Source organism: Phocaeicola sartorii JCM 17136 = DSM 21941 (assembly GCF_054653615.1).
In genome coordinates, this window is sequence record NZ_BAAIFW010000006.1 from 57,672 (window position 1) to 115,342 (window position 57,671).

General features: G+C 43.1%; 31 protein-coding genes (2 of these 31 cut by a window edge). 11 read left to right on the plus strand and 20 right to left on the minus strand.

Features of this window, described 5'->3' with window-relative positions; all coding sequences use genetic code 11:
* Positions 1 to 83, minus strand: partial view of a dienelactone hydrolase family protein gene (locus tag ACYQ0C_RS17350; RefSeq protein ID WP_016277714.1) — the start only. 1,078 nt of this gene lie to the left of the window's left edge; the window shows 83 of its 1,161 coding nt (coding positions 1–83); the start codon lies at positions 81 to 83; the stop codon falls past the left edge of the window.
* A 20-nt stretch (positions 84 to 103) separates the two neighbouring features.
* Positions 104 to 1,717, minus strand: a complete 1,614-nt coding sequence (locus tag ACYQ0C_RS17355; RefSeq protein ID WP_016277715.1) for a pectate lyase — start codon at positions 1,715 to 1,717, stop codon at positions 104 to 106.
* 188 nt (positions 1,718 to 1,905) lie between these two features.
* Between ACYQ0C_RS17355 and ACYQ0C_RS17360 the strand changes: the two genes are divergently transcribed.
* Positions 1,906 to 2,397, plus strand: a complete 492-nt coding sequence (locus ACYQ0C_RS17360) for a cupin domain-containing protein (RefSeq protein WP_016270970.1) — start codon at positions 1,906 to 1,908, stop codon at positions 2,395 to 2,397.
* Between the two features lie 90 nt (positions 2,398 to 2,487).
* On the opposite strand, the gene ACYQ0C_RS17365 is transcribed toward ACYQ0C_RS17360, so the two are convergent.
* From ACYQ0C_RS17365 to ACYQ0C_RS17430, 14 genes are all read right to left on the minus strand, one after another.
* Complete coding sequence (locus ACYQ0C_RS17365; protein ID WP_016277716.1) at positions 2,488 to 4,488, minus strand: alpha/beta hydrolase family protein; 2,001 nt, start codon at positions 4,486 to 4,488, stop codon at positions 2,488 to 2,490.
* Positions 4,489 to 4,504: 16 nt separating this feature from the next.
* Positions 4,505 to 6,889 carry a glycoside hydrolase family 31 protein gene (locus ACYQ0C_RS17370; RefSeq protein WP_016277717.1) on the minus strand — a complete coding sequence of 795 codons (2,385 nt, stop codon included), beginning with the start codon at positions 6,887 to 6,889 and terminating at the stop codon, positions 4,505 to 4,507.
* Positions 6,890 to 6,902: 13 nt separating this feature from the next.
* Positions 6,903 to 10,271, minus strand: coding sequence for a glycoside hydrolase family 2 (locus ACYQ0C_RS17375; protein WP_016277718.1), 3,369 nt, complete (start codon positions 10,269 to 10,271; stop codon positions 6,903 to 6,905).
* Between the two features lie 135 nt (positions 10,272 to 10,406).
* Complete coding sequence (locus ACYQ0C_RS17380) at positions 10,407 to 11,954, minus strand: pectinesterase family protein (protein WP_016277719.1); 1,548 nt, start codon at positions 11,952 to 11,954, stop codon at positions 10,407 to 10,409.
* Between the two features lie 35 nt (positions 11,955 to 11,989).
* Positions 11,990 to 14,536 carry a hypothetical protein gene (locus ACYQ0C_RS17385; protein WP_016277720.1) on the minus strand — a complete coding sequence of 849 codons (2,547 nt, stop codon included), beginning with the start codon at positions 14,534 to 14,536 and terminating at the stop codon, positions 11,990 to 11,992.
* A gap of 193 nt (positions 14,537 to 14,729) precedes the next feature.
* Positions 14,730 to 16,337 (minus strand): DUF5060 domain-containing protein, encoded by a 1,608-nt coding sequence (locus ACYQ0C_RS17390; protein WP_016277721.1) that lies wholly within the window; start codon positions 16,335 to 16,337, stop codon positions 14,730 to 14,732.
* A 38-nt stretch (positions 16,338 to 16,375) separates the two neighbouring features.
* Positions 16,376 to 17,875 (minus strand): family 43 glycosylhydrolase, encoded by a 1,500-nt coding sequence (locus ACYQ0C_RS17395; protein WP_016277722.1) that lies wholly within the window; start codon positions 17,873 to 17,875, stop codon positions 16,376 to 16,378.
* A gap of 9 nt (positions 17,876 to 17,884) precedes the next feature.
* Entirely contained in the window at positions 17,885 to 19,921 is a 2,037-nt protein-coding gene (locus ACYQ0C_RS17400; protein WP_016277723.1) for a RagB/SusD family nutrient uptake outer membrane protein, read from the minus strand.
* Positions 19,922 to 19,951: 30 nt separating this feature from the next.
* A complete protein-coding gene (locus ACYQ0C_RS17405) occupies positions 19,952 to 23,362 on the minus strand; it encodes a SusC/RagA family TonB-linked outer membrane protein (protein ID WP_025076656.1) in 3,411 nt (1,136 codons plus the stop codon).
* A 246-nt stretch (positions 23,363 to 23,608) separates the two neighbouring features.
* Complete coding sequence (locus tag ACYQ0C_RS17410) at positions 23,609 to 25,630, minus strand: SUMF1/EgtB/PvdO family nonheme iron enzyme (protein ID WP_016277725.1); 2,022 nt, start codon at positions 25,628 to 25,630, stop codon at positions 23,609 to 23,611.
* Between the two features lie 1,076 nt (positions 25,631 to 26,706).
* Positions 26,707 to 28,860 (minus strand): RagB/SusD family nutrient uptake outer membrane protein, encoded by a 2,154-nt coding sequence (locus ACYQ0C_RS17415; RefSeq protein WP_016270980.1) that lies wholly within the window; start codon positions 28,858 to 28,860, stop codon positions 26,707 to 26,709.
* A gap of 3 nt (positions 28,861 to 28,863) precedes the next feature.
* Complete coding sequence (locus ACYQ0C_RS17420; protein WP_175271099.1) at positions 28,864 to 32,094, minus strand: SusC/RagA family TonB-linked outer membrane protein; 3,231 nt, start codon at positions 32,092 to 32,094, stop codon at positions 28,864 to 28,866.
* Positions 32,095 to 32,312: 218 nt separating this feature from the next.
* A complete protein-coding gene (locus ACYQ0C_RS17425) occupies positions 32,313 to 33,263 on the minus strand; it encodes a pectinesterase family protein (RefSeq protein WP_025076658.1) in 951 nt (316 codons plus the stop codon).
* Positions 33,264 to 33,277: 14 nt separating this feature from the next.
* Positions 33,278 to 34,507 (minus strand): glycoside hydrolase family 88/105 protein, encoded by a 1,230-nt coding sequence (locus ACYQ0C_RS17430; RefSeq protein WP_016277728.1) that lies wholly within the window; start codon positions 34,505 to 34,507, stop codon positions 33,278 to 33,280.
* A gap of 289 nt (positions 34,508 to 34,796) precedes the next feature.
* Here ACYQ0C_RS17430 and ACYQ0C_RS17435 point away from each other — a divergent pair, with 289 nt between their 5' ends.
* From ACYQ0C_RS17435 to ACYQ0C_RS17445, 3 genes are all read left to right on the plus strand, one after another.
* Entirely contained in the window at positions 34,797 to 36,188 is a 1,392-nt protein-coding gene (locus tag ACYQ0C_RS17435) for a PTS galactitol transporter subunit IIC (protein WP_016277729.1), read from the plus strand.
* A gap of 18 nt (positions 36,189 to 36,206) precedes the next feature.
* Entirely contained in the window at positions 36,207 to 37,163 is a 957-nt protein-coding gene (gene kduI / locus ACYQ0C_RS17440; protein ID WP_025076659.1) for a 5-dehydro-4-deoxy-D-glucuronate isomerase, read from the plus strand.
* Positions 37,164 to 37,382: 219 nt separating this feature from the next.
* Positions 37,383 to 38,858, plus strand: a complete 1,476-nt coding sequence (locus ACYQ0C_RS17445; protein ID WP_016277731.1) for an MFS transporter — start codon at positions 37,383 to 37,385, stop codon at positions 38,856 to 38,858.
* A 118-nt stretch (positions 38,859 to 38,976) separates the two neighbouring features.
* Here the strand turns inward: ACYQ0C_RS17445 and ACYQ0C_RS17450 are convergent, their stop codons facing one another.
* From ACYQ0C_RS17450 to ACYQ0C_RS17465, 4 genes are all read right to left on the minus strand, one after another.
* On the minus strand, positions 38,977 to 40,497 hold the full coding sequence (locus ACYQ0C_RS17450; protein ID WP_016277732.1) for a M48 family metalloprotease: 1,521 nt from the start codon (positions 40,495 to 40,497) through the stop codon (positions 38,977 to 38,979).
* Between the two features lie 85 nt (positions 40,498 to 40,582).
* Complete coding sequence (locus tag ACYQ0C_RS17455; protein WP_032942051.1) at positions 40,583 to 43,909, minus strand: DEAD/DEAH box helicase; 3,327 nt, start codon at positions 43,907 to 43,909, stop codon at positions 40,583 to 40,585.
* Between the two features lie 99 nt (positions 43,910 to 44,008).
* Positions 44,009 to 45,472 (minus strand): glycoside hydrolase family 140 protein, encoded by a 1,464-nt coding sequence (locus ACYQ0C_RS17460; protein WP_016277734.1) that lies wholly within the window; start codon positions 45,470 to 45,472, stop codon positions 44,009 to 44,011.
* Between the two features lie 69 nt (positions 45,473 to 45,541).
* On the minus strand, positions 45,542 to 46,546 hold the full coding sequence (locus ACYQ0C_RS17465; protein ID WP_016277735.1) for a glycoside hydrolase family 43 protein: 1,005 nt from the start codon (positions 46,544 to 46,546) through the stop codon (positions 45,542 to 45,544).
* Positions 46,547 to 46,827: 281 nt separating this feature from the next.
* Between ACYQ0C_RS17465 and ACYQ0C_RS17470 the strand changes: the two genes are divergently transcribed.
* The 7 genes from ACYQ0C_RS17470 to ACYQ0C_RS17500 all read left to right on the plus strand — a co-directional run.
* Positions 46,828 to 48,186, plus strand: a complete 1,359-nt coding sequence (locus tag ACYQ0C_RS17470) for a sulfatase family protein (protein ID WP_016277736.1) — start codon at positions 46,828 to 46,830, stop codon at positions 48,184 to 48,186.
* Between the two features lie 215 nt (positions 48,187 to 48,401).
* Complete coding sequence (locus tag ACYQ0C_RS17475; RefSeq protein WP_016277737.1) at positions 48,402 to 50,999, plus strand: DUF4962 domain-containing protein; 2,598 nt, start codon at positions 48,402 to 48,404, stop codon at positions 50,997 to 50,999.
* Between the two features lie 11 nt (positions 51,000 to 51,010).
* Positions 51,011 to 51,811, plus strand: coding sequence for a DUF3575 domain-containing protein (locus tag ACYQ0C_RS17480; RefSeq protein WP_016277738.1), 801 nt, complete (start codon positions 51,011 to 51,013; stop codon positions 51,809 to 51,811).
* 12 nt (positions 51,812 to 51,823) lie between these two features.
* Entirely contained in the window at positions 51,824 to 52,861 is a 1,038-nt protein-coding gene (locus ACYQ0C_RS17485) for a DUF6562 domain-containing protein (protein ID WP_016277739.1), read from the plus strand.
* A gap of 57 nt (positions 52,862 to 52,918) precedes the next feature.
* Positions 52,919 to 54,481 carry a DUF6562 domain-containing protein gene (locus ACYQ0C_RS17490; protein ID WP_016277740.1) on the plus strand — a complete coding sequence of 521 codons (1,563 nt, stop codon included), beginning with the start codon at positions 52,919 to 52,921 and terminating at the stop codon, positions 54,479 to 54,481.
* Positions 54,482 to 54,585: 104 nt separating this feature from the next.
* A complete protein-coding gene (locus ACYQ0C_RS17495; RefSeq protein WP_016277741.1) occupies positions 54,586 to 57,120 on the plus strand; it encodes a DUF4962 domain-containing protein in 2,535 nt (844 codons plus the stop codon).
* 195 nt (positions 57,121 to 57,315) lie between these two features.
* Positions 57,316 to 57,671 carry the start of a SusC/RagA family TonB-linked outer membrane protein gene (locus ACYQ0C_RS17500; protein WP_016277742.1) on the plus strand. It continues 2,854 nt past the right edge of the window, so 356 of the gene's 3,210 nt are visible here — the first part of the coding sequence; its start codon is at positions 57,316 to 57,318; its stop codon lies off the right edge, out of view.

Genomic DNA, 57,671 nt, shown 5'->3' on the forward strand with positions numbered 1-57,671 from the left:
ATAGAAACGGTTTCCGCCTTTTCTTGAGCAGAAACCGTCAGACCTATCCCGAATAACAATAAACAAATTACTGTTTTCTTCATAAACCTATACCTGACAAACTTTATTTTTCAAGGTAACTGATTAATTTCATCATATTGTCAATATATTCTCCTACAGAGATACATAATTCTCCGGTGGTACACGGATAAGGCGATGTATCGTGCTCGTCTCCTACAAAAGTAGTTGTATATTTCGTCTCCTCACTAGGACCTGAAACTGTATATGGCTTATACGGATTCGAGGTTGACTTTAAAGGAGAGAGCCAACAACCGTCCTTCGTCAGTGACTTCACCAATCCCCGGGCAACTTCTTCCGTTGCTTTTCCACGTAAACGAGTATAATATTTAGGTAGGGGAACCAATTGATCCTGCAAGAAAGGTGAATTCTTTGCCAACTCGGATACCGGGATTTTCTTCACCTCCTCATAACGACGACGCAGTTCACTCGGATTCACAAAAGTAGCCGAATTATAATGGCCTATCGTATTTTCTATATTCTGATCAATATAATAAGCACCGTTTTTCACATTACTTCCCTTACGATGAACATACAGTGGCTTACCTGTATCAGGATCAACAAAACGAGGTACCAGAATAGCTTCCGGATTATTTGACTGACGCTTCCATTTCTTCACATCCGATTCCGGCAATTTCATTGATTCCAGAAAATGAATGGCAGCAGGAATACCCGACAGGAAACGAGTGTCAGCTGTAAGTTTATAATATTCCATCATTAAATTGATCAGACGGACAGTGGTACCGGTGTTCACACTGCGCGGTTCATAAGAACGGGCATGAGCCGGCTTCAAATCATCCACCGTGTATTGATCCGCCCAACCGGCATAAGGCTCCCCTTGTTGAAGAGAAATCATCAAGTACATGGCACGCATAATGGGTTCTTTCACCCCTTGCAGCCCCATCGCCTGATAACATTGAATCAAAAATTCGGTTGCATCAGGAATCACATCATCATTCAAAGTGATGAACGACGAATAATCTTTCTTACCCTGGAAAGGATGATCATGCATCAATGGATAACGCTGGGGCCATCCACCTACCGGATATTGACTTTTCAAGACAAAATCAATGGTTTTTTCCAAAGCCGGGCGGAAAGCAGCATCATTTTTCTCCACATACATACGAAGCAGGAACTTGGCAGCCTCCATAGTACCCGCATCATCGTAAGTCGCATTTCCATAATAATGTTGAAATTCCTCCAGACGCCAGCCATTTTTACCAACGGTATCATACCAGGACTTTAACGAGTTCTCTCCTGCGAAATCGAACACATAATTCCATCCGCCACATTCAAGCTGCCCCCAAATCAAGGTGTTAGCCACTTTTCTTGCAGCTTCATAATAATACTCATCCCCTGTAGCATGATAAGCATCAAGCAACAGATGACCCACAGAAGGAGTTCCCGGCGGCTGAATCCAAACCATTGTCCTCTTGGCTTCCATTTCTCCCCATGAACGGGACATATCCGGCAAATAATTCCATACGAAGCCACCATTATAACTCACCTTGTCCATCATGAACTGAGTGGCGGTTTTCATCGTATTTATAACTTGGTCATCTAATTTTTTATTAGTTTGAGCCATACCTACACAAGCAAGATTTGCCATACACAAGCAAAGGGCAATTCTTCCCCATCTCTTCTTTAATGTGCTTTTCATTGTTGTCTTAGTGTTTTGATTCAAATTTAAATATCATTATGAAGCAAAATAAGCCATTTTTCGGGGCTTGGATTTGTAATATTTGGTCTTTTCCTCGTATATTTTAATCACGGTGAACCACTCTCCCCATATTATTTATATATTTGAAGAAAAGTTTTAGTTATTCATTTTATATTAAATGCAAGATCATGAATCGTAAAGTAAGAACCGCATTGTATGCTTGTGCCCTGATGGCACCATTGATACTGCAAAGCTGCAATGCACAAAGTGAAAAAAAAGAGAGCAACAAAGAGTGTACTGAAGAAACAAACAAAAACACTGAAAAAAAGGTTATGACAACAGGTAGTGAGAACTTCATCTTTGCAGAAGGCAAAGAATGGGAACCTGCAGGCGAAGGTGTAGTGCGCCAGATCATGGGTTACAATGATGACATCATGGTCGTCAAAGTGAAATTTGAAAAGGGAGCTGTAGGAGCTGTTCATCATCACGTCCATTCACAAGTGACTTATGTGGAAAGCGGAAAGTTTGAGTTCACCATCAATGGCGTAAAGAAAATTGTATCAGCCGGCGACTGTCTGTATAAGGAACCGGATGCTGTGCATGGTTGTGTATGTCTGGAACCGGGTATGCTGATAGATTGTTTCAGCCCGATGCGTGCTGATTTCCTGGAGAAGAAATAGGCATTCCATTATTCCATCCACTGCAGGGGCAGATTGCCGTGCTTTCAGGACCTTTAATGTGCTCCTACAGTGGAAATGGATGCTGTCTTTTTAATCTGCAAAACGGATGGGACGATTGCTTAACCTTATCAAATCCGGTAAATCATAATATTTCAAAGCACCGTACAACACATTAGAATACATATCCCGCTGCATAGGCTTCTCAATGTATTCCTTCCAAGTCTTCACACTATGTGTTATCTCCACACTGTTGATTCTTTCATCCAAATAAGCGGCATGAATGGTAGCTGGACCATAAATACCATTAGCAAATACTTTGACGGAGTGTCCTTTCAGAAGTTCATGTTCCGAACAAAAATCAAGCAAAGTCAGGATATCGACTACCCGTTGTCCCATAATAGGACGTCCTATATGCATACTGATCATTGCATTACGATATTCACGGTTCCAATATTTAGCATCCGTATAAAATGCAGGGTCCGTCGTTTCCCCCAATCCGCGCAAATCCGCCAACAACAAAATTTTTCCTTCCGTCAAGGCAGCAGCAAAATTTGCATATTCACTCAAATAAGTTCCTTTCCCCTCTTCCTGTAACCTTAACTCAACAGGAGAATCAGCATTCGCTTTGGACGGCACGATAAGAATACACGGAACAGGCATCTCCCCTTCCCTTATAAGCTGAAATTTATATTGCTCATATTCACGCATAGAATCATGTCCGGTTGCCTCAATTCTTATTTTATGCTCAGGAAGACCTTTAAGACCTAACAAATCCAACATCTTTGCCTGAACAGTTTTCTTTCCTTTCGAAAGAAACGCCTCACGCTTGGAAGCCCACTCATCCAGCTGATTCACATTTTCCTGCATAATACTGAGTGCTCCAGGCATAGAAACATTCACCTGTCCTTTAGTCGTACAAAGCATATCTGACAACTGGAAACGGTCTTGTGCCGCTTTCTTCACCGGAGATTGATCATCTTTCAACCAACGTTTGAACCAACTGACCAGCTTTTGCCTTTTTTCAACTCCAAGTCCATGACCGGTTTCTACTGTCAGCATATCCACCTTTTCGGGAACTCCCAATACTTTATAGCACTGTTGTAATTCAGCATATCCTTGCTGCGCCCCCCACAAATCGACAAAATCATATTTACCACTTAAAATCAATAAAGGCCGTGGAGCCATCATTAAAGCAAAATCAGGTACTTCCAGTTGTTCACTCCCTTCGTAGGGTATATGTTGGCAACCGTCGGAAGGACCTTGCAACTCCATAGTACGTTCTCGGGTAGAAAAGAAACTACAAATGGCCGCTACCTTTACACGGGGATCCAAACCTATATAATAAGCGGTCTGAGTGCCACCGCCGGAAGATCCATAGACTCCGATATGCTCCGGATCAATATCCTTACGGGTCAGTAAATAGTCCAAAGCCCGATGATTGTCCCAATATTCCTGTGCCGCCAAACTAGTACCAAGCAAGTTAAAGCCCGCATTCAGTAAGGTATGTTCCGTGGTAGCCCCCCGTGTCAACGGCTTTCCTTCCCTGTCAATAAGTTGCAACCGTTCTCCCTGCCCTATGGGATCTACCACCAGTACAGCAATGCCATTGGATGCCATCAACATAGCGGCATGAGACGAAGGCCCTTTACCATTCAATCCATGTCCGCAAAGTTCCAATGTTGCCGGAACAGGAACAGTCGTGTTCTCCGGCATATAAAGATGTGCTGTGACATAGCGGCCGGGCTTGCTTTCAAAAATTATTTTCTCTATATGATAACCCGTACCTTGTACCTTCCCCACCACCTGAGCATTTAAATTCCCTTTCTCCGGAAAAGTACCTACAATTTGTTTATATCGTTCACGGCAACCCTCCAGATACTCCTGCATCCCGGCAGAAGAAGCAAACGCTTGTTGAATAGCCGACTGCCGATCAGCAAACTGCCGATGTACATCACGCATCAGATAAGAATTATAAGCGGTACTTTGACTCCAAGGTAATGCCTTGAACTCACCCTGAGCAGATACCCCAACAGTCCCCACCCATATTCCCAAACCTACACATAAAGTGCGAAAACCGATGATTTTTCTCATAGAATCAATCCTTAAGTTATTGTACCACAATTTCAATTTTCTGACGGTTATCTCCGGCAGTCTTCACATACAGACGTTTATGCTCCGTATCATAAAACCAGCCTGTATTCCGGTCTGCATCTGCAACCGATGAAAGAACGGGCAACGATTTACCATTTTCTATCACAGATTGCGGAGCGTTCTGCAAATAAGCCTTCACCAGATAAGTGTGTTTGGCAGGTTTGTACTTCCCTACCGGTTTATCTGCAGTAAACGTCCAGCTACCATCAGCGAGCCTGCTGGTAAAGCGGGTCAATGAACCAATCCCTTTTTGATAATCCATTGATATACCATCATCTTCATACATCTCGTAAGAAGAAATACCTGACGGATAGACATCCAATGTTATCACATCTACAGGATGCTGATCTACCCACTGCATAGCAGGTTGCATGGGAATAATAGCTCCGGCTTTTATATAGACAGGCAACACATCCAACGGAGTAAGAAAAGACTTATATTGGCGGCCCTCGTAACGCTCACCGGTTTCATAATCAAACCATTCTCCACCGGGGAAATAGACATGCTGGCTCAGTGCACCTTTGGTAGTGACAGGACAAACCATCATCCACGGCCCGAACATATATTGACGTGTCAGCTGATAGGTATTCTCATCCTGAGGATAATCCATCACTAAAGGAGTCATCATGGGACGTGCCGTTTTATAAAGCTGATAGGCATTACTATAAATATAAGGAATCAATGTATAACGCAAACTATCGTATTTGATAAAATTGGCCAAGGCTTCCGGACCATAAGTCCAAGGTTCATGATAACGGGGATGATCCATACCGAACACCATGGCGATAGGTGAAAACATACCGAACTGTACCCAACGGGTATATAATTCCGTATCGTAAGGAGAATATTGTTCAAATCCTCCCATGCAATGAGTCCAGTTACCTACACCACTCATACCGATATTAAGTCCTGCACGTATCACCGGTTCAAACCACTGCCATTCACTCCCCCAGTCTCCGGCCCATATATAAGGATAACGCTGAATTCCCGCATAACCTTCACGGGTATGTGTCAGCCCCCTCATATTATTATATTCCTGAAATTTACGATAGGGTGCTTCCGCATAAGCTAAAGGAAATATATTATGAAGTCCTTTCAGGTCCATCGTCCCTCCGACATCTGTTTTCACAAACTTAGCCCCGATAGAAGCTACTTTCATTACTCCATTCTCCCACCACCAATCCACGGCTTTCGGATCAAAGAAATTCACCAGCCCTTCTATCTTGGCTCCGGGATACAGCACGTTTCCCTGTTCACGCGCCTTATCCAACAGATGATATTCAGGACCATTATCTAGTATGGAACGAATATGGAGCCCCACCATTTTTACATTCTGCGCATAGCAACTGTCAAACATGGCTTTCGGGTCTTTGAAGGTATTACGCCATTCAAAGCAACAACCGCCATTTCCGTAAGTGGTATTAAACAGTCTCCAAGTAGAATCCAGCCAAAGCAAATCAAAAGGCACTCCTTCCTCACGCAAACGTTTACATAAAGCAGGCGGGTATTTATCGGAAGTCATCTCTTCATTCTTCCAGGTTCCACCGGAATAAGTACCGACATGCAACCCCATTGCAAAACGAGGAAGCATGGGGGATTTTCCAGTCAATTCCGTATATCGGTCAATCATGGTATAAAAATCGGGACCATACATAAAATAATAGTCCAAATCACCGCCAAAAGCTTTGAACGAATAATAATCACTACTATCCCACCCCATATTCCATTCGGTAGCAAACGGAGTATGAAAGAACAAACCATATCCTTTGGTACTCATCATAAAAGGTACGGGACAATAATTGGCACGTAAAATATCTTTTCCTCCTACAGCCGGTTTTATCCCTCTTCCCAACTCTACATTCAGATAGACCTTACGCCCTCGCTGATCCATGAAATCCATACGTTCCCCAAAACCAAAGAAATGCTCATCCGGTTGTAGAACAGCTTTCGTCTTGACAGAATCCTTATAAAAACGTTGTTCCCCAAGTTCCGTATAAAGCAGTTTGCCGTTTTTATCGGAAACAGACAGACAGAACGGATTCTTGGTAGCCTCTATAATCAGTTTTCCGGTCGTAATCAACCATGCAGCACCTTTATCTTCCACTGTATAGTGTACAGGAGTAAAATCATATTTCCGAACCATCCACTGCTCATTTTCAGCGAACACGGTACCTTGAGAATGACGTACACGGAACATATCATCTGTACAAAATTCCAATTTCACATTTCCCTGAGGCAGAAGAAACAACAAATCATTTCCTGTCTTCTTAAAAGAAGCATTGGCCGCCCATAGCCCTATACAATACAGGCATAAACAAAAGCATAGGATTCGTTTTTTCATGGTATCTGTTATTTTATTTAAAATCAATCATATTGAATATCAGTTTTTTGGCTACAAGTCCGGCAGCCGAATCATTAATGATGTTCCCATAGATATCCAATGTAGAGAACAAAACACTACCCTTACCCATCGGTACAATCCCCATAGCAGTTCCGATAGCCATAGGATAAGTATGATAGGCTCCGACCAGCAATTCCTCACCTTCCATCACTAATCCCATACGCTCCACCCCTGTATGTATCAATGCCTGATAAGGCCAGTTGAGAGCATTTCCGACAGGAAGTTCCTTGAAAATATCATGCGGCTTATTAAACATCACCCCGCCCAGCCAGTTGGTTCCAACAAAGAATTTGTCCTTAAACACCGCTTTACTATTAGCCGCTATAAATTCCGACCACTCATCAGCACTCTGAATAATAAAGATTTTGGTTCCATCATTTACAGCACGTTCCATTAAACGCTGTGCATCCGGCATCTTATCATTAGGAACAGCCCAATCCAGACGACAACGCGCGTTACTGCGAGGATGCCTGAAACGAATCTCTATATCGGCAGACTTGCCTCCTTCCAAATAGACTTTTCCATCGCCCAAATGCTCTTTCTTCCTGGTAATTTCATATATTTTCTTACCATTGACAAAGACTTCAATCATACTACGGTCATTACTCTGAGGAATAATCGTATATTCACCACTGACAGAGGGAAGTATTTTACCACTCCATTTAATACCATAACCATCAAGCATATACACAAAAGGACTTGGTGTAGCTCCTTCAATAGCACTCAGATTAACCACCTTGGCCACTTCATGATAAACTTCCTTCTGAAATTCCATATCCTCATAATAGACCACATCCAATCCCGGTTTGCCATCGGCAGAGCGTAACGCTTCCATCGGCACCATTGTCAATTGATCTTTCTTAGGAGGACGGGCCACCATAATCCAATCCAACTTTCCTAAATTATCCTCGTAAGCCGCAACCGCTTCTTTCGTTTTACCCTTCAAGAAATTCTGTAAAGCGTTTCCATCTTCCCAAACGGCCCCTTTGCCATCCAACATATTGGATGCCAGATTTACAGACAATATATCATCATACCCAGTTGTAACAACGGAATTTTCCTTACATAGTTTTGCTTGAATTCTACAAAGTCCTCCAGCTGCAGGAACAGGTATTTTTACATCTTTCACCAACAACTGACCATAAACCTCACCTCCGGCGGCTTCTGTTTCATAAGTCCCTACCTCCGTTATATTTCCTTGAGAGTCCGTCACCGAGATTTTCAATTGATGTTTTCCCCGGACATTCTTCTCATTAATCAGATAAAAGTCAACGGTCACCTCTCCCCCTGCGGCAGCAACCTGTTGCCTGGTCTTTACCGCTACATACAAAGGCTGATTATAACGAGCTATAATAGCCGGATCCGATTTGGGATAACGAAAACAATCGACAATTCCCGAATAATTCTCCGTCAATTCCGATTCCCATCCATTAACAACGTATGCATCCGTCAAATTATTCATTCTGGCCGATTCTATTTTACGTCCCTGATGTTCATAAGACACCGTTCCCATAGCCACACATAAATCATCTACGGTAGGATAAACTGTCCTTAGCTGTTTAGCATCCAGAAATTCATTAAATTCATCATACCAACGTAAAAACTCTCTACCATCCCATCCTTTATAGCTATATTTTTCCAAATCTTCTTTATTCTTTTCCAAACGAGGAGGTGATGATAAAGCCCCTTCCTCACCAAAGAATACAATTTCACGCTTATTCTTTGTATCATTATAATAATCTTCAGGGCCTTTGTACAAACCTTCATTCCAAACAGCAGGTCCTCCGGCACGATGATAATCATACCAGCCACTCCAATACACTTTTTCATCGTAAGGACGAATATGAATTTTAGCCTGATCTTCTATATCATCCCCCTTTGCCCAAGCCGAGGTACGAAGAATCAGCCGGGAAGGATCCAGTACACGCATATCCTTCATCGCTTGAATTTCCAATGCCAACTTTTCAGGAGCAGCATTTCCAGATTCATTCATCATATTGTAGATAACCAGACAGGGATGACTGCGATCCCTCTTTACCATACGGACGACCTTTTCATGCAAAACAGCATTCATAAACGGCTGTCTCACATCCAGACGGAAGCCGCCAGGCTCTTCAAAATAGAGCAGTCCCAACTCATCAGCATAATTCATTACGTCAGTATTACCGATAAAACGATGAAAATTCAACATATTCAACCCTAACTCCTTAGCGATGCGAATTTGCCTTTCAGCCAATTCTTCCGATGGGAAAATACCATTGACCGGCCAAAAACTCCAACTGATGGCCGAGCGAAGCATGATACGTTTTCCGTTTAAACGAAAAACAGCATCCTCACCTATACCGGAAGCCTCGAACCAACGGAATCCAAAACGGCGGGAATCTTTATCTACCCAGTTCTTTCCTTCGGATAACTCCACCTCACATACATACAGATTAGGATCATCCACGCTCCATAATTTCGCCTCCGGAGCTGATATAGGAATCTTCAGTTCATTCATACCTTTATTTAAAGAAACACCCTTTATCTCTTTAGAATAAACTATTTTTTCTTTATTTTGCCACTCGTACACCGTTATACGAAGATCCTGCTTCGTAGTCTTTCCTTTTTCATTCTGTAATGTCAGAATAGCGTTGGCGGTGGTTATCTGAGGAGTGTTCTGCATATAAATATCCGCCACATAAACAGCATTACATACCTTCATACCAACTTTTCCTGTTATTCCTCCAAAGCCATGACCGGGAGGCAACATCTTATCTCCCCACGGAATCGTTCTGGAGTCACGCCAATCATGGTTACCACCCGCATCCGTTATACGTACAGCCAATTGTACTTGTTCTCCCGATTTTATATAAGGAGTAATATCCGTTTCGAAAGGAACATTGTCCACAATCTGATAATCCACTAATCTCTGATTAATAAAAATCTCCGCCCGTGAACGTATAGAGCCAAAATTCAAAAAGACTTTTTGTCCTTTCTTCAACACCGGAATATCCATTGTACGACTCCACCATGTAACTCCTGTAATATCTCCTTCGGGTCCGGACTGAGTTTGAAGATATTCTTCAGCTGTTCCGGGAACCTGTACCGGAAGAGTCTGGGCAGAAGTCAATATATCCCATCCCGCTGTAGGAACAATTACAGGAGTTTTCCGTGCCTCTTCCAATGTCAAATAAATATCCTCTGTCTGCCAAGCTGCATTTTTATCCTGCCATAAATGCCATCCTTTTCCTGACAAATCAAAAAACGGTCTCTCCTGTGCTCTCACCCCATAAAATGGACATAACAACAAAAATGCTATGGCAATAATACTCTTCTTCATAATTATCTATTACTTTCTTTTATTAAATTCAATAATAACTGTTGGCCCACTACATTAGCCCTGTTCTCGCTTTTAATACATGACTCCATGCTCTCATAGATGGTAAAACCAATATTCTGTTATAGCTAATCTCATTTATTTTATTTCATTCATATAACTATCCGGCAACCACCCTTTCAATACAAAAGCAGGATTCCGATAATTGTTTATCAACTCTGTATCTTTATCTTTTATCAGCTGTCGGGAATATGGATGACGTTTGGATACATCAACCGGATTTCCTGTCACCATATCACAAGTATTATACTCGTACATTTTAGCAGTCTTCGCTCCAATAGAACTCCAGCCTTCAGGAATTATATTTTTCACTTTACAATCTATCAAGACAAACTCTGCATCAGGGTAGGCTGAACCATGATTACTTTTAGTACGTCCGTAATCCGCCTGTTTACCATCCTCCGTAGAAAAAGTGCATTCAACAAACACATTACCATGATTGCCTGCCGTATTTCTTACCCATGAGAAAGGGCCGCCACCATTACGGAAATTACTTTTATAAGCAAACAAGCTGCCACGTCCTAAAATAGTATCACCACCACCATCCAACTCACAAGATTCCATATAGATTGTTCCATTCGCCTGCAATGCATCTCCTGAACCTATAATATGTACACGGTATAAAGCAATCCTTTCTCCATTAATCAACAACCCTTCTGCCTGACCTTTTAAATCTGTAGCAATGGTCATATCCTCAATGACTATATCCTTGCAATTATCAAGCATGAAAGCCGCCCGACGGGAAGGAAATGTACCGGGCCACTCATTGGTTTTCACAGTCAGCGGATGAGGATTAAAGACTTCATTATTTGCATAATGTACTTTAGTATCGGCCATTCCTGCTCCTTTAATTTTAACATTCCATTTATTCCTTGTATAGACCAATTCTTCATAATCACCGGGATTAACTAAAATCACAGTCTGCCGTTCATTAAAATCAGGAATAAAATCCAAGGCCCCCTGAACTGTATTAAAGTCCCCTTTTCCTGTAGCATCCACAATCAATGTATCTGAAAGTTCCGGCATGTCAGATTTAGTAGTGAAAGTCCACTCATCTTCTTTAGTGACTCCTTGAAAACTGCCGTCAGCTAAATTTAACACACCATTATCTATAGTCACATAGTAAGTATGCCCATATTCCAGCATATTATTGTGTAGATAAATAGTAGCTATAGAATCACGCACGATGACAGGATAAAAATGAAAGGCATCCGTAAATCCCCCTATGATAGTAAGCTGGTACACAGGAGGAGTAGGTTCCGCCGTTCCCGAAGGAGTACCCGGACGAGTATCTTTATTGGTAGACATAACGGTACGAGTATAGTCATAAGGCACTTTTGTATAATCACATTCCGGACCATACGTACGGCTCTCCGTAGGACCAGACGGAATACTCAAATCCAAACTGTCCACCACTTGGTCAGTAACTGCGTCATAAACCCGTATCATACCGGAATCTCCTAGGACAGGAGTCTCGGAAAAAGTAAGAACCAAATGAGTGTCCGGATTGACATTTTCCGAACCGGAAGCAGGAAAAAGTGTTGCATTGACCTGCCCTGTCTGATTACACGCCATTATAAAAGGAACTGCGGCAATCATACCTAAAAACGATTTTAATGTAACCATAGATTCATCAGTATTAAATTCAAGTCTTAATCATTCTATTCCCATTCCACCTTCATATAATGCAGCATCGTTGTACTTTCACCACAACTGCCCGTATGCTGGATACCGGTGCCCCCAAAAGTGTTCGAGGCTATATCCGCCTCCAAATCTACCGAAAGTTTCAAGTTCGGATCAGTTACAGGCGCCGGAAGCGGAGTTGTCGTTGAAGCATGTGCTGTCAATTTTCCTCCTTTAGCAGTCAATGTCAGAGTACAATTTGTACGATAGCAGGTAGAAGACACCGGTTGACTGATGGCTTCAGCCACCCCGTTCTCATATTTCATCAAAATAAAATCAACCGCATTACTATACTTGGTCGTACGAATGATACGCAATGCATATCCCGTTAAAGTACGGGTATCAAACTTGATATACAAATCCAAATACTGTCCTGTAGCACTACCAAAACCTTGTCCTGCTGTTTTACTGGCATCCACATTCAATGTGATTGCCATATCTCCATAGCTGCCATCCAGTGGAGTATACAGCAAACGGGCTCCTTTCTGATCTTGTAACAAACCGGTTCCGTGAGAACCATTCATTCCAGGTCCATAAATCCAATAATCCTTATCCGGAACTACCTGCCAATCGTATGCTGCCGTATCCAAAGGCTTATATCCACCAATCGTCCAAAATCCCGGTAAAAGTTGTGGTTGATTCTTACATGGAAAGTTCTGAAAATCCGTTTCAAATATATGAGTGATATTCACTTGCCCTTTCTTTATCGGAGAATTGGAAACAACAATCCGTTCTTCCCCCGGCAAACAACGCAGATGCTTGGGAGCGATAGCTGCCATCAGATAATAACCAACATCTTCTTTTACCAACGTATAGGAATATTCCGGTTCATTCAAGCGGGATACAGAAACCGGAAGTCTATCAGCCCCGTTCCTGTCCGTACATCTATACCAGGTTATCAATGATTCATCCTTGCGCCCATTCAAATTTAAAGCATAACTGACAGTAGCTACTCCTTTAGCAATATTCAATTCCGGCTCTTCCGTAAACGAGGGAGCCGGTACATAATCGGGAGCAACCGTAAGTTCTGTCGCACATTCCAAACCATCCTCTGTATAGGCTATCACAGTGAAATGTTTTGTTTCATCCTCCGTATTAGTTGCCTCGACAACACATTCATATCCCTCGGAAGTAGATAATTTCACATCCTTTTCATAACCTTGTTGTACTTTCCACTTCACGGGAACATTATTCAGCACATAGTTGCAATGCCTTTTTACTGTTGCAGTCAATCTGACCGTCCGGCCACCAGTCTGGATGGAAGCTGTTAAAGGCTCTACAGAAAGGCAGGAGGGCATCCGGGTATAATTCCTTCCATCCTGCTTACCTATAGCAATGACACGGTCTTTCACCTGAAGAGGATCCCAATCATCCTCTCCTCTCAATAAATTGTAAGTATTATAAACTACCTCTTCATTCTCTTCCAGCCGGAAAGCTTTCAGTTGATTCAGCTGATCCATGCAAGCCGTATTATAAGGCTTGTCAGCCCCTATTACATAAGGTTGCCCGTTCAGCTTCACATTGTATTGGTAACAACGCAACCAATCCGTAGGATCATGTGTCCAGCCCGCATAAACCGGCTTCTTCGAATGATAACGGCAATCGACAATACTTAATGGTCCGACCGACTTACAAAAATATTGCCGGTCTTCCTCATGACATACATAAAAGTCACAGTTCAAAAATACAGCTCCGCCCATATCACTTCTCCAAAAAGGTTTCTGACCATAAAAATGAAGTGTACAATCCAGATAAACCCCTGTTCCGGTCAACGCATCATCCGTACTTTCCATGTGGCATTTATTAAAAAGTATCCGCTTGGCACCATTCAACGGATTCATGTTCAAGCGGCTGATGAAATGTACATTATCCGCCACAATCTTGTCGCCATGACAATAAGCGACGTGCGCCTGAGTGATGGCAGACATTCTTTTCTTCCTGCTTAATTCCTTCTTCAGAGGGTATTCCAAATCGACATTACAGAAATTCCCCATGGTCAAGTCCTTAACCAACAGACCGTCTCCCCAAAAATCAAACATGGTGAAATTACCGACAGCCCCCTGTGTCTGTCCACGGCTGGATGCCAGAACTGTATTTTCAGGATGGCTATTCAATCCGATAATATGAAGATAAGGGCATTTAACAACCAAGCCGAACGGTTCACGACCGTCTTTTCCAACACGAATAGCAGGATCGTCAGGATCATCAATCCAATAAACGTATGGAGCCAGATAGACTTTCATCGGTTCCGCTTCCGTACCAACCGAAAAATTAGCGGCAGCTTTATTGAAACTATTAAAAACATAAGGATTACCCGCCACTTCCCTATCGGACAACTGCCCATCAACAAAAAATGTTTTCGGACCTAAAATAATTTCTTTATCTGCATAACGAAGGCAGTTTCCTTTAAATTCTATAGGTTGCGAAGGATCTAACGAACTATAATGATCAATACTTTGTGCTTTTAACAGATGTCCCCATACAAGCCAGCACAAGGCAAAAGCGAGGAAATGTAAATGTTTCATTTTGTATAGATTAAGATTTGTTCTACTACAAAAGTAAACGAGAGACAGGGGACAGAAAGGTAAAAATTGGTCTATTATGTGCAAATTTTGAATAATGTGCTAATTTGCCAATTTGCTAATAGGCCAATTGACATGCGAACATAGCGGAACCAAACGGCAAATCAGCCTATTAGCAAATTAACACATTCATTAATTATTTTACTTCAGTTATCCTTAGCAGCAGATAAGGACTTGCAGGCAGTCTTACTCTTCCTTGATTTTTATCATACACCCTATCTTTTACAGGAGCAGTCGTTTCAAAAACGACAGGCCATTCGGCTATCGTCATGTTCCAAGTATCAATGACCTCCACTTTAAAACGTACTCCTTCTTTCAAACGTGGATAAAAAGCGTTTTTTACCGGTAAATCAAATATCCATTCCGGTCTTATTTCTTTGCCCAGATAAATCATATAATAGTTTTCTCCGGCAGTAGAAGTATATGGGTCCCAACTACTATCGCATAAATGCAAGGGATTGGGGAGTGCATCCAAAATCTGTCTTGTAAAGCCGATGCGCTTCCAGGACTCCCCTTGAAAAGTTCCTCCTACAGCCAGAAAATCACGGGAATAATCTTTTGGATTATCCATATAACATTCTCCGTGAGTTACGTAAGTCCCCACAATCAGCCCTTGCCACAAGCGATAAAGATATTCCTGACCGCTCAAGCTTCCCCATCGGTTATCCATATTGCCCTCATAACATACCTCATCAAAAATAATCGGTTTCTTATAAATATTCTTCACCGTAGCCGCTCTTCCAAAACCCTCTACAGGTGCCTGGTCCTGTATGCTGGCATGGGTATATTCCGGTTCCCAATATTTATAATACTTAGCTGTATAAGTATGAATGGAACATAAATGAGAATAAGGATCATTCTCTACTACCGTATGTGTAAAGGTATCCCAATATTCCGGTTTTAATTCTCTCAAAAAATCATATTCATTGGCCAGCGACCACCAAATATTGCGAAATGAACTCATACGGGCTGTCAGATACTTCAAATATCGGACACCGGCTTCCAAAGGCATCCTGTCAAATCCCCAACGGCCACCATCATAAGGGTGGAAAAGAATCAAATCAGCCTCCACCCCTATTCCGGCCAAATTATCCACACATGCTTCCACATGAGCAAAATAAGCCGGATTGAAGCGGGTGAAATCCCATTCATACACAGGCTTTCCCTTTTCATCCTTTGTTATCTTCTTTATCTCAAAAGGAAACATGGAGGGTTCAGGATAATCCGGATCAAAGTTTTGCACAAAAAACAGCATCCTGATCTTATTGAACTTGGACAGTTCCAATGATTTTACAGTCTGATCGGGTTGGTTACCGGCCACATGCATCCAATCATAAGAAGTCGTTCCAACCGGATAGTAACGTGTCCCATCAGCATATTTAAAGTTATAAGTTCCATCCACTTTGACTGGGCCATGATTTCCTTTACCCGGAGCAATACATTCTATCTGACCTTTTACTCCATCCAATGCAGGGATTTTACTCTGTGTTATATAATACCATCCTCCTTGCTTCACAGGCATGAAACGAATTTTAAAAGTATCATTTCCATCATAAAACCCACGTACTGTCAATGTGGTATCCGGCCCGTTGAACGTCGCTGTAAGTTCAATATCAAAAGGATTACCCTTCACTTTGGCAGGAATGGAGATTTCATAACGTCCCCAACATTCCACCTTATCCTGAGCAAATCCACCGGAAATTCCCAGAAACCATATTATTAAAAGAAAGCAGCAATATTTCATAAGCCATTCAATCATTAAATTCCAGTTAAAACAACGTATCAATCAAGGTTCCTCAAAACAAAGTCCGTCACTTCCACCTGTCCGTCACCACCGGCAAAAATACCCGGACGGACAAACAAGAAACCATATACCGTGTTATGATGTACCCCCGATATTTCAAATCCCCATGGATACTTATGCCATTTTTTACCATCGGCACTATACCAGGCCGATAATACATTCGCATCATTCCGCAAACGCAGCCACATCTTTCCACATTGGTTTGCTTGAGGAGATTTTGATTCTGTACGGCTGACTTGTCCACGCCGGTAACGAAGCAGCTGCTTATGATTAAAACCAAATCCAAAATGATAATTCTCATCATAATAGGCTACCAATCCGGCAGATGTATTTTCACCTTTCAGTTCGAAACAAGCCTCCACTTCATATTTATGAGCACTGGTACGCGCCAACAAAGGAGAGCCTTCTTTAGGAGTATTCCCTTTTGCATCTATACTGATTTTATCAGGAGTAATCCGAAACCGGTCATTTAAACTATGTTCCCGGCACGTCTGCCATACAAAATCCTCTATACCGGATACTTTCAAACGTTCCGGTGCAGGTAAAGAAATGACTCCTTCTTTCAAATGCAACCACCCATCTTCCTTCTGAACCAGTTCACGTAAAAGGGTCTGACGACCCAATGTCTGGAATCCGTTCTCATAAGCATGGAAAATCATGAATAACCGTCCATCTTCCGTATCAACAATAGAGCCATGCCCTTTACTCCACCATTTTTCATTGCGCGATTCCGTACGAAGAAGCGGATTGAAAGGAGCATTCTCCCAAGGACCCATGATATTTTTACTACGTGCCTGTACTACCATGTGACTGGTGGGGGGACCTGCCGTACCCCCTTCGGCCGCGAATAAATAATAGTACTCTCCTACTTTTTTCACGTTCAGGCCTTCCATGGAAACTCCTTCTATATCCCATTCCTCCGGTATTTCCCATTCCTTATAAATCCGAACCGGTTCTCCTGTAATAGAGCATCCATCATCCGACAACGGATATAAAGCACCGGAGCTGAGCAACAGATATCGTTTTCCGTCCTCACCAACCACATGTTCCGGATCAATTCCCCCTATTTTCAAATCAACCGGAGCGCTCCACGGACCTTCCGGAGTATCCGCCCAAGTTACCATATTGGTTTTCTTTCCTTTCTCGTCCCGAGTAGGGAAATAAATATAGAAACGCTTGTTATGGACTACAATATCCGGAGCCCAGATGTCTCCGGTAAAAGTAGACAAGACAGTGGAACAGGGAGTCCAGTTTATCAAGTCATCCGACTGGTAAACGACCAGTCCCGGAGTATAAATAAAAGAGGAATGGACCAGATAATAAGACTTTCCATAACGGACTATAGAAGGATCCGAATTATCACCTTCCAAAATACGTACAGTAGTTTGATCCTCATTTAAAGGATCTTGGGACTGCCCCCATAAAGGGAGCGTCCCAAAGACTAGCAAAAATGCGCAAACAGATAAAATGTTTTTCATATATAATTTTTATTCTTGTGCCAAACCATATCCATTCGTTATCTTGCCTTTAGATTTGCTCAACGTTTCGAATGGAATAGGCCAGTAATATCTGGGAGGAACATTACCGTCCTTTACCCCCGGCAACAAATTACTATTCGTATAATGATCAGCATATTTCACCAATGTTGCTCCCCAATCAACCTTTGCATAACCCTCGTCAAGCAGTTTCTTTGCTTCAGCACCATCGGGATCTATATAATTAAACAGCCCCTCAATAGCTAGGTTATGGTCTGTTCCAGTAACTTTTACCGAAGTGGTACTATAATCATATTGTCCTCTCCATCCTGGATACAGAGCTGGATCCGACTCATCAGGATCAAAAGTCAACGGTGAACTTAAATGCACTTTCTTAGTATATACATAATTCGAGATCACATTACCATTAGCAAATTCATGGTATCCTTTTGTTTGCAAATCATGAACCATATCCGTCATTTCTGCACGAACAGCTAAAGCTTTTTCCACAAATTTACCCGAACGAATCAAATCCCAGCGACGAGTACCTTCACCTAAAAGTTCTAATTTGCGCTCCTGTAAAATAGCTTCCTTCAAAACTTCACCTGAAGCTGAAATGGCATGATCGGAATTACCAAAAGCGCGTTGACGGATTTGGTTAAGTAATTGGATTGCTTCTCCTTCCGTTCCCAATTCCGCTTTGACCTCAGCTTGCATTAAAATAAGGTCAGCAAGCCTCAACACTGGCCAATTCATCCCTGAAGTACGTTGAGATGTGGTATAAGGAGGATTCATACGATTCTCATCCCATTTATTAATCGCAATTCCCCCATCCAACTTATTACCCGGAGTAAAAGACAACAAAGCTTCATTGCCATCCCCCTTGCTACCGGTTACAGTCACACTAGCATCTCTACGCATATCACCCGCTTCAAACTCACCATAATAAAAAGAAGGGATAATACGTAATGCCCCAAACGACTTGCAAGGCGCAGCTTGATTACTACCACCACTGGACGGACGTCCAAAAGCATAAGAATATTCACTGGTAGTAGTCTGCCCACTTTGCCCCCCTTGTATATTACCTACTTCAAAAATAGATTCCGGACTAAGAGCCAGATCATGAGTATATTGGAAATGACGCTGAAACGGATTATTCGCATAACTCCGGTCATCAACCGTAACTAAAGCAGCCGTTCCTTTATTATTCAAAGCAGCCTGAAAATATTTCTCGGCAATCTTATAATAATCCAGATAATCATTGCGCCGAGCATAGACACATCCCAATTCTTCTTTTCCTTTTGTCGTAAACTGCACGTCACCATACAAGCCGGGCACATCTGTACGAATTGTCTGATATCCACCGGAATAAAGAGCTATTTGTCCTAACAACGCTTCAGCAAATCCTTTAGAAAAACGTTCTGCAGTAATGCCACCTTCTCCCAGTGGATACATCAATGCCTCTGCCTCCTTCAATATCTCAATAAGATTATCATAAATTTCAAAGCGGGAAGTTAATGAATAATCTTCCACATTGTTATTTTCATATCCATAAGGTACATCACCATAATGTTTTACCAAATCGAAATAGCAGAAAGCCTTCATTGTTAAAGCCTCACCATAAAGTTGAGTCCAATCATTTACTTTTCCTGCAGCCACAGCATCTTGAAATGCAGTTTTACCAGCTACCAATTCTGCGACTCTAGATGCACGTGCAATCGTAGTATAAAGCCCGTTGAAGCCTGAACCACCCGCATTTACACTTAACAATTCCGGTAAAAGTCTGGCGTTGGCATTATTCAAAGAACCTATTTCCGGATATATTTCAGAGTCTGAACCAATAGGATCATTCCAACGATAAGCCCCCATAATACAATTCTGCCGATAATTAGCATAACACCAAGACAGAATTTTAAAAGTTTCAGAAGTAGAAGAGGTTACAAACTCATCTCCTGTGTTCTCCGGTGAAGAAGTATTCAGATAATCACTACATTGAGCAAAAGAACAGCATAGTGCCAATGCAGATATATATGTTACTAATTTATTCATAATAATTAATTTAATGATTTGTTTTTTTGATTAGAAAGCAAGATTCAAGCCTACCACAAACGAACGTGCTCTAGGATAAGTTCCCCAGTCCAATCCTACTGTAGGATATTTCGCCTTGTTCTGAGAGGTATTGGCACTAACTTCAGGATCCAAGCCTGAGTAACCGGTCAAAGTAAACAAATTGTAAATTGTTCCATAAATACGCAATTTGCTCAAACCAGCCTTATGCAAAACTTTATCGGGCAATGAATATCCCAATGTCAGTGTGTTCAAGCGCAAATAAGAACCATCTTCGATAGCAATACTGGAAGTAACCCCATTTTCACTATAAGGTAATGGCAAATTAGCATTTACATTAGCTGCATTTAATTGCTCAGGAGTAGTGAGACGAACCAATTTCCCATCTACCACGTCATAAATCTTATAGGAGTCTTTCATAAAACCAAGTTTATTCTCATATACTCCCTTTTCTTTCGCACCGTATAAAGAAGCGATTTTATTCACATTATACACATCATTACCATAACTCCAGTTAAAATACAATCCTAAATCAAAATTTTTATAAGTTGTATTGATATTGAAACCACCTGTATGAACAGGATTCATATCACCAATAATGGTAACATCTTTCTCATCAATGCCGCCACTATTGTCCATATCCTTAAATTTTGGAAGACCCGGATAAGCATTTTGTCCGGACGGACGGTCCACCCCATGTACAGGATTAATAAAAGAACCTAAATCCGCCACACCCTCTTTCAATATATATTGTCCGTTTACATAATTAAAATCATCTGTGGTATAAAAGCCGTCATATATAAAACCTCTGACCATGCCCACAGGTTTTCCTTCCTGCAAAATATAATCCTCACCAGGGAAACTGCTGCTGCCACACCAACTAGAGCCATATAAACCTGTTACATTTTCTGCCAATTTATCGACCTTGCCTTTATTGAAATTTATATTCATACCAGCCGTGATATTCCAATCTTTATTTTCATAAATCACACCAGACAAAGAAAACTCAATTCCCTTATTACTAGTCTGGCCAATGTTATCATACGTAGAGGTGAATCCGGTAATTCCGGGAAGCGAAGTCAACATCAGCAAATCCTTCGTTGTATTCCAATATAAATCCAAAGACCCCCACAAACGATTCTTTAAAAATCCGAAATCGAAACCAAGGTTACGTGTAATAGTTGTTTCCCATTTTAGATTTTTATTTGCCATCTGTTCCGTTGAAAGATCGTATGAAGATGAATACTGGTTATTCAATATATATTGATATCGCAAATCAGTTTCAGAAGTCCAAGTTTGTGACCATAAATCAGAACTGATGCCATCATTACCTACCGTACCATAAGACAAACGAACTTTCAGATTATCCAACCAGTCTTTCGTTCCTTCCATGAAAGATTCTTCAGAAAGACGCCATCCGAAAGCAGCGGCAGGAAAATATCCCCAACGATGTTCGGGCGAAAACTTAGAAGAGCCATCGGCACGGAATGTCACAGTAAACAAATAACGGTCCATCAATGTATAATTAGCACGACCAAAGAATGAGAGAATACGTCCGGGAATATCTACTCCAGAAGAGAATTTACTTGTTCCATGTTCCGCATCATATTGGTTAATCATAGCAAAAGCATTGTCCTTTGTGAAATTAGATGGGAAGTGACTAGCTGAAATCGACACTTTACTACCACCTGAATCTGTAACCTCATGACCCAACAGAATATTCAGGCGATGCTGTTTGGGTAAGAAGTTAAAATCATAACTCACTGTATTCGTCCAGCGAAGCCCCCAGCTGTCACGCTTCGTATATTCCACATTTCCCGCATACAGCTTAGCGCCTGTTTCGTCATCCAAATAATTATTATAAATAGCTCCTCCCCATTTTTTATCTTGTTCCCATGACTGATTTAAAGTAAAATCAGTGTGATAAGCAAAGCCGTCAAACAATCTCCAATTTAAAGACAAAGTTCCACGAAGTCTTTGCTTGATATATAACGGATCATAATCACCAATACGGGCAACCGGACTATAAGTGTCCCAAGTGGACTGACGCCCATACATTTCCATATTTCCTTCACGCAAAGCATTCAAATCCCCCAAGATATCACCGGTAGCAATCGGACGAAAACGGTAAGAAGATGAAAGCAATGAGCCAGAGCCATTAGTTGTCCCTTCATCTCCCATAGTACGCATATCACTATAACGGGTATCCAGATTAATATCCAGATTATCACGTAACTTCTGATTGACCTTCAACGAAATCCCTCCACGCTTGGCATAAGAGTTCAGCTTCATGCCTTCCTCATCCATATAGTTCATCGCAAACAAAACCTTTGTTTTTTCTGTACCTCCACTAACAGACAAATCATGGTTATGGGACACAGAACTATTATACACATCTTTCTGGATGTTATAATTCTTGGTGTTACGATAACTTTCTATACCTCCCGTATTACTACCAGAATAATCACCGATGCCATACAATTTTTCGAATGGCAAACGATATGCATCGCCACTAGCCGCAGCATTCGCCCAAACAAACGATAAATAATCATAAGGATCCAATGTTTCCAAATATTTAGTCGGCGTATTAAATTTAACATAACCATTATAAGAAACAGAAACTTTCCCTTCTTTCGCTCCCTTTGTAGTCACAAGGATTACACCATTGGCACCACGTGCACCATAAATAGCAGTAGAAGACGCATCCTTCAGGACGTCAATGCTTTCCACTTGATCGGAAGGAATATCATTTAAAGAATTCACTGTTACACCATCTACCAGAATCAGAGGTTCATTACTTTGCGAAATAGAGCCTCCTCCTCGCACACGGATAGAAATAGCCGCGTCAGGACGCCCGTCTTGTGATGTAATGTTCACACCGGGAAGTTTACCCTGCATAGCCTGCGCCACATTAGAAACAGGCATGACCGATACAGTCTTACCACTGACAGAAGCAACTGAACCTGTCAAATCCTTTCGTTTAATTGTTTGATAACCAATTACAACTACCTCGTCAAGCACCTCATTATCACTCTCCATTTTAATAGCAAACGCATGCTGGCTACCGACTTTTATGTTCTGAGTCTTATATCCGATATACGAAATAACCAATGTAGCATTTGCGGGAACCTCCAATACAAACTTCCCATCCAAATCCGTAACCGTCCCTGTAGTAGTTCCCTGAACCAAGACTGATACTCCAATCATAGGCTCACCTGTTTCATCAATAATGGTTCCGGTGACCCTTTTCACCTGAGTAACAAGTTGAGTGCCAAAGTTCCTAACATCGGCAGAAACCTCAGCCATCATCGGTGCGACACTTATGGACATTGCGGCCGACAAGCTCCAAATAAGAAAAGAACGGCTGGCTTTACAACCGTATGCGCTTGCAAACAAACGCCTTGTTTTCTGAACATTTTCCATACTTTCCTGGGTTAACAAATAATCATTTTTAGATTTAATAGTTCCTTTTGTGTTCTCTTTAAGCATGTTTCATAATCATAGTATCTTAAATCACACATTGCAAAAGTAGAAATATTTTCGGAAAACAAAAATTATTTCGCATTATTTTCTTTTTATTTAATTTCGTTTTACTTCGTTTCTGAGATATATAATCATATAAAAGAAAACAATCAATACAAAACATTAAATATATATACTATATATCTCTCAATCAAACAACATTTGAGGGAAGAGCGCACTTTCGTTTCCTTTCAGCCAAGCTAAATTAAACTTATAATAAAAGCGGCTTGTTATCAGATGAATCATATTATCAGGTGTTTGTGTTCCGGCCAAGTAGCCACGAGGCTCAGCATGATTCTCATCCATTTCAAAAAACTGGGTCCAAGCCCCACCATTAAGAAAACGATAAATACCATCAGTCAACAAGCGTTTTACAGGCCAGGTCTTACCTTCATCGTATGACAAAGCAGCATACATGCCATATCCTTTAAAAGGCTTTCCTGATTGATCAGTAAACATCATTCCACGCTCCTCTTTCGAAGTACGATAAGGATGCTCAGTAAAAGAAATCAGCAAAATAGGACCTTCATTCAAACGCATCAATACCAGCCGTTGTCCTCCATCAATGGGTGGAAATTCCGAAGCAGAATAATGCCAAGTCTTGCCCATATCATCAGATACACTCATAGGCATACGTAGACGTCCTTCTTTATCACGAATACTATTGTTACGTCCCAATGCCATCAATCTGCCATCCTTCAATTGCACCACTCCGGCATGGATTCCGGCGATAGTGGTACCTGTCCCTCCCTCTTTAAAATCAGGCAAGGGCGCTCCATCCCACGGGTCCGTCCAAGTTTTTCCCTTATCCTTACTGATATGAACAGCAGCCCCGTCTCTTCCACCGGGTCCGGCATCACAAGCCTGAACAAACCAGCCTTCCTTTGTAATAGAGGTTCCGGCTATCACTTGATGGCGTCTCGTATGCTCTGGAGCAATCATACGAGGTTTACTCCAAGTTTGTCCATTATCTGTACTTGTACGCAAAGTCATCATCAAATTCTGCCAATGTCCGGCCGCTTCCACTCCATTGATATGGTAAAGAGTCCCTTGGCGGTCGTTCAACAATGCAGTTCCGGTCAAATTACGATCAGCTATCTGATAAAACATACGAGGCTTTTCCCATTCACGGCTTCCGGCACGCAAGCGCGAAGAGAGCACCACCATCTCACGGCCTTTTTCTTCATTGGTAGAAAACCACACAGCCAACAAGTCTCCATTATCACACCAAGTCAATGCCGGCTGATGATTATGCTTGAAAAAAGGCGTTCCACTATGCGCATCCGGTTCATGCACATAAACCAAAGGAGCAGTGAAGACTGGTTCCGTGACACATTGAGAGGCCCAATTCCATTTTATCTGAGACACGACATACTCATCTTTTGGCTGAGAAAGCGGAGCGGTCTGCGGATACTCTGCCTGTACCACCCGAAAGCCTGTCATTGCATGTTTGTCCTCCGGCAACATAGCCATACGGTTTGCCGAACGGAGATATTTCACCGGTGTATTATGACTCCCTCCTCTGGTCACCCGTGCCATACCGTCCGAATAGCCGACAGGGTCAGTCTGTTCCTTGTCTATATAGGGCCCATACCAGTCCAGACACCATTCCTCCACATTTCCACACATATCATATAACCCCCATTCGTTGGGAGGAGTTTGTGCCACTTTCAAGGACAAGGGTTTTAGAGAAGCCGTTATCACTTGATTCTTTTGCCAGGCGGCAGGAAGCTTGTCATCCATATAGAAGTTCCAGTAACGGCCTGCCTTACATGCATATTCCCATTCAGCTTCGGTAGGCAGACGATACGTTTTTCCTTCTTTCCGGGTCAACCAGTCACAAAAGGCAACGGCATCTTGATAAGTTACGAACACCACCGCTTCGTCATCTTCATTTGAGAAACCATTTTTACCACGCAGCGACTTGTGTCCGGGACAGAACAATTCATATTGCGCATTAGTCACTTCGGTCAGTCCCATTTTAAACGGTTTAGATATGTGCACCTTATGCATAGGTGCTTCATCATAATTTTCATCTTCACCCAAAGTCCCCATATAGAAATTTCCCGCAGGTATTTCTATCATTGGAATCAATTCACTTTGTGCCATAATACTTGCCGGCCATATCATGATGCTAACTATTGTACTTACTAAAAACTTCAATTTCATTTCGTATCTGATTAAAATATGTCTTGATACAAAAGTAACAGGCTATCAAAGAAGAACAAGGTAAAAATTGGTCTTTTATGTGCACAATTTTGCAACAGGCGAACAAACCTATCAAAAAAAGATTTCAGTCTTTCTTATCGCCCCCTCTTCTAAAGTTTGTAATTTCTGCTACCACTGCTACCACCATTTTACCAAATCTCCTATGAATAGGGAGATATAGGGGTGGTGGCAGCACATTTTTTTATGTATGAAATACGCCTGCTACCACCACTTATCCCCTTTTTTATTCCATAAGAGGAAGATGTTTGGGTAAAATTCGTATGCCTTCTATGCCGATTTGCTATGATTACCGTAGTATTGGTAAACTTGGTGGCAACTGTCATCCATCTTGACCGTAAGTCATGATTGTTTCAACCCGACAAAGAAATAGCTCTTGAAAGAGTCAACTGATATTATAACTAAGTATTAACTCCGTCAACCATCCTGATAAGTAAGATGAAGGAGCAGTCAACCTAAAGCGTTAAGCAACAGTCTGAACTACAGTTTCATCAGCCTAAGACTCTGGTTCCATCAGGTTGAAACTACAGTTCCATCAGGTTGGAACTACAGTTCTATCGGGTTGGAACTACAGTTTCGTCCTTTTGTAACTGTTTGAAACTCCCAGTCTTTTCATGGACACAATATAGCTTGACGCTTTAGGTTGACTGCTCCTTCATCTTACTTATGAGATAATACGTATGTGCGGGACAACACTTCCGTAAAAAGTAGAAAAGACATACTGATAATATGAGAAAAGTAGAAAAAGTGGTGGCAGCAGGCGTATTTCATACATAAAAAAATGTGCTGCCACCACCCCTATATCTCCCTATTCATAAGAGATTTGCTAAAATGGTGGTAGCAGTGGCAGCAGTTTTGCAAAGCTCTATGGTAGGAGGCGAGTTCAAATTATAAATGCGACAGTTGTATTGATGAGCTGTTTAGAAATACATTCTTAAGAGACACCCCAAAAAAGGGGAGAGAGCATTTGCCATACGCCCTCTCCCCCATACGTTTATTTTCGTTTGATGAATGAATTATTATTCCTGTTTAAAGCCATAACCATTCGTAAAGCCACCGGCAGCCATTACATTAGGAGTAAACGGCCACAAATAGATAGGAGCCGAAACGTAATCATAATCCCAAAACAGATACTTATCATATTCATCTCTATAATCAACCAAATCAATACCCCAATTAACTTTGGCATATCCTTGGCTTTCAAGAGATGCTGCCTCTTCTTCAGACACGATTTCAAACAACCCTTTTATTGCCAGATTGGTAGCAGGAGCCGAATTTCCATAATTCAATCCCATTTCTTCCCAATTATCCTTTTGTCCGCGCCATCCCGGATAAAGCACCGGATCATTGACCTTGTCCATCGGACACTGCGCTGTCAAACGATGACCATATATAGTTTTTGCATCAACTAATTTTGTCCATATATAAGCAGAAATGATATTACCATTTTCAAACTCATAATAACCTTTAGTTGCCAGACCATCCATCATAGCTTTAGTCATGTCTTTGATTCTTTTTATATCTTCCGGAAGATAACCAGAACGAATCAATGTCCAACGACGATCACCTTCACCTGCATATTCAAAACCCCGTTCTTCAATAATCGCACGAACCAGATCATTGCCAAAAGATGCAATAAAGCCATCTGTGTCAGCCAAACCTTGCGGGAACGAACGTTCACGAACTGTTTTTAAATATTGTTTACCTGTAACCACATCACCTAATGCCGCACATACTTCCGCATAGCCCAAATAAACTTCAGACATACGCATATACGGACCATTGATACCTGATTTACGCTGTGCAGCCACCCATGGATTAGCCTGACGGTTCTCATCCCATTTATTCAATGTCAAGCCACCGCCTTCAGCTTTTGAGTTGGGGACAAAAGGAATCAACTTCTCAACCCCTTTACCATTACTGCCGGTCATAGTAATGCTCACGTCACGACGCATATCATTCGGATCAAAGATTCCATAAAAATAAGCAGGATTTATACGTCCCTGTCCATAGCTCTTACATGGATACGCTGCCTTTGAGCCACCAGATGAAGGACGGCCGAAAGAATAGGGGCGACCATCATTTCCACCACCTTGCTGCATGGGATATTCATAAATAGACTCATCCGCATAAATAGCATCATCCATATGCATCTGTTCAAAGAAATACTGGTAAGGATTATTGAAAGTACGTCCGGATTTATCCGAGGCACCCCGTGGATCAGTCAAATGAAACTGTGCATTACCCGGATCAGCCAACAAAGCCTCATAGTATTTTTTAGCTATCGTGTACAAGTTCTGCCAATCAGAACGACGTCCGTAAGTAGCTCCATTATTTTCTTTTCCCTTGTTTTCAAATGTCATGCTTTCCCCTTTTCCATTTACACGTTTAATATCGCCACGACGGGTCTGATATCCAGCTGCATCCAAACACATTCTTCCAATCAAAGCCTGCACATAGGTTTTAGAAAAATAATTTTTATTGGCAGCAGCAATGCCGGGAATGGAACCGATGGTGTACATCAAAGGTTCCACTTTCTGCAAATCTTCAATACATACATCATAAATAGAATCACGGGAAACCAAACCTTTAGGCACAACACCATAAACACCTACGTATGGTACGTCCCCGAAGTTCTTGCACAGTTCACGATAAGCCGTAGCACGCATAGCTATCGCCTCACCATACATTTGCCCCATCTCTGATTGTCCACCATTGATGATCGATTCAAAATTCGATGCGTTTTCCATGGATGTTATCACCGCATTGGCTTTGCTCACAACCGAATACAAGCTAGCATAAATATCATTCTCCTTCAAATATGAAGTCAATCCATAGCTACCTGCATAAGTACCGTTTTGATAAAGACATTCCGGATAGTGACGTCCCAGCTGGTTAGAGAAAGACTCCGGGTGACGTTCTATATCAGACCCGGCAATATCAGCAGCATAAAACAATCCATCGCCAAAAACCTTATTCTGCGCACAATCCCTCCACTGTTCATAAGCACCGTCTAATGCCGCACGTGCTGTTGTCGGATTAGAAAAGACAAAATCCGAATCTACAATAGAAGGAGAGCCAACCTCCAAATAATCACTACATGCTGTAGTCAAAAACATTCCAGCAAAGAAAAGTGTTGAATATACTATTTTTTTCATACGATTCATCTCCATTAATTAGAAAGTTAAATTAACACCAAAGGTATAAGTTCTAGCCTTAGGATAAGACTGGTAATCAAAATAAGGTGTAGGGAAGCCATCCTTACCATCGGTCTTCGTGTTGACATCCGGATCTATACCAGAGTATCCGTCAATACAGAACAAGTTGCTTCCTGTAAAATACACACGTGCATTCTGCAATCCAATCTTATTCATCCAATTTTTCGGGAAAGTATAACCTACTGTCAATGTATTCAGACGCAAATAAGACGCATCTTCAATAAACTTAGAACTTACGATTCCATATTCAGAGAAGAAAGAACTGTAGTTTGTATTCGCATTAAGAGTCGCCAAAGCTGTAGGATCTTTCACCAGCATCAAGTCACCGTTTGCATCAACATCATAATATTTGAAAGTTTCAGAAACAAACTTCAAACGGTTCTGACCAGCGGAATTATCTTTATTTCCCATCAATGAGTGCATTGCATTGGCATTGTACACATCGCCACCAATCTGATAAGTAAAGCCTACAGAAAAATCGATTGCCTTCCAATTTCCGTTAATTGTAAAACCACCTGTATGCTGTGGCATAGCCTTACCGATAATCGTTTTGTCATCCTCGTCCACAACACCATCACCTGTTGTATCTGCAAATTTAGGCATACCCGGTATAGCAGTTTGTCCATCCGCTGCCAATCCTTTAACTCCATCCGGATAATTCACAATACCTTGAATATCAGGAACACCCGGTTTCAATGTGTATTTACCATCTGCATAAGTAAAATCATCAATCGTATAATATCCTTCTGATTTAAAACCTTGGATCGTACCTACAGGCTGACCTTCACGGATAATATAATCATAAGCAGGCTTAGCCATAGATGAACCCCAATCATTCATAGCTCTCGTATCCGCCAAGACTCCGTCCATCAGTTCATCAATATTATTCTTGTTATAATTATAAGTCAAGTTTACACCTAAATTAAAATCTTTACCACGAACAATGTCAAAGCCTAAAGCCAATTCAATTCCCTTATTTGAAGTTTTACCTACATTCTGGAACTGATAGCTATAACCGGATGCTGCGTCGATAGGCACTTTCATTAAGATATTCTTTGTCGTATTCCAATAATAATCCAAGCTACCGCGAACCCAGTTATTAAAGAAACCAAAATCAACACCTAAGTTACGGCTGATAGTAGTTTCCCATTTCAAGTCAGGATTTCCCTTCATGTCACCCGGTACATAAGTGGTTACTTTTTCACCATCCACTGTTATCTGTTTGGTCTTCCAGGTCTCTCTCCATAAAGAAGCATCAATATTATCCGAGCCAGAAGTACCATACGATACACGAAGTTTCAGATTATCCAACCAGTCTCTTGTGTTTTCCATGAAAGCTTCATCTGAAATTCTCCACGCTGCCGCTGCTGCCGGGAAATATCCCCACTGGTGACTAGGTGCAAATTTAGAAGAACCATCGGCACGGAATGTAGCAGTCAAAAGATACTTGCCTTTATAAGAATAATTAGCACGGCCAAACCATGACAAAGTATGGTTAGGAGTACCTATCTCACCCTTAAAATAATCTTGTCCCAATGAAGGAGTAGTCATATTAATCATACCAAACGCATCATCCATAGTAAATCCTTTAGGATACCCTACACCATAGATTTCAGTATAATCCGATTTTGATGCCAAGACTTCATTACCAACCAAGAAAGACAAACTATGATCATCTCCAAGCCCCTGTACTTCGTAATTCAAAGTAGTTGCCCAACGCACACCGTAACCATCACTTTTCTTCAATTTAGCAGAACTATTATCTTTTTCTGTCTGTCCTGCATTCCATGTCTTTTCTTGGTTCCAATTACGATTTAACGATAGCTCCGTCTTTGCCGTCAAACCTTTAATAACATTCCAAGTTAAAGCACCTTTTGCACGGATACGGTACATGTTTTTTATATAATCTACAGTATTCAAGTAATACAAAGGATTACTAGTTTCTTCCATATTTGTATCACCTTGACCAAATCCAGCAGTAAAAGAAGCATCACCCAAAGGATTATCCACAGGACGATAAGTGTAAGCAGAGGTTGCATTACCAAAACCAGATCCATTTACTTCTATTTCACTATAACGCAAGTCAAAATCCGCAGTTAACTTTTTATTAATCTTTTGCGTCAATTTGAAATTCGCATTCCAACGCTGGAAACCAGACTTCACACGGATACCTTCATCATCCATATAGTTCACTGATGAATAAAACTTAGTTTTATCTGTACCACCAGATAAAGATACATCATGATTCCAAGATGACGCAGTCTGCATCAAATCATTTATATAATTATGAGTGGTCATATTTTTATATTCATTCAAATGATTTCCGTACTTGGATCCTAATCCAAAATATCTGGCAACTCCATCACCATAAGAATCTCCCAGACTCTTCATATATGCCCATGTATTATACACATAGTCATAAGGATCCATAGTCTCCAATAATTTCGGATTCTCCTTCATCTGATAATACATATTATACTTGACAGAGACCCGGCCATCCTTGCCGCCCTTTGTAGTAACCAATATTACACCGTTAGCACCACGAGCACCATAAATAGCTGTAGAAGCAGCATCCTTTAACACATCAATACTTTCGATATTGTCAGCAGGAATATCATCAATGCCACTAACTTGAACACCATCTACAATAAACAAGGGATCATTAGACTGAGTGATAGAACCACCTCCACGAATGCGGATAGACATACCTGCACCCGGACGACCGTCTTGTGAAGTCACACTCACACCGGGCAATTGTCCTTGTAAAGCCTGTGCAACATTGGCAACCGGATTAGCCGCTAATTTTTCACCGGTAACAGAAGCGACAGATCCTGTCAAATCACGTCTTTTCACCGTACCATAACCAATAACAACGACTTCATCCAAAGTCTTGTTATCTTCTTCCAATACAATAACCAAGTCTTTTCCGGTTTTCACCTCTTTAGTAAGATACCCGATATAGGAAACCACCAAAGTAGCGTTACTCGGAACATCCGGAATTGAAAACTTACCATCGAAATCTGTGATTGTACCATTGGTTGTTCCTTTTACCAGTACATTCACACCAATCATAGGTTCGCCTGTTTTGTCTTTCACCAAACCTGTTGCGGTTTGGGCAAAAGCAACCAAACAAAGCATACTCAAAAAGAGAGTTGAGACAGCTTTTCTAGCTAATTCTTTTAGATTCATAAGATGTGTTTTTATAGTTATTAAAATGTTTTTTTAAGGTTTTGACCTTAGTTTCACCGTTGCAAAATTAAGAATATAACATTACCTTCATGTGTAGTTTTTATCTTTTTATGTGGATTTATTAGGCATTTTTCACGACTTCCAATTATTCAACACAACAAAAAGAGGAGACCTCCACCAACGTAGAAGTCTCCTCTTCAAGCAATTATAAATTCAATCTAGTCTATTGGGTTCCAATTACTTTGAGTACCAAAAATAGCATCGACCGTCACCGCCTCCGCTTCTTTCTTTGTCAGCTGTTTGCTCCACGCTACCCTTTCTGAAACATTTGCGCCCTCACCGGTATTTTTATATTCCATATAACGGGCTGTTTCTTCATTGGACTGCTTGCCCCAATTGTGCCATCCGGCAGGAACAATATGCTTGCCCAACTCACATTCTATAAATAAGGTATAAGCGTATGGACGCCAAGGACGACCTAAATACACTTTATCCACTCCCGGTTCTGCCGTCAGCTTACAGTGTTTGAAAACATATCCATATTTAGCCTCTTTCGGAGTGGAAGCAGCCGTTACATACGAATTGCGTTTGCTGTGGATCATACAATTTTCAAACAAAGCGGTGGAAGGACCGAAAATAAAGTCTGTAGTACCATCGATATAACAATCCTTAAAATAAAGGCGGGTAAATTTAGCACCGGTATAAATAGTATCCTGATTACCCAAAATACGGCAATTGATAAATTTCAAACGGTCACCTTCCGTATGCAGAGCCACCGCCTGTCCCAACTGAGCCGCATTATTCTCAATAGTCAGATTCTTAAAAGTGATGTCACTGCCCTCCACTTTCACCGTATAAGTGCGGAAAGTACCCATTTTATTTATATTCGCATGATCATCATAAGTTATAATCGTCTTATCACGATCTTCACCTATGATATCTATATTTTCCACCCATGAAGGAACAATCACTTTCTCCTTGTATACTCCGTTCTTCACATAGATCGTAACAGTATAATCCATGAAAGCCCGAGCACTTTCCACAGCCTCCTGCAAAGTACGGAAATCCCCCGTTCCATCGCGTGAAACAACAAGGGTATCCCGGCGTTCCTGAGCCCATGTTCCGCTAACAGCGACTAACAACAGCAATAATCCTAAAACTTTTCTCATCATCTCACCTCCTGTTATTTACATGCAGTTCCACAACTGCTTTTCTGAAACAAACGCTCCCATTCCAGACTGGCCATAATGAACGGGCCTACCGCCTTCGCATCATTAGAACGTATTTTTTCAGTTATATAATAATTATAATCTCCGGTACGATACACCGGCTTGCCTCCCAAACCGGCAACGGCACACCCTTTAGTGATAGAAACCACACCTTTATTGTCCACTTCTATGAATTGGGTCAGAAGCCCTTCATACCCTTTCTTGGCCACTTCCATGTACGAAGGACAGATATACCCCTTACGCAACGCCTTCAACAGAGTGTATACAAACATGGTAGAACAAGAGGATTCCAGATAATTTCCTTCATCCCCGCTTCTGTCAATCACCTGATACCAGACTCCTGTTGCAGGATCCTGGGTACGTTTAATCTGGGCAGCCAGTTTATTCAATATTTCGATAACCGACTCACGTCCGGCTTCGTGTTCCGGTATAAAGTCGAGCACATCCACACAAGCCATCGCGTACCATCCCATGGCACGTCCCCAGCAATGCTGTGACCATCCGGTAGTCTTGTCCGCCCACTTTTCACGCTTGCTCACATCACATGCATGACGGTATAAATCAGTCTTCGGATCATAATTATGGCGGGCCACTGTGACGAACTGATTGATAATATCAGCATAATCATTCACACGGTTGTTACGGTAAGCATACTCCGCATAGAACGGTTGTCCCATATAAAGCCCGTCCAGCCACATCTGGTTCTCATAAATCTTCTTGTGCCAGAAACCGCCATCGGCGTTACGGGGATGCGTATCCAACTGACTGCGCAATAAATCCAATGCTTTTTTGTATTTCTCGTCCTTAGTCTGCTCGTAAATACGGAAAAGCATCTTGCCGGAATTCAGACGGTCAATGTTATATTCCTCCAGTTTATAAGTTTCGATAGAACCATCCTGATGAATCATCGTATCGGCATAAGCCACCGCATAATCAAAAAATTTCTTATCACCGTATGCATCATATACATCCAGCATAGCTTGAAGTTCCAAGCCATGACAGTAATCCCACTTCAGACGGGTCTGAAAATCCAACTGCCAGGATTCGGGACAACGTACCATCTCTGATTCCGCCATACGTACAGACCAAGGCTTATTACCACAAACCTGCTGAGCCATACCCATCAAGGGTGCAGCCACAAACAAACCGGACACAATAATTTTACAAATAGAATTCTTTTTCATGAAGACGTTTATTTTTAGTATTAGACCTATTTCATTCAGGAAACAAAAGTAGCATTTTCCTTGAAAAACGGTGTGCACTTTTCAACCTACTAAGTGTATTATTTGGTATTCGTGTGCGGGAACAGTTATTTTTGTGCACGATAACGATAAAAATCGTTCAAAAATTGCCTTTTTACTAATTATTATGCCTTTCAGGTTTGATAAGTTGAGAAAAGGTTTTATTTTTGGGGCAGTTTTTAATTTATACTATTGTAGAAAACACAGTCATTTACTATTAATTCACAAGAGAATGGAACAAGTTTTTAGTTATATCATCGGTTTAGGAGCAGCGGTGATGATGCCTATAATTTTTACAATCTTAGGCGTTTGTATCGGGATCAAATTCAGCAAGGCATTAAAAAGCGGTCTGCTGGTAGGGGTTGGTTTCGTTGGTTTATCAGTAGTCACTGCACTTCTGACCAGCAGTTTGGGTCCGGCCTTAAGCAAGGTGGTCGAAATATATGGCCTGCAACTGAAAGTTTTTGATATGGGATGGCCTGCTGCGGCAGCCGTGGCCTATAACACTTCTGTGGGTGCATTCATCATTCCGGTATGTCTGGCTGTCAATATCTTAATGTTATTGACAAAAACCACCCGTACGGTTAACATTGATTTATGGAACTATTGGCATTTCGCTTTCATCGGAGCCGTAGTTTATTTTGCGACAGATAATATCTGGTGGGGCTTCTTTGCGGCCGTTATCTGTTATATCATCACATTAATTCTGGCAGATTACACAGCAGACAAATTCCAAGGTTTCTATGATAAAATGGAAGGGATTTCCATTCCGCAGCCTTTTTGTGCGGGCTTCGTACCATTTGCTCTCATTATAAATAAGGTACTGGACAAAATTCCCGGATTTGAAAAGCTGAACATTGACGCAGAAGGTATGAAGAAGAAATTCGGTTTGTTAGGCGAACCCCTTTTCTTAGGTATTCTGGTAGGATGTGGCATCGGTGCATTATCTTGCAAGAACGGGCAAGAAATAATAGACAAGATTCCTTATATTCTAGGTTTAGGTATCAAGATGGGAGCGGTAATGGAGCTGATCCCCCGTATTACCAGCCTGTTCATCGAAGGGTTGAAGCCCATTTCGGACGCTACCCGTGAACTGATTGCCAAAAAGTTCAAAGGCGCCGTAGGTTTGAATATCGGAATGAGTCCCGCCTTGGTGATCGGACATCCGGCTACCTTAGTTGTATCTTTGTTGTTAATCCCTGTAACCATCTTATTGGCAGTGGTGCTTCCGGGCAATGAGTTCCTGCCATTGGCTTCATTAGCAGGTATGTTCTATGTATTTCCATTGGTATTACCTATCACCAAAGGAAATGTGGTAAAGACCTTCATCATTGGTTTTGTAGTGCTGGCCATCGGTCTGTATTTTGTAACCGACCTGGCACCTTACTTTACCCAAGCAGCTCACGATGTATATACCAAGACACAAGATGCCGCCGTAAACATCCCGTCAGGTTTTGAAGGCGGTGCGCTGGATTTCGCTTCAAGTCCTTTCTCATGGGCTATCTTCCATTTGACTTATTCATTCAAATGGATCGGTTCCGGAATTTTGGTACTGATTACACTTTTCTTAATGGTGCTGAACCGTCGTTCCATCATTAAATACCAGAGAACAATGAAAAATTAAAATTTAAAGATAATCATTATGAAAAAATTAGCGATTGCAATGATGCTGAGTGTTTCTGCCCTGGCAGCTTCAGCTCAAGTGAATTACAAAGTACAGACCGCTTGCCATCCGCAAGATGTAAAACACTATAACACAGAACGTCTGCGTAGTTCTTTTATGATGGAAAAGGTGATGGCACCGGATGAAATCAATGTTACATACACCCTTTACGACCGTCTTATCTACGGAGGAGCCATGCCGGTGAACAAAGTGCTGAAACTGGAGACTTTCCGCGAACTGGGTCCGGAAATCACTTACTTCCTTGAACGCCGCGAACTAGGTGTTATCAATGTAGGTGGTGATGGCGTGGTTACGGTAGACGGTAAGGAATATCCTATGAAATATAAGGAAGCACTCTATGTAGGTTGCGGCAATAAAGAAGTGACTTTCAAGAGCAATGACGCTGCCAAACCGGCCAAATTCTATATCAATTCGGCACCGGCTTACAAACCATACGTTACCCAGTTGATCACTACCGACGCCAAGCTTCAAAAAGCAAATTCCAAACAATATGCTTTGGCTATTTCGGATCATTATGGAAAGATGGAAGACAGCAACGACCGTATTGTAAACCAGTTAATTGTAAAAGATGTACTGGAAAGAGTGAAAAACGGTGGTACCAACCAATTGCAGATGGGACTTACCGAACTGGCTCCGGGTTCTGTATGGAACACCATGCCGGCCCATACACATACCCGCCGCATGGAAGCTTATTTCTATTTCAACCTGCCCGAAGGAAATGCCATTTGCCACCTGATGGGCGAACCGCAAGAAGAGCGTCTGGTATGGTTGCACAATGAACAAGCCATCACTTCTCCCGAATGGTCTATCCATGCCGCCGCAGGTACCAGCAACTATACCTTTATCTGGGGTATGGGAGGTGAGAACCTGAAATACAGTGACAAGGATGAAATAAAATACACGGATATGAAATAAGCAAAATGGTGCACACCATTGCTCATTAACTCTTATCATTCTGAATGTTGCAAGAAATCACCTTGTTTTCAGGCTTTTTGCAACATTCGGAATGATTTTTTTAGAAATCCCACCATTGATACCGATTTATACAGGCTTTCCGCCAATTTTTACATTGTGAATAGGTACAGAATGGTTATTTTTACGTCTCATAAGAAAAACATAATTAAATCTATTATCATGAGTACATTTCAAAAAGTAGGTGGAAAGATGACAAGCTTCAGATGGATCATTTGTGGTTTGCTATTCTTTGCCACTACAGTCAATTATCTCGACCGTCAGGTGCTTTCATTAACCTGGAAAGATTTCATTGCTCCGGAATTTCACTGGACGGATTCAAATTACGGAGATATCACAGCCATTTTCTCAATAGTATATGCCATAGCCAACCTGTTTGCCGGCCGTTTCATCGACTGGATGGGTACTAAGAAAGGTTATCTTTGGGCTATTGCCGTATGGTCTGCCGGAGCTTGCCTTCATGCATTATGCGGCTGGGCTACCGAAGAGACATTAGGCATTCATAATGCAGAAGAAATGATTTCGGCAACAGGTGCCGTCGCTTCAACCATTGCCATTACCAGTGTGTACTATTTCATTGCCGCCCGAATTGTATTGGGAGTAGGTGAAGCAGGAAACTTCCCTGCTGCCATCAAAGTTACCGCCGAATACTTTCCCAAGAAAGACCGTGCATTCTCCACTTCCATTTTCAATGCGGGTTCTACTGTAGGCGCCTTGGCCGCTCCAATCACGATTCCTCCTTTGGCACGTTATTTCCAAAGCATCGGTGTAGGTAACGGATGGGAAATGGCTTTCATCGTTATCGGTGGTTTAGGCTTCATTTGGATGGGACTTTGGATGTTCCTCTACAAGAAACCAAATGCCAACCCTCGCGTGAATGCTGCCGAATTGGAGTATATCGAACAAGACAACAACAATCCTGAAGAATCCGCAGAACAGCAAGCTGCCGCCAATGACTTTGACAACAAGAAGATTTCATTCTTGAGATGTTTCAAATTTCCCCAGACATGGGCCGTATTTGTCGGCAAATTCATGACCGATGGGGTATGGTGGTTCTTCCTGTTCTGGACTCCGGCATATATTTCGGATGTATATGGCTTCGCCTCAGATACAACGACTGCACAAATGTTGATTTTCGTGTTATATGCCATCACCATGCTGTCTATTTACGGTGGTAAGCTGCCTACGATCATCATTAACAAAACAGGTAAGAATCCGTATGCAGCCCGTATGCAAGCCATGTTTATCTTTGCCTTGTTCCCATTACTGGCGTTGTTTGCCCAGCCGTTAGGCAATTATTCCTATTGGTATCCTATCATTATTATCGGTATTGCAGGTGCGGCACACCAGTCATGGTCTGCCAATATTTACTCTGTAGTAGGAGATATGTTCCCCAAAAGCACCATCGCCACTATCGTAGGTATCGGTGGTATGGCAGGCGGTATCGGTTCTTTCTGTATCAATATGGGCTCCGGCAGACTGTTCGACTATGCAGCAGAAACGAATATGACCTTTATGGGATTTGAAGGAAAACCTGCCGGCTACTTCATCATATTCTGTGTATGTGCCGTAGCTTATCTGATCGGCTGGATTATCATGAAAGCATTGGTTCCCAAATATAAACCGGTAGATGCATAAGCATCATTAAAAAGATTCACCACAGATTACACATACGGGTATTCTGTGGTGAATTGTTTAGTTTTAGTGTTGCAGGCAAGATTGTGTAACCAACGGTACGAACCGATTATTTATCTATCTACATAATATAGGTTCTATCCAATAATTTCTCTGCCCAAGTGTGTTCCGACACTATCCACTGGGCATCTTTTTCTGTATGCGGCTGCTGAAACATAGCATCTAATAATCCTTGATATTGGTGAAGAAGACCTACAGCGTCCATTTGCTTATTCTCTCTGAGCAACAATAGAATCTTCATTTTACAGATATTCAAATTGGTAACTTTGGAAATTTCATCCGCCTTATTCAAATAAGACTCACATTCCTTGTTCGCTTCCGGTGTGTTCGAGAGTTTCATAATACTACGAGCCACCATCAAGTAATCATCCGAGCAAGCCATGCCATTATCTATATTCTTCATAGCCAACCGTCTCGACTCCTTATAGTTTTTATTATAGTCTTGCATTGCAGCTTCATAACTCACCACACCCGATATTTTCTTCAAATAATTCCGGTCCTCATCCAATATCGGCGCAGTTCCCATTCTGTCCAACCTCTTGGACAAAGAACCATACGCCCCATACTTGGACAAAGCCTCCACATCTTTTTGAGTCCTGTAAAAGGTCTCTATTTTTGTCAATGCGGAAACTAATGCTTCCCGGTTTTTACCCATCAGACTCATAAAACTTATAGCGGCTTTATCTGCTTCCTTTTCTTGTTTTTCTGTATAATCCAGCCCCATGCGGTTCATTATATGATCATTCACCAATGCCTGTACAATATCATTCGTAATAAATATCAATCCGGGTTCATAATAATCATAGCGTTCATACAAATATTCTTCCGTTGCGGCTACCACTCCATCCATTACGGCACCCCAAAACTCAGCTCGTTTGGCACGGGCTATATTCTTGTTCACTGTGATAATGGCATGATCTAATACATAATGTGCTACTTCACGGGAAAGCATGGCATATAATTCCTCTTCCGTATCCAGCGTTGTCAACATACCGGTCGAAACCAGCAAGCAATTATTAGCCAGCATCAGCATATCAGGCGTTGGAGACTTCAAGATACGAATTTGTGGTATCCCCTCCCGGTTTACAGCCATCTGATCGGGAGCAATAGACAATAACAGACACTGTAGATAATCCTCTACTGCCGCATCCTCATAAAATAGGTTAGACTGCTCCAATTCTTTCAAATAATCATTCGCTTCCTGTGCCTGATCTTTACGCATCGCTTCCTGATACCCTTTCTTCTCATAATAAGAAATCAAGTCATTGGAAAGTTGCCTGCTTTGCCAGAACGAATTTTTATCATCCGGTTGAAAAGCAACGATATTAAGCATATTCATCGGTAATCCTAATTGCATGCCATCGGCTACCAATACAGCCTGTGTCCGGGACATTCCCTGTTCGGGAGCTTTCTTCAACTTAACAACTTGTTGCAAAACAAACGGAGTTCCTTTTTTAATATTTTGGTATTCTGTTTTAAAAACACCTTTGATATTTACTATAGGACTCAATTGCTTACTTTGCGAAAACATAATTCCGCATCCAATGCATAAAAATGTAAGAAAAAGAATGAATCGTTTCATAGTGCCTTATTTTTTTATATTACAAAAATAAGGAGGGAAAAAGATACGTTAAAAGGAAAAGCCCTATATCTGAATAGGGATTTTCCTAATAAATGGTTTCCAACAAACAATGATAGATAGGATTATGATTCAATAACTCAGGTACTCCGGTGATGAAAAGCTGTTTGCGGGCACGGGTCAAGGCCACATTCAGCTTACGGTCAATCTGCACGCCGTCCTCTTCTGTCAGATTGGGAAGAAACCTTAATTGATAGAGGTGATTCACACAAAAAGAGTAAATAATGACATCTCGTTCACTACCCTGATACCGTTCCACCGTATCAATGGAAATCTCATTCAGAGCCGGAATACCCAATGTCTGAAGTTCCTTACGTATCAAAGCTATCTGACTTCGATAAGGAGTAATAACTCCCAATGTGCGGTTCGGATTGAAAGTCTCTTTATAAAGAAGATATACCTCCCTGACCAGATCGGTGACAATCCTCGCCTCATGCCTGTTTGTCTTTCCGGAGATACTTTCCAAATCCTGCTCCGAAGGAATAAACCGTACCGGAGTTTCTATGTGCTCCAACTGATGAGGTAATCCCAAAGCCTCCAATTTTCCGGCATAAAATGCTTTATTCGGGAAAAAAGCTACTCCCGGATGCATACGTCCCTGACGGCAAAGCATATCTACCGCTTGAGGAGATTTTTCTTTCAGCTGGAAACGATAAAGCCGCTCAAACAGAGAATCTTTTAAATTAAAAAGTCCGGCTTCCCTAAGTCCCTCATCATGCACTTCAGACTGTCCGCTGTTCTGCAAAATGACGGCAGGCAACTGTTTATGATCACCTATCAGGATAAATTTACCCACTGCATTTCTTTCATCAGCAAACCTGGCACACAAAATGCCCAACAATTGGGGTTCCAATATCTGGGTAGCCTCATCCACTATGGCTACATCAAAACGCTTCAATTTAAACAGTTCGGCTTTCGCTGCAATAGAAGCCACGGTACCGACATACACCCTGCAATCTGTCATACGGATATTCACCTCCCGCCTGCTGTTACATTCCGCCAATATATTCTCCAACAGATGCCCTCTAAAACGTACATCACAGGAAAGTTCGCTTCCCACCCGTATATAATCTATACCGGGAGTGATAGAGGACAGTGACTGACAAATTTCATCAACAGCCCGGTTGGTATAAGCCAGTAACAATATCTGCATAGATGATGCCGCATAGAAATGTTCCACCATTCTACGCAACGCTCTTGAAGTCTTTCCTGTTCCGGGAGGTCCCACCAGAAGAAAATAATCACGGGCCGCCTCAGCTTTCAACGCCACCCTCTCAAAATCATCATCGGTCAGCGCTATAGCTTCATCAAAAGATGAATCAAAGCGGGGAGGCCGTTGTCCCAGCAATAATTCCCGTCTTTCCGCATTCGCATCCAGAAAAGCGGAGAGTCCCAAATACATACTGCGAAATGTAGTATCCATCGTATCATGTTCTACAGCATAACGGCTTTCCGGAGGAAAAACAGAAGCATTACGTTGAGTGGCACGTAAACGGATACGCAATTCTGTATCTGTAATCTGCTCAATGTTACCCTTAAAAACCATTTTATTGGTCACATTATCCAAGTCATTATTACGCTCATACAACACAACCACATCTCCTGTACGGAAATTGGGAAGGAACATTTCATCATATTGCGGAATAGACAAAAGTATATAAGCCTTATGAGCCTGTGATGCCCTATTTTCCATTATCTGCAAATCATATAATATCTCCCCCGCCTCACGTTTCTCATCCAGTGTACTCAGCCAAAGAGCTGAAGCCCCTGCACGTCCTTCATAATCTACATCTCCCGATTTGGAGGTATAAAGTTCTTTTGTAATGAAATTATAAAGCGTATAAAAATAGGCCTGCTCCAAAGGTTCCAACGCCGACAGTTTCTCCCGAAAACGCGAGATAGAAGGCTTCAAATATTGTTCCCAAAATCTGCCGCGCAGTTTTCTTTCATTCATCACCTCCGGATTGATTTGTGCCAACAAGTTGCGTGTAAAATCAGGATGATTATGGAATTGTACCCCATACTCGGCAGCAACAATACGGTTACGCAAGTTGATCACCCGCCTTACCTGAGCCCACGATGCCCTGGCCGGATACAATAAAGGATAACGGGTATAAAGCAAATAGGGATGCATACGTCGCCGGTCCTGTCCCATGCTATATTCCAACACTGCCATATATAGCAGCATCTGAACCTTATTGTTTTCCTTGGGTTCCACTTTTCCCGGCATGGAGAATTCATCCGCTTTTCCCGATTTCATTTCGATGAAGCTGCTCATATCCCGCTGCATATAGTCCAAACGCCCCTGAATGCCCAATGCTTCACAAATATAAGACGGTTCCAGCACAGCGTCCTTTTTATTCAAATCATAGCCCGGTTCCAGAAAAGTATGTTGTACCATATCCCGTATATGCTCAAAATGCATCCGGCAATCCTTGGCAAACTCTTTCTCTTTGGACGGGTCACGAAGTTCGGCACAAGCGGCCAGTTCGATGGGATACTGCCGGAATGCCTTCTTCATACAGTCTATATAGTCCGGCTCCTCCTCCCCTGCATGTATCCATTCATCCAAAAAAAGATTGGCTATATTTCCCAGCAACAAAGGCCGGGCATTATCAATCGGCACCAGCCGGCTCAAAAAATAGTTTGCCGGATGGCTGCCATAATCCTTGTAACATTCCGCCAGTGTGCTGATATCTATCAAATAATCCGGTTCCAATACAATAAAAGAAGGGGTATAAATTCCTTCCCTATCTACAGAAACATCCAGCAGATTAAGCTGGGCATACCGCCACAGTTCCTTTATGGTTTCTTCAAATTCATGATTTATACCGAGTTTATTATAAACCACCCGTATAGGTTCATCAGCTATTACATCTACAGGATGTACATACAAATAGGTATCATCGGCATAATCAAAGCATACACGGATGCGGCGGATGTATTCCATCTTTTCTCTTTTCCCTGAAGATGCTATTTCCTGCTTGGGAAGAACCGAGAACAGCTTCAATGGAATATCTTGTGCAAACATCTTCCTATATGCGTATGCCACTGCACGCAAATCACGGAGGAACTCTTCTTTTACAGGAGACTTACGATGGTTCAAAATATCATTGGAGGTCAGGCGAAAAGTATGTAACTGATTCTGCTCTTTCAGATCCAGCCCATATTGAGTGGCTACATAATTAATACGGGCGGCCAAATCAGTGGTCTGCAAACTATTTCCCTGCATCCGTTCACGCACCACACGCTCCAATGATTCACGCAATTGTCTGTAACGGCGTCCCAATGACTGGTTTTCATCTATATAAAGCCTGTATAACTCTTCGTAATACTCTTCTATCTCTTCATTCATGCCGTAAAGATACACAATTTATTATTTATAGAATAGCGGCATGAAGAATAGGATGGTTAAGACTGAATAAGACATTGGGACGGTATTCCTCAAAAAACGCTATTGATTTACCATAGGAAGTTCCAGCCATCCGGTAGAAATATAGTTCTTGCTTGAATCTACCGCAATTAATACCTGGTCATTATCCCGGTTATAACTGCCGTCATAAGTAAAAGGAGTAATTTTACTGTCAAACTCTCCTATAAAAGAAAGTCTTCCATCCTTAGGACTATACCACCATACTTTCTTTTTTGCACCACTGATTTTAGTCAAGTCAACAGACATCGGGTTTCCGGAGTAATTATAGACTAACAAATAATCCTTTCCGCGAGTCGCAATGGCTCTGTCATAACGATTCCCATTCGTTCCGGCAATGACACTTTGATCCGGCACACGGTCAAAATAAGGGAAGGTCAACATCAGATTCTTCAAATATTTCATCTGATTGAAGCCGGGATCCTGCATCGCTTTGTACCAAGGTTTCTCTATTCCATCGGCTCCATACCCACCGGGTGTACCCGGTTTCAAGAACTGCATGATATTATTATGTCCGTATGTATGTCCGCAAGAACCCGCAAAGACAGACCAATATCCATAGCGTCTCACATCACAGTCACGCCAGCGTGGCTGGGCAGGATCATGCAATCCCTGAGGAATACCTTCATAGCTGGGTTCTGCATCCAGCACAGGCTTCAGTGGAGTCATGGACAAAGCATCTTCTACATAACGCCAATTGTCTTCCTCCAATCCCGTAACAGAAGTATCACCATCTCCTTTTTTCTGGCCATAACGTCTGTGCCCGCTCTGGAACATATTCATATCCATCCACTCCTTATTATTCAGATGGGTAGCACTGGATGTACGGCCAAACGGATGAAAGGTCATGATATGATTCTTGTCCACAGCAAGAATACTATTCGCCAACGCCTCCCAAATCTCAGTATTCCGGTCAGCATAAGTATCTCCACCGATTACCCAAATGATATTAGGAGCATCTTTATATCGTTCACCTAAAAATCGGCCATACGCCTTGGCCTCTTCAACATTCATCTTTCCGGAACGCACAAGACCTCCCCAGATACATACCATCGCGATATAAATGCCGTTCTGCTCAGCTTTCTGAATAATATAATCCATGTGGTCCCAATACCCATAAACTCCTTTTCTGTCTATATTCTTAAAATTGAAACCATCTATCATGGAATACTGACCATAAAAATTCATGGCAGGCACTCCATTGATAGTCTGTACTTGTACCACATTGAAACCTGCGTGGCGGCAATGCTCCAAATAATAGCCGGCCTCATCCCGATTCAACTTCTCGGGCAATAACCACCCTGTATCTCCCAGCCAGAAAAAAGGAGTTCCGTCCGCATTCATCAGGTAACGATTCTCACTACTTACTTTTAACTGGCCGTGACTCCAAGGCTTATAAACCGGCGACTTGCTCTGTGCTACTGCCGAAAGCAACCCTCCTTCCACCATCAGAAGAAGGAATAATAATACTAGATTTTTGTTTTTCATGTGTGCATTCATCTTATAAATTTCAAAAGCCCAAAGTAACTTATTCAAGCAGACAATTCTGGGTAATAACTAGTCTTTTTGAGGGAATCTTTTAGCTTCCTCCGCTTTCAAGTTCAACAAAACTGATTCGGGAACTTTTAGGATAGTGCCATGCTTATGTCCTTGGGGAATAGAAATCTGATCGTCAATGGGAGTAAAGTTCTTGAAGTCTTTTGTAGACACGGCTCCAAACCGTCCTTCCCGATAAACATCAAAATAAATCAACCATTCATCACCTACTTTCACGGCACACGGACCTTCCGAATAAGTCGGTGCAAATTTTGCTGACGGATCAGCATAAGGCCCTTCTGCCGATGGTCCGGATACACAGAACAAATCACTGTAACCAGGCTTGCGATTGTCTTTTATAATTAATACGTAGTCGTTTTTATCACGCTTTACGATAAATCCGTCAATCGAATTAAATCCCGGATCATAAAACGACTTTGCCGGAGTAAACGTTTGGAAATCCTTGGTCGTGGTATAATAGGCACGGTGACTTTTATTAGCTCCCAAACTATCGGCTGCCGTATATCTCTCTACCGGAATGGCAGAGGACCAGGCAACAATGAACTGTCCCTTTTCATCATCATAGAAAACTTCCGGTGCCCACACATTGTTAGTCAAAGAGTCTTTCATCACTTTGATTTCGCGTTGTTCGCTCCAATGAATCAAGTCTTTAGAACTGGCATAACCAAATCCTTGTTCTCCATTCCAACTGATTGTCCACACCAGATGGAAAGTTCCATCCGGACCTTGGGTCATGGACGGATCACGCATCATCGAATTCGGAGCGTATTTCTGTTCTTCGGTCTGTTTGGTGAAATAATTATAATAAGGAGTCTTATTTCCTATTTCCGGTTTCAGCCATGAACCTGCGATGCTATCCCAATGATAACCGTCATAGCTGTAAAGATAATGTAACCCGTCCAATGCCGGTTCACGATGAGAAGTGAAGATATAGACTTCCTTTTCGGGTTTTGTACAAGCTGTAAAAGCCAGTAAGGCAAATACGAAAGAAAAAAATAATTTCATAGCATGCTGTTTTATTTATTATGATTTCATTATTTGAAAAGACGGAGTTACAACGGATATGTACTCTATTTTTCCCTCCTAATTAAAGCACCCTTCTTTAAATGAAACGATTGCACAAAAATATCAGTTCATTGCACAAGATTAATTCATCATCCACCATTTTTGAATAACACAAACACAATATCATCTTTCACATTCATCAAAAAGCTCTACTTTTGTAGTAGGAAAATTCCATCAAAGCATCCGGATACCCTTATAATATGAAAAATAACAACCCTATTATGACACATTTAAACCCCATCGTTATTTGCAGTGCCATGTTGCCACTAACAACCCTTGCGCAACAACGCCCGAACATTATTTATATCATGACCGACCAACAAACCGCTACAGCCATGAGTTGCGCCGGAAATGCCGACCTACACACCCCACACATGGACAAACTGGCAGAACGGGGAGTACGTTTTGAAAACGCTTATTGTTCACTGCCTCTCAGCGGTCCGTCCCGGGCTTCCATGTTCACCGGCTATACCCCGACAGAAGTGGGACTGGAAGAAAACGAGACGCCCATGCCGGACGCCCTTCGCACCGAAACACTGGGAACATTACTCAGTACCGCCGGATATCAATGTGCCTATGCCGGCAAATGGCATGTCAACACCAATTCTTTACCTGACAAGGTGGCTTTCGGATTCGAAAACCTGCATGGACATAATGATTTCGGACTGGCCGAAGCATGTGTTTCGTTTCTGCAACGCAAACCCGACAAGCCGTTCTTCCTGGTAGCCTCTTTTGATAACCCACATAACATTTGCGAATATGCCCGGCACCAGAACCCGCCATTTGCCAATTTCCAAGAACCGGCTTTGGAAAATTGCCCGGGATTACCGGCCAATTTCGCCATCAACCCTTATGACGCCGATGCACTGGCATTCGAAAAACAGCGCAACCACCGACTCTACCCTACGACTCATTACACTCCCGATAACTGGCGGCGTTATCGCAATGCTTATTATCGGCTGATAGAAACAGTAGATGCAGAAATAGGAAAAATAATGAAAGAGCTGGACAATCAGCAACTATGGGATAATACAGTCGTTATCTTTACCAGTGACCACGGAGACGGATGCGGCGCACATCAATGGAATCAAAAGACTGCATTATATGAAGAAGTGATCAACGTCCCGTTTATCGTATGTCTTCCTCAAGGCAAGAATGCCGGAAAAGTACTGCCTCAATTAATCAACAATGGTGTGGATTTCATGCCAAGCATCTGCGACTGGGCAGGAATCGACGTTCCTCAGGGAAGAAACGGTGTCAGCTTTCGTACCCTGGTGGAAAAAGGGAATGAACTGGAAGCACACAGACCGTATGTGGTGACAGAAACCAATTTTGCACAAACGGCAGGCACACTGGGATGGATGGTACGTACCGACCGATATAAATACGTACTGTACGACACAGGACGCAACCGCGAACAACTGTATGATATGGAGAATGACAGAGGAGAAATGCGTAATCTTGCCATTGAGAAAAAATACAAGGAAACAGTGAAAAAACATCGCTGGCTATTAAATGAATGGATGGAAAGACATCACTCTAAAGCAACCCGTTTCAAAGCTAAATATATCCCGGAATAACCTCCACGGCAAAAGCGGAACTGATAAAAAAGCCCCATTTCATCGAATTCTTGCACAAATATAAAACAGCATAAAACAAAAATGATATAAAACTCTCCATTTTCAAACAAAACAAAAACAAGAGAGAAAGACGCTTTTGCAGACCTTACTTATATTTGCAGCACCAGAAAACAAGACTTTCAGCACGTTTATTAACTGTTAAATACTATATATCAATGAAAAAGACCTTTTACTTAGCGTTACTATGGAGCCTGTTCCTCCTTGGAGCAAACGCACAGGCCACTATCAAACTGACGGAGACCACGCTGATGCATGAAATGCGCGCCACTCCCTATCCGCTAGATAAAGCTGTAGTGGCAGACCGTGCCGTGTCTTTCCAATGGCCTCTTCGTGCGGACATGAATGTGCAAGAGAGCCCACTAGATGGATTCGAAGATAAAATAAAGAAAATAGACAAAGCCCAAATAGCTTATATGTTACGCTATTCGCAAGACGCGGATTTCAAGAAAGGAACCGTACAAGTACAGACACGCTGGCCGTTCTTCAACCCGGAAAAACCACTTGCAGCAGGTGTATGGTACTGGCAATTCGGATATCTCGAAAACGGACAAGTCCAATGGGGAAGCATCCAGCAACTCACCGTGGAAAACAATCCAGACAAGTTCTGCCCCCCTTCTTTAAAAACGGTTCTTGGCAATGTTCCCAAAACGCATCCGCGTGTATGGATAATGAAAGACGAATGGAAAGAGTTCATCAAACGCAGCCATTCCATACCAGAGCGCCAATGGTATCTGGAACGTGCCGAAACGACCCTTACCACTCCCATGAAGTCAGTAAAAGACATCAATACCAGTCAGGTGAAGAATCTGGACAACGAGATGAAAAGAAAATCCTATCTCACCCGCGAAAGCCGCCGCATCATCGACAAAGAAGAGGCGAACTCCGAAGTATTGATACGTGCCTATCTGCTTACACAAGACAAGAAATATGCCGATGAAGCCATTAAACGTGTTCTGACCATGGCAGATTGGAACAAAGATAAAAATGTAATGGGAGATTTCAATGATGCCACTTTGCTGTCTCTCTGCTCCATGGCCTACGACTCTTTCCATAATCTGCTGACTCCACAGCAAAAAAACATACTGCTGGATGCAATTAAGGAGAAAGGGGAGAAAATGTATCAGCATTACAACAATCATCTGGAAAATCATATCGCCGACAATCACGTATGGCAAATGACCCTGCGCATCCTTACCATGGCAGCATTCAGCGTATATGGAGAACTGCCCGAAGCCGACACATGGGTGGATTATTGCTACAATATATGGCTGGCACGCTTTCCGGGCCTGAACAAAGACGGCGGGTGGCACAATGGCGACTCTTATTTCACGGTAAACACCCGTACATTGATAGAAGTACCTTACTATTTCGGCAAGCTGACCGGATTCGACTATTTCTCAGACCCATGGTATGAAGGCAACATCATGTACACCATGTTTCAGCAACCTCCATTTTCCAAATCGGGAGGTAACGGCAGTTCCCACCAGAACGTGGGACGCCCCAACAGTATCCGCATCGGCTATCTCGACGCATTGGCACGCCTCACCGGCAATACCTATGCCGCCGATTTCGTACGCCGCACCCTGAAAGTAGAACCCGATTATATGAAAAAAGCATTACTGGCCAAACCCGGCGACCTGGCCTGGTTCCGCCTGCAATGCAACAAACCTCTGCCTGAAGGAGAAGGACTGACTGCACTGCCTCCCGGCTACGTATTCCCCGAAACAGGACTCGCATCTTTCCTCACCAATTGGGATAGAGTGGGAAGCAATGCCATGTGGAGTTTCCGTTCCAGCCCATACGGCTCTACTTCGCACGCCCTTGCCAATCAAAATGCATTCAACACCTTTTTCGGAGGCAAGCCACTATTCTATAGTAGCGGACACCACATTGAGTTCACCGATGCACACAGTATGTATTGCCATCGCGGAACACGTGGACATAACACCATTCTGGTGAACGGTATGGGACAACGCATCGGCACCGAAGGGTATGGATGGATTCCCCGTTACTACGTCAGCGACAAAATAGGTTATGTAGTGGGGGATGCTTCCAATGCTTACGGAAAAGTGATTTCTCCACTATGGCTGAAGCGCGGTGAACTGTCCGATGTGCATTATACACCGGAAAACGGCTGGGACGAGAATAAGCTGAAGACTTTCCGCCGTCACATTGTCAATTTGGGAAAGACCGGCTACATTTTCATTTATGATGAACTGGAAGCCACCGAACCTGTAAACTGGAATTATCTGCTGCATACCACAGCCAACCCGATGACCGTAAACGAAGAGAAAGCGTATGTGCATATACAAGCCACCAACCGGGGAGGAGCATCGGACGCTTACCTTTTCTCTACCGGAGCCTTGAAAACGGAAACGACCGACCAGTTCTTTTATCCCGCAGTGAACTGGCTGCGTGCGGATGACAAAGGGGTATTCAAACCCTACGCCAACCACTGGCATTTCACCGCCACCTCGGAAAAAGCACAGGTCTATCGTTTCGCCACCATCATCAATACCCATGCCCTGAAGTACCCGGCCAAAGCACCGGAAATCCTTTCGGACGGACGCATCAAGGCAGGCGGATGGCTCATTAAAGTGAATATTTCGGCAGAGGGTGTGCCAATGTTCTTCATCCGTAACACGAAAAAAGAAGATCCCGTCAGTATCAGCTACAAAGGGGGAGCCACTCTCATCAACGAAAATGATTATGAAACGACACTGACCGATGTAGTACCTGATTTAGAAATCTAATAACGAAGAATATGAACATAAAACAATATCTGCTGATGGGAATACTGGCGATAAGCTGTCCGACCGCTTTCGCCACTCCACCCCAAGATGTCAAAAAGGCGCAACAGCAAAAAAACGAGACACAAGGTCAACGTCCTGTCCGGATACAAACTTCGGCACGTCCCGAACAGACCGCTGTGTACAAACCTGCCGGCAACAAGCAAGCAGCCACAGCCCAACAAGCAATCACAAAGGGCAAAAAGGGAAAAGAGAAAAAAGCAGTGTCTGCTGCAAACTCCTCCCCCAAAGACGCCACAAAGAAGATAAGGAAAACACCCGAAGCAAATCGCTACATTGCAATCAAGAATAACCTCGCCTACCAAGGGGTAGCTGTGTCCAATCTGGCGGTAGAGGTACAGTGCAGCGAGCACCTATCAGTGGAACTTCCACTGATATGGAGCTTCTGGGATATGGAACAGGAACATGGTATCCGTACTTTCGCCCTACAACCCGAAGCACGTTGGTGGACAGGCAATGAAGTGGGACGGGGACATTTTTTCGGCGTCCATGCCCATGCGGCCTGGTTCAACGTGAAGTGGAATGACAACCGTTACCAAAGCAACAGCCGTCCGTTGCTGGGAGCCGGCATCAGTTATGGGTACAAACTGCCGTTTGGCGAACATTGGGGAGCGGAATTTTCATTGGGAGCCGGATATGCCAATATGAAATACGATACCTATTATAATATAGACAACGGAGCGAAAATAGACACGCGCATCCGCAACTATTGGGGTATCACACGTCTGGGATTGTCACTTGTTTACCGTCTTTAAAGCCTTGAAATTATGAAGAAGAATATACAACCATATTATACATCCCCGTTCAGGCAGTTGCTTTGCCTGTTGCTGCTGCCACTGGCACTGAGCGGTTGCTTGTTCGAAGAACCGGAAATGACCGCCAACGGCGAACTGGGGGTTGACCCCACCGAAGTAAGCGTCACGGTAGACATTACACTGGATATGAAGCTGACCGAACTGGAAACAGCCCGTCTTCGTGCCCGCGCCGCCACCGGAGGGGATGCCGCCTACCGCCACCGGTTCATTGTAGAAGCCTATATGGACGATATGGCAACTATCCGCCGGGTGGTGTACGAAGACATACGTCCCGACCGTACCCATCTCAGTGTACCCGTCAGCATGAAACTGCATGCGCGCAACTACCGCCTCATGGTATGGGCCGACTATGTAAAAGCCGGCAGCGAGGCCGACTGGTTTTACAATACCGAAATCATGGACCCGCTTATCGCTACCGAGCCTTATCAGGCAAATTCGGAATACAAAGATGCCTTCCACACTGTGCAAACACTGGATTTGAGCAAGTATCGTGACCAATGGAACGCCAAAGTTCCCGTCAAACTGGAACTCGTCCGTCCCGTGGCACGCTATGAACTCGTGGCGACAGACGCAGCAGCCTTTCTGAAGAGACATGCGGGAACAGAGGGCAATTTCACCGCCCGGGTGAAATACAGCCACTACCTGCCCGTAGGTTTTGACGCTCTGAGTGCAGTCCCCCGCCATTCACTGATGTATATGTCTTACAAGAAAACATTTGCCCTGCCTGCCGAAGGAACAAAGAATTTTACAGTAGGTGTGGACTATGTATTCATAGGAGATGAAAAAAAAGAGATTCCCATTGAAGTGGAGATAACCGATCCGCAAGGTGTTACCGTGGCACGTACCATACTATTGGTACCTTGCCAGAAAGGCAAGCAAACCACCGTGCGCGACAATTTCCTGACCGCCGATCCATCCACCGCCGATGAGGGAGTAGGCATAGACCCCGACTTTGACGACGAAATGGACATGGAAGTGGGAGTTATGTAAAACACCAGACAATCAATCAAATAAAATAGAAAACTTAATACTTAAATTTACAACATCATGAAAAAGAACTTTTTGTATTCAATGGTGGCATTGTTCGTATGCTTGTTCACAGCATGCAGCCAAGAAGAAATTGTGTCCCAAGCCGGACAAAACGACAGCAAAGTGAGATTATCTGTAAAAGTACCGGCAGCCGGTCCCATTGCCCGTGCGGCACTCGATATAGAGGGATATACCATGCAGTGTATCATGGAACTGGTTAATACAAACGGAGAAGTCATAGCCGACAGCCGACAGGCAGTAACAGTAAGCAATGGTGCAGCCCACTTTGAGTTTGACAAACCAAGCGAAGAATACACTTGCTTGTTTTGGGCGGAATATCTGAAAGAGGGCAAGTCTTTCTACAAGACCTCCGCAGGACTGACCAAAATCTCTTATGACGGAAACAAAAAGAATGAACTGTTCAACAATACGGCAGCCGATGCGTTCTGCGGCAAGCTTGCTTCCAGCAATATTGCAGCCAATGTCAATGTTATCTTGAAACGTCCGTTCGCCAGAATAGCCGTTTCCAAAAACGACTTTGCCACTTTAGGTACAGGCCTTAACCAATGTACGGCAAGTATCTTCTCGGGTACCGATTTTAATGTATTTACAGGAACTGTAGCCAGCACAGTAAATATCAAGAACACAGAAATTGAAAATCAAGCGACGCCTATCAGCATTGACGCCAACAGTGAATATCCTTTCTTCTGTTATGTTTTTATTGGTGAAGCTATCGCCAAACCCTCCAGTATCATATTCTCCAACAGTGAAAATTCCGATTCCAAAAAGACATTAAACATCACTGCCGAACAAATGAAGACCATGAGCAGCAATACCGCTGTCAACCTGAAACCGGAAACCGGTGGCGACAACCAAGACAAAATCAATGTAGATATTACCATCGAAAACGGGTTTGAAAACGGAGGCGGCGGTACAGGTACCGATACTCCCACTGATCCCGAAACTCCCGTAGCTGTAGAAGTGGGCGATTACCTGTATGCCGATGGAACTTGGGGCAAAACAGCAGAGAATGCCGTAGCGGTGGTATTCGCTTTAGCAGAAAATGACGCCACGACTAACTATGCAAACATCACTTTCCCCAATAATAAGATTAACGGCTGGGCGGTATCCATCAACCAAACAGCCAAAACCGCATGGACATCTGACGTATTGACCACACCGATAGAGGGTATGGTATCCTCTGCAAGCCAGGACGATATTTTGGGATATAAAAACACAAAAGCCGCCGGTAATCAGCTTGCTATAAGCGCATACAATGAATGGGCAACAGTAACAAACACGAGCGGATGGTATATTCCGGCTATCGGACAGCTAGCCATATTGGTAGAAAATGCAACAACAATCAATACCCGATTGGCAGCCATTACAGATGCACAGCAGATCCCTCCTACAGGAACCAACAGCAATATGAATTTCTGGTCCAGCACATTTAATGACGGGACAGGTGAGGCTACAAAAATATATCAGTACCAATATAAGAGTACAGATCTAACATTTACAGCCAGAAGTGAAAAGCCCAGCAACAGTGCCGGTGTCATCCGCCCCATCCTGACATTCTAACCCATCTATCGTCACCTTCACACAGGCCGTATCCGCCATCGTCCATCGGCCATCCGGTTTCAGCCTGCATGAAGGTGACGTTGTTATCATATAACCCACTACACATGAAAAGCCTATCCACCCTCCTCATACTGACCGTCACGCTCGCCATCATCGCCTGCTCGGACAATGCCCCCATCACCCCCGTTCCCGATGAACAATCTCCGGAAAGCACCCTTCCTGACGCTTATCATGACAAGGTGCGCACGCAGCCTTATCCCAAAACAGACAATGAGATATACCTCAATCCGGCACCGTTCATCGTCCCGAAAGAGATGAAACAGGCAGAACGGCTACAATTCAATGTATCACGCGACACGCAATTTTCCGGACCGGAAACCATCCTGTCCGAAGCACGTCCGTGGTGTATGTTCAACCCACACCGCACCTTGGAGACAGGCCTGTGGTACTGGCGCTTCCGCTCCGTCACTTCCTCCGGACAACCCGGAGCATGGAGCGACACCTACTCGTTTGAAGTCAAAGACGAGACACCTCGTTTCGTGACTCCTCCCTTCGCCGATTTTCTGGGCAATGCACCTCGCATACATCCGCGCCTCTACGCTTTTCTGGACGACAAGATAGAAGCCGCACGCAAGCGCGTCACCTCACACCCCGAATACGGACAGCTCACAGCACTGGCCGCCACGGCACTGAAAGCGGACTTTTCCGCCCCTTACAACCAGACTGCCGACTTGCGCCTCTACACCGATTACCTGTATCAAGCCTGGCATCTCACCCTCCGCACAGCATACCGTAACAAGCTGCACGATATACTGAGCACCCTGTTGCAAACCCCTCCTACCGAAGCGCAGCTCTTCGCTACAAATTTCGGTGCCACAGATATCGCTTCGGCCTACCTGACCTGCTACGACGCACTCTACAACAAATTGTCCGCCACCGAACGCGCCGCTACCGAGAAACAACTCATGCGTGTGGCAGAAAAATATTATCCGCAACATTGCGGCATCCAGGAGAACCACATATTCGACAACCACTTCTGGCAACAAAATATGCGCGTGCTGTTCCAGATAGCCTATTTATTATATGACAAGGTTAACTATTCGGGGAAGGCTATCGAAATGCTTGAGTATTACTACGAGCTGTGGACAGCACGCGCTCCCGCATCCGGCTTCAACCGTGACGGAGTGTGGCACAATGGCACAGGATACTTCATCAACAATGTGCGCACGCTCCAGTACCTCCCTCTTCTATATTCTTATATCGCCCGCAAAGATTTCCTGCAACATCCGTGGTACCGGAACGCAGGACGTTCACTGGTCTATACCTGGCCACCCGAATCGCGCAGCCTCGGATTTGGCGACGGCAGCGAGAAATACGACAGTCCACAACGCCAACGTGCCGCCTTCGCCGACTTTCTGGCACGCGAGACCGGAGATTCCTATGCCGGATGGTATGCCGCACAATGCACCAAATCCTTGCAACGCGATCCCGAAATGCGTTTCTACCGCATGGCGGCCAACCGCACCTACGAAACACAACTTCCGGCCTCAACCGAAAAAATGATCTGGTACAAAGATGCCGGTGAAGTGGTGATGCATTCCAACCTGGCGGATACAAACCACAACCTGTCATTGGCATTCCGTTCCAGTACATTTGCCTCCGGTAGCCACACCACCGCCTGTCAGAACAGTTTCAACCTGCTTTTTAAAGGAACTGACGTTTACCGCAGTTCGGGATACTACCTTAATTTCTCGGACGCGCACAATCTGATGTCCTACCGCCATACCCGCGCGCACAATACCATCTTGGTAAACGGCATCGGACAACCCTACTCCATGAAAGGCTATGGCAATATCGTCCGCGCCATGGGAGGCAACCACATATCCTATTGTTTGGGAGACGCCTCGAATGCCTATTCGGGCATCACGGATGACCCGATGTGGACTTCCGCTTTCGCTGCGGCAGGTATCAGCCAGACACCCGAGTATGGATTCGGTGTGACTCCGCTCACCCGATACCGCCGCCATGTGCTGATGCTTCACCCTGACATCCTTGTGATTTATGATGAGCTGGAAGCCGCCTCCCCTGTACGTTGGAGCTGGCTGCTGCACAGCCCCACCCGCTTCGAGCTGAATGAAGCGGAACAGCTAATGGGCACGCGCAACGACGAAAAAGGATTTATTGCCGTAACCGGACTCTTCAGCAGCCATCCCTATACGGCTACCCAGACCGATGCGTTTACGGTGCCACCCACCCCTACGCCCAACCCTGCCTACCCCAACCAGTGGCACTTTACGGCAGAAACATCCGCCTGTGCCGCCAACCGTTACCTGGCCATCATCCAAGTAAAAGGCACTGACCAGACCGCGCATGCCATCCGCCGCAACGGTGATACCTTCACCATAGGCCGATGGAGCGTGGAAGCTACATTAGACACCTCCCGGCCGGCCTCACTCGTAGTGCGTAACAGCGACCTGCCTGCCACGTTCAGTTACGGCGCAGAGCACCCCACTCCAGGTGGAGAAATATACATCCGCCGCTACCCGCAGTCCTCCGTGCTCTATGATGAAAAGGACGGTATCTATCACATCATGGAAGAAACCGATCGTCCGGCTATTTCCAGCAGAACCGCTCTATAGACCGTTCCTGCAAGGTTTTTACACAAATATGAAATTCTCCCCGACAAGATTATAAGCATTTTGCGCTATCTTTGCCTATACAAAAACAGATTTAAAGACACTTGTCGGGGAGAACGCATACATTTGCACTGTTCAAAACAGAAACTTTTGAACGAAACCACAATCAATTAAATCTATTAACTGAAAAATATGACAATGATGAAAAGTAAAATTCTCTTTTTACTCTTATTCTTTCTCACCGGAGTGCTCGGAGTTTATGCCCAACAACTGACCGTGACCGGTAAAGTAATCGATGGTGACGGTTTAGAAGTAATCGGTGCCAATGTAACCATCAAAGGCGCTTCAGGTCTGGGAACCATCACCGACATCGATGGGAAATACAGCCTGACAGTCAACGATGCTTCCAAAGACATACTGGTCTTCTCGTATATCGGTATGGACAATCAGGAAATCCCTGTAAAAGGACGTAAACAAATTGATGTGACCCTAAGAGCCGGAGCCATCATGATGGAAGAAACCGTAGTGATCGGCTATGCTCCCATGAAACGTAA

Coding starts and splice junctions, on each gene's coding strand:
- ACYQ0C_RS17355 (WP_016277715.1), bottom strand. CDS start 1,717: ATGAAAAGCACATTAAAGAAGAGATGGGGAAGAATTGCCCTTTGCTTG.
- ACYQ0C_RS17360 (WP_016270970.1), top strand. CDS start 1,906: ATGAATCGTAAAGTAAGAACCGCATTGTATGCTTGTGCCCTGATGGCA.
- ACYQ0C_RS17365 (WP_016277716.1), bottom strand. CDS start 4,488: ATGAGAAAAATCATCGGTTTTCGCACTTTATGTGTAGGTTTGGGAATA.
- ACYQ0C_RS17370 (WP_016277717.1), bottom strand. CDS start 6,889: ATGAAAAAACGAATCCTATGCTTTTGTTTATGCCTGTATTGTATAGGG.
- ACYQ0C_RS17375 (WP_016277718.1), bottom strand. CDS start 10,271: ATGAAGAAGAGTATTATTGCCATAGCATTTTTGTTGTTATGTCCATTT.
- ACYQ0C_RS17380 (WP_016277719.1), bottom strand. CDS start 11,954: ATGGTTACATTAAAATCGTTTTTAGGTATGATTGCCGCAGTTCCTTTT.
- ACYQ0C_RS17385 (WP_016277720.1), bottom strand. CDS start 14,536: ATGAAACATTTACATTTCCTCGCTTTTGCCTTGTGCTGGCTTGTATGG.
- ACYQ0C_RS17390 (WP_016277721.1), bottom strand. CDS start 16,337: ATGAAATATTGCTGCTTTCTTTTAATAATATGGTTTCTGGGAATTTCC.
- ACYQ0C_RS17395 (WP_016277722.1), bottom strand. CDS start 17,875: ATGAAAAACATTTTATCTGTTTGCGCATTTTTGCTAGTCTTTGGGACG.
- ACYQ0C_RS17400 (WP_016277723.1), bottom strand. CDS start 19,921: ATGAATAAATTAGTAACATATATATCTGCATTGGCACTATGCTGTTCT.
- ACYQ0C_RS17405 (WP_025076656.1), bottom strand. CDS start 23,362: ATGGAAAATGTTCAGAAAACAAGGCGTTTGTTTGCAAGCGCATACGGT.
- ACYQ0C_RS17410 (WP_016277725.1), bottom strand. CDS start 25,630: ATGAAATTGAAGTTTTTAGTAAGTACAATAGTTAGCATCATGATATGG.
- ACYQ0C_RS17415 (WP_016270980.1), bottom strand. CDS start 28,860: ATGGAGATGAATCGTATGAAAAAAATAGTATATTCAACACTTTTCTTT.
- ACYQ0C_RS17420 (WP_175271099.1), bottom strand. CDS start 32,094: ATGAATCTAAAAGAATTAGCTAGAAAAGCTGTCTCAACTCTCTTTTTG.
- ACYQ0C_RS17425 (WP_025076658.1), bottom strand. CDS start 33,263: ATGAGAAAAGTTTTAGGATTATTGCTGTTGTTAGTCGCTGTTAGCGGA.
- ACYQ0C_RS17430 (WP_016277728.1), bottom strand. CDS start 34,507: ATGAAAAAGAATTCTATTTGTAAAATTATTGTGTCCGGTTTGTTTGTG.
- ACYQ0C_RS17435 (WP_016277729.1), top strand. CDS start 34,797: ATGGAACAAGTTTTTAGTTATATCATCGGTTTAGGAGCAGCGGTGATG.
- kduI (WP_025076659.1), top strand. CDS start 36,207: ATGAAAAAATTAGCGATTGCAATGATGCTGAGTGTTTCTGCCCTGGCA.
- ACYQ0C_RS17445 (WP_016277731.1), top strand. CDS start 37,383: ATGAGTACATTTCAAAAAGTAGGTGGAAAGATGACAAGCTTCAGATGG.
- ACYQ0C_RS17450 (WP_016277732.1), bottom strand. CDS start 40,497: ATGAAACGATTCATTCTTTTTCTTACATTTTTATGCATTGGATGCGGA.
- ACYQ0C_RS17455 (WP_032942051.1), bottom strand. CDS start 43,909: ATGAATGAAGAGATAGAAGAGTATTACGAAGAGTTATACAGGCTTTAT.
- ACYQ0C_RS17460 (WP_016277734.1), bottom strand. CDS start 45,472: ATGAAAAACAAAAATCTAGTATTATTATTCCTTCTTCTGATGGTGGAA.
- ACYQ0C_RS17465 (WP_016277735.1), bottom strand. CDS start 46,546: ATGAAATTATTTTTTTCTTTCGTATTTGCCTTACTGGCTTTTACAGCT.
- ACYQ0C_RS17470 (WP_016277736.1), top strand. CDS start 46,828: ATGACACATTTAAACCCCATCGTTATTTGCAGTGCCATGTTGCCACTA.
- ACYQ0C_RS17475 (WP_016277737.1), top strand. CDS start 48,402: ATGAAAAAGACCTTTTACTTAGCGTTACTATGGAGCCTGTTCCTCCTT.
- ACYQ0C_RS17480 (WP_016277738.1), top strand. CDS start 51,011: ATGAACATAAAACAATATCTGCTGATGGGAATACTGGCGATAAGCTGT.
- ACYQ0C_RS17485 (WP_016277739.1), top strand. CDS start 51,824: ATGAAGAAGAATATACAACCATATTATACATCCCCGTTCAGGCAGTTG.
- ACYQ0C_RS17490 (WP_016277740.1), top strand. CDS start 52,919: ATGAAAAAGAACTTTTTGTATTCAATGGTGGCATTGTTCGTATGCTTG.
- ACYQ0C_RS17495 (WP_016277741.1), top strand. CDS start 54,586: ATGAAAAGCCTATCCACCCTCCTCATACTGACCGTCACGCTCGCCATC.